Source organism: Methylobacterium carpenticola, from assembly GCF_042748905.1.
GTDB classification, from domain to species: domain Bacteria; phylum Pseudomonadota; class Alphaproteobacteria; order Rhizobiales; family Beijerinckiaceae; genus Methylobacterium; species Methylobacterium carpenticola.
On record NZ_JBHZEO010000001.1, the window covers coordinates 6,621,588 to 6,676,429 of the forward strand.

Genomic DNA, 54,842 nt, shown 5'->3' on the forward strand with positions numbered 1-54,842 from the left:
CATCAACGACACCGGGACCGGGAACACCTTCAACCTCTCGCATCCCCGCGTCCTCCAGCTCGTCACCGATTCGCTGCGCTACTGGGCGACGGAGATGCGGGTGGACGGCTTCCGCTTCGACCTCGCCACCATCCTGGGCCGCGAGAGCTACGGCTTCGACGAGGGCGGCGGCTTCCTCGACACCTGCCTTCAGGACCCGGTCCTGAACTCGGTGAAGCTGATCGCGGAGCCGTGGGATTGCGGGCCGGGCGGCTACCAGGTCGGCGGCTTCCCGCCAGGCTGGGCGGAGTGGAACGACCGCTTCCGCGACGACGTGCGCGCCTACTGGCGGGGCGACGACGGCCTCCTGCCCGACCTCGCCGCCCGGCTCACCGGCTCGGCCGACAAGTTCAACAAGCGCGGGCGCAAGCCGTGGGCCTCGGTGAACTTCATCACGGCGCATGACGGGTTCACGCTGGCCGACACGGTGTCGTACAACGACAAGCACAATGAGGCGAACGGCGAGGACAACCGGGACGGTCACTCGCACAATCTGTCGTACAATTACGGGGTCGAGGGTCCGACGGCGGATGCGGGGATCCGGGCGGTGCGGTTCCGGCAGATGCGCAACCTGCTGGCGACGTTGTTCCTGTCGCGGGGCACGCCGATGCTGCTGGCGGGGGACGAGTTCGCGCGCACGCAGCAGGGCAACAACAACGCCTATTGCCAGGACAACGCGATCTCGTGGCTGGACTGGGAGGCGATCGGGCCGGAGGAGCGCGACCTCGCCGAATTCACCCAACGCCTGATCCTGCTGCGCAAGGCGCTGCCGATCCTGGTTCGCGGGCGCTTCCTCACCGGGCGCTACGACGAGGAGCTCGGGGTCAAGGACGTGGCGTGGCTCACCCCGGACGGGACCGAGATGACGCCGGAGCACTGGAGCGACGGGCATGCCCGCTCCCTCGCCGTCCTGCTCGACGGCCGCGCTCAGGAGACCGGCATCAAGCAGCAGGGCTCCGAGGCGACGCTGCTCCTCCTCGTCAACGCCTATCACGACGTGGTGCGGTTCCGGCTGCCGAAGACGGCGGGCGGGCACGAATGGGTCCGCCTCATCGACACGAACCTGCCTGAGACGCAGGATGCCGCCTCGCTCACCGCGGGCGACATCTACGACGTGACGGGGCGCTCGATGCTGGTCCTGGTTCTGCGGCCGGATGGCGGCGAGGCGTCGAGCGGCGTCGAGCATTCCTTCACCCACGTGATGCAGGCCTTCGAGCGCGCGAATGCCGAGCACGTGGCCTTCGGCTCGGTGCTTCCGAGCTGAAGTCCCCCTCCCCTCGCAGCCACCGCGCGGCCGCGAGGGGAGGGATGCCGTCACCCGAGGCGAGATGCAGCCCCCGCATCGCCGCAGGCCGGAGATGTCCAAGTGACCAAGATCCTGCTCGTCGAGGACCACGAAGAGATCTGGGACTTCCTGTCCCGGCGCCTCACCCGCCGCGGCTACGAGGTGGTGATGGCGCATGACGGCGATGCGGGCGTGCAGCAGGCCCGCTCGGCGCGTCCGGACGTGATCCTGCTCGACATGAACCTCCCGATCCTCGACGGGTGGTCGGTGGCGCGCACGCTCAAGTCGAGCCCCGACACCCAGACGATCCCGATCATCGCGCTCACCGCCCACGCCATGTCGGGCGACCGGGAGAAGGCGCTCCAGGCGGGCTGCGACGATTATCATCCCAAGCCGATCGATTTCGCCAAGCTGCTCGGGCAGATCGGCGCGGCCCTCGACGGGGCGCCGGAGGCGTGAGCGACGATCCGGTCACCGCCCGGCGGCTCCGGCAGGCGCTGCCGCTCTTCGTCGCCCTGGCCGTCATCACGGGCGTGCTGGCGCTCGCCGTGCTGCTCTCCCTCGGCCGCGAGATCCTGGTGCCGATCACCCTCGCCATCCTGCTCAGCTTCGTGCTGGTGCCGGCGGTGCGGGCCCTGCGCCACCTGCGGATGCCGCGCGCGGCGGCGGTGATGCTGGTGGTCCTGCTGGCCTTCGGGGCGCTCGGCGCCATCGGCAGCCTCCTCGTCGGCGAGGCGACCCAGCTCGCCGCGGACCTGCCGCGCTACTCCCTCACCATGCGCGACAAGCTGAAGCTCCTCCAGAGCGCGACATCGGGCGGGGGCGGCCTCTCGCGGCTCATCGAGATGGCCTCCGATCTCGGGCGCGAGCTGAACCCGGAGCCGCCAAAGGATTCCGCGGTCGCCCCGGCCGGCGCACCGATGCGCGTCGAGGTGATCGAATCCCGCTCGAGCCTGCTCACCACGCTCGGTGCCTATGCGGGCCCGGTGCTGCATCCGCTCGCGACGGCGGGCCTGATCCTGATCTTCACGATCTTCATCCTGCTGCAGCGGGAGGACCTGCGGAACCGCGCCATCCGGCTCGCCGGCTCCGGCGACCTGCAACGGACCACCGCGGCCATCGATGACGCCACGACGCGGCTCACCCGCTTCTTCGTCGCCCAGCTCGGCCTCAACGCGGCCTTCGGGCTCGTGATCGGGCTCGGCCTGTGGTGGATCGGCGTGCCGAGCCCGCTCCTCTTCGGCGTGCTGGCCGGCATCCTGCGCTTCGTGCCCTATATCGGCGCGGTGATCAGCGCGGTCCTGCCGCTGATCCTGGCGGCGGCGGTCGACCCGGGCTGGTCGATGGTGGTGGCGACCGCGCTCCTGTTCCTCATCGTCGAGCCGATCGCGGGCCACGTCGTCGAGCCGCTGCTCTACGGGCATTCGACCGGGCTCTCGCCCGTCGCGGTCATCCTGTCGGCCACCATCTGGACCTTCCTGTGGGGGCCGGTCGGGCTCGTCCTGGCCACGCCGCTCACCGTCTGCCTCGTGGTGCTCGGGCGCCACGTCGAGCGGCTGCACTTCCTCGACGTGATCCTCGGCGACGAGCCCGCCCTCGCCCCCCAGGAGATCTTCTACCAGCGCATGCTCGCGGGCGATCCGGGCGAGGCGATCGAGCAGGGGCTGCAATTCCTCAAGGCCCGCGCCCTCGTCACCTACTACGACGAGGTGGTGCTGGCCGCGCTCCGGCTCGCCCAGGAGGATTTCGCCCGCGGCACCCTCGACCGCTCCCGGCAGGAGGCGGTGGGCGAGGCCTTCCGCACGGTGGTGGAACGGCTCGGCCGCGCCCGCATGAGCTTCTGGCGCCGTGCCCTCGGCCGCGAGGCCGCCGCGGCCGTCGCTGCGGTCGGCCCCGATTCGCGCTCCGCCGGGGTCGTCCTCACCCGCGAGGCGCTGGCGCCCCGCTGGCAGGGGGCCCGGCCGGTCCTGTGCGTGTCGAGCGGGGGCACCTTCGACCTCGCCACCACCCAGATGCTGAGCCAAGTGCTCGACCGGCACGGCCTGGCGACCCGGGTGACCACCCTGAAGGACCTGCGCGACGCGCGGCCGGATGCCGAGGCCCGGGAGATCGTCCTCGTCTGCTTCTCCTATCTCCAGCCGATCAGCCTGTCGCAGATCCGCTTCGTCGTGCGCCAGACGCGCAAGCTCCTGCCCGACGTGACCGTGCTCGTCGGCTTCTGGGGCGAGCGGGACCCGGCGACCCTCGCGCGGCTGCGCCGGTCCACCTCGGCGGACCTCCTCGTCACCTCGCTGAGCGACGCCCTCGAGGCCGCGCTCGATCTCGCGCGCACGGCGCCCGCCGGTCCTCCGCTGCGCGACCGCCGGCGCGTGCCCGGTGCCGCGGAGACGGTCCAGGCATGAGGGAGCCGGAGGCGCGCACCGCGTCCTTCCTCGCTCTCCTCCGCCATGGCGGCACGCCGTTCCAGGCCGCCGAGCCGCCGCAGCTCGCCGGCCTGCGGGCGGACCGCGAGAGCCTGCGAGGGTGCTTCGACCCGGCCGCGGAGCCGCCGCCCTGGTGGGACGCGGCCTGCGAGGGCCTGCACCTCGCCGGCGCGCAGCTCGGCGCCGCCAACCTCGTGGAGGCGGACCTCACGGGGGCGAACCTGTCGCGGGCGAACCTCGCCGGGGTGCTCGCCCGCTCGGCCCGCTTCGAGGTGGCCCGGATCGAGGAGACGGATTTCACCGGCGGCGATCTCAGCGGCGCGCACTTCGCGGGCGTGGCCGGTGGGCAGGCCGTGTTCGCGGACGCCATGCTGGAGGATGCGCGCTTCACCGGGGCGGCCCTGCGCTTCGCCACCCTGCGCCGGGCCCTCCTCGACGGGGCCGACTTCACCCGGGCCGACCTGTGGGGCGCCGACTTCACCGACGCGGATGCCGACGACACCCATTTCCGGCAGGCCCGGCTCGACGAGGCGGTGCTCGTCAACGTCAACCTCACGGGCGCGGATTTCGAGGGGGCGAGCCTGAAGAAGGCCCGCCTCACCGGCTCGCGGCTGCGGGGGGCGAACCTGTCCGGGGCGAAGCTCGACGGCGCCGACCTGAGCGGGGCCGACCTCTCGGACACCCAGCTCGTGCGGCTCAACCTCACCACCTGCTCCCTACGCCACGCGCGCTTCGCCAATGCGTGGCTCGACGGCACCCGCCTGCGGATCGGCCAGCTCGGCGGCGCGGTGGGCGAGGAGGCGGCCGGCGACTACGCGGGCGCGGTGGCGAGCTACCTCGCCCTGGAGCGCAACATGCGCAGCATCGGCGACCGCGCCGGGGCGAGCTGGGCCTTCAAGCGGGCCCGCCGCATGGGACGGCACCATGCGGGCCAGCGCGCGCTCGCCGCGTGGCGCGCGCGGGATTGGCGCGCCGGGCTGCGCGACGGCTACGGCTGGGCCGCGGACCGCTTCGTCGAGTGGCTGTGCGATTACGGCGAGAGCCTGTCGCGCATCGTGCGCGCCTTCGCCCTCGCGATCCTGCTCTTCGCCCTCCTCTACGGGCTGACCGGCGGGCTGATTCCCGAGGGCCGGGACGGCAGCCCGACCTACAACCCGCTCGATCTGGTGAGCTACAGCGCCCTCAACATGATGACGGCCAACCAGCCGGAACTCGGCATCAAGCCGGTCGGGCGTCTCACCAATGCCCTGGTGGGCACGCAGGGCGCACTCGGCATCATCCTGATGGGCCTGTTCGGCTACGTGCTGGGCAACCGGTTCCAGCGCTAGCGCAGCGCCCGATCACGGTGCAATCGGGCGCTGCTCGAAGCCTCTAATTCTACCGCATTGTCTGCGACGAACCGGGATCCGCTTCGTCGGACACTGCTCCAAGCAGGTTCGCAAAAGTGGCCGCCGCTTCTGCGAAACCCTCGAGGCCGATGGCGCCTCCATGGCCGAGGATTGCGGCGGCCACGAGCTCCTCGCGGAGTGGGAGCGCGCCGCCGCGGGCGGGAAGCCCGACGTGTCGCTCACGCCCCGGCGGTCTCCGGCACCGGCAGGGCGGGCGCCACCGGCCATTCCCGCCGCCCGCCGACGCCGAGGTAGCGGAAGCCGTGGCGCGTCGCCTCCGCGGGGCCGTAGACGTTGCGCAGATCCACGAGGATCGGCGCCGCCATCGCCTCGCCCAGCCGGGCGAGGTCGAGGGCCCGGAAGGCGTTCCACTCGGTGACGATCACCAGGGCATGCGCGCCCTCGGCGCAGGCGTAGGGATCCTCCGCGAAATCCACCTCGTCGCCGAGAAGGCGCCGCGCCTGCTCCATGCCGACGGGATCGTGGGCGCGCACGCTCGCCCCCGCGTCGAGGAGGCCGGTGATGATCGAGAGGGAGGGCGCGTCGCGCATGTCGTCGGTGTTCGGCTTGAAGGTGAGGCCGAGCACCGCGATCCGCTTGCCCCGCACGCTGCCCCCGCAGGCCAGGATCACCTTGCGGGCCATCGCGCGCTTGCGGCTCTCGTTGACCGCCACCACGGTCTCGACCAGCCGCACCGGGCTCCCCGCATCCTGCGCGGTCTTGACGAGCGCCAGCGTGTCCTTGGGAAAGCAGGAGCCGCCGTAGCCCGGGCCGGCATGCAGGAATTTCGGGCCGATCCGGTTGTCGAGCCCGATGCCGCGGGCGACCTGCTGCACGTCGGCGCCGACCTGCTCGCACAGATCGGCCATCTCGTTGATGAAGGTGATCTTGGTGGCGAGGAAGGCATTGGCCGCGTACTTGGTGAGTTCGGCGGTGCGGCGCGACGTCACCAAGATCGGGGCCTGGTTGAGGTAGAGCGGGCGGTAGAGTTCGCTCACCACCTCGGCCGCCCGGGTCTCCTCGGCGCCGATGACGATGCGGTCGGGCCGCTTGAAATCCGCGATGGCCGCGCCCTCGCGCAGGAATTCCGGGTTGGAGACGACCGCGACCTCCGCCTCCGGGCGAACCTCGCGGATGATGCGCTCGACCTCGTCGCCCGTGCCGACCGGCACCGTGGACTTGGTGACCACCACCGTGAAGCGGGTGACCGCGGCGGCGATCTCGCGGGCGGCCTGGAACACGAAGCTGAGATCGGCGAAACCGTCGCCGCGGCGCGAGGGGGTGCCGACCGCGATGAAGACCGCGTCGGCCTCCGCGACCCCCTCGGGCAGGTTCGTGGTGAAGGAGAGGCGGCCCTGGCGGACGTTGTCGGCGACGAGCGTGTCGAGGCCCGGCTCGAAGATCGGGATCCGGCCGGCCCGCAGGGCCTCGATCTTGGCCGGATCCTTGTCGACGCACACCACCGTGTGCCCGAAATCGGCGAAGCAGGCGCCCGAGACGAGACCGACATAGCCGGAGCCGATGATCGCAATCCTCATGATGCCAATCCTGCTCTGCCGGCTCGTTTCGCGGGACGGGGCAGTATCGGCCCGTCATCCCCCACCACAGCCGACCGTTGCCCGAGGTATCCGGAGGGTATTTCCCGCCTTCGCACCCGCAAACCGGCTATTCCGGCTAGGACTGCGAGCCATCCAGGCAGGCTGCCCCCCGGAAGGATTAGGGCGGAGGGCGCGAAGGAAGGAGATCGTGGACGGCGACGGGATCCGGCACGACGAACCGACGGAGCTTGCGGCGCCGTCACGCTGCGGCGATATCGGGACCCGGAACGCCGACGCCCCGGGGTGCGGCCGCACGGAACGATCAGGATGCACGCATGAGGATGGCCGCTCGACTGGCGCTCTGCGGCGGGATCGTCGTCCTGGGTGCCGTTGCCTTGCGCGCCGGTGCGGCCCATCCGCCGGCGGGCGCGTGCGATCCGCACGGCGTGCTGCTGACGACGCTCCCGGCCCCTCCCCCGAACATCGACGCAGTCCGGCGGCATCTCGCGACGAGAGCCCTCCTCCCCGACCAGGCCGATACGGTGCTGATCGGTGACTCGCTCGTGCAGGGCTGGCCGCCCGCCCTGGCCGAGGCGGCCTTCGGCCGCGTGGTCAATCTCGGCGTGAACGGGGACAGGACGCAGAACGTGCTCTGGCGGCTGGGCGACCTGACGCCGGACCGCTTGCGGCAGCTCCACCCCAAGCGGGTGCTCATCATCATCGGGACCAACAACCTCAGCTCCGACTCCCCCTGCGCCGTGGCGGCCGGCATCCGCGCGATCATCCGGCAGGCCCGCAGCATCTGGCCCGGGGCGACCGTCGCATGGGTCGAGATCCCGCCGCGCGGCGCCGCCTTCGCGGATTTCGCGAGCAAACGGGATCAGGTCAACGCGGAGATCAGGGCCACCGAGCGCACCATCGATGTCGACAAGGCGATATCCTGCGACCGGCATCAGCCCTGCGCCCATTACCGCCCGGACCTGCTTCACTGGACCCGGGCCGGCTACGAGGTGCTGGGTGCGGAAGCGCCCAAGGCGTTCCGGGCGTTGGAAGCCAAGCGATGATCATCGCCCGGACCTCTCTCGTTGTCTCATACCGCCGCGCTTATGAACTGATCTGTTTCAGGTAGGGGTAGGCGCAGAGGGACTTGATGCGGCCGGTCTCTGCCGCGAGCGCAGTCCAGGCCCGGCAGCACGCCTCGACGACGGCCTCGTAGTCGGCCAGAAGCCGGTGGGAGAGGTAGCGCTCGCGCAGGTAGAGCCAGACACGCTCGACCGGGTTCAGCTCGGGACTGTAGGGCGGCAGCGGCACGAGGGTGAGGTTGGGCGGGAGCGTCACCGCGCGCGGATCGTGCCAGCCCGCACCGTCCAGCACCATCACAGCGTGGGTGTCGGCTGGGATGCTGGCCGCAAAGTCGGCCAGGAAGCGATCCATGGCCTGAGTGCAGACCCGCGGCAGCACGAGGGCGAACTCCTCGCCTGTGGCGGGCCGCACGGCTGCGAAGATGTAGGCTGAGGCGAAGCGCTTGTCGCACAGCCCTGGCGGGCGTTGGCCGCGCACCCACCAGCGATGGCCGGTCCGGCCCTTCTGGCCCACGCGCGCCTCGTCCATGAACCAGAGCGCGATCGTCTTGTCCGGATGGGCTTGGGCCGCCGCCGCTACGGCGGTGCGAAGCCCCCTTTGGCGAAAGCGGCCGCCGCACGGGCGTTCCGCTTCGGGTGAACGGGCCTGGCCTTCTGCTTCGACAGCCCGAGCCGACGCACGACCCGCGACATGGATTGCGGGCACATCGTCTTGTCGAACCGCTCCTCGATGAAACGGCAGAGGTCCGGCAGCGTCCAACTCGACGGCTCCCCTTGCTCGGGATCTGGCCCAACCAGGATCCGATGCACCAGAACTGCTTGCTCACCCTCGCTGAGGATCTCTCGCCTGTGGCCGTGCGGACGATCCACCAGCCCGGCCAACCCCTCGGCATTGAACCGGATCACCGCATCGCGCAGAGCTTGGCGCTCCATCCCGGCCGCCCGTGCCGCCTCGGCGCGGCTCATGCCTTCCAGCGCATTGGCGATCGCCAGCATCCGCTGCGCTGTCGAACGGCGAGGCTCTTTCCTGGCCCGCCGCCTCAACTCAGTCGGCGTCGCGACATCCTCCCGGATTGGCAAACCGCGTCCCATTCCGACCTCCCGCTCAGGCAGGAGCCAATTGAATCAGCTGCTTCCTTCCCGGGGAACACCCATCCGAGTCACCTCAATCGCGCGCCGGTATCATACGGTTTCCGGATGATCGCTTCGCGATGCGGAAACCGGCCTCGCTCAGGCGCCGCGCGGGCTCCTGATACGGTTTCCGGAAGTGATCTTCCGGAAACCGTATCAGAGCGTGTCCGGCTGCTCTCGGCACCCCTCCGATACTCTCTCCCGCTCTCCCATCGTCGCCCTGAGATGCGAGAGTGGGAAAGCCCGCAGGATCGATCCGGGCTGGCACGCCCCCTACCGGCGCTTGGCCTGGTTCAGGAGCAGGCCGAGGACGAGGGCGGTCCAGCCGGTCTGATGCGAGGCGCCGAGGCCGCGCCCGGTATCGCCGTCGAAGAACTCGTGGAACAGGAGCGCATCGCCGTCCCCGGATGACGCGCCGACCGGCATCCGCCCGCCGAAGATCGGCCGCCCGCCATCCGCGCCCTTGGTGAACAGGGCGATCAGCCGGTCCTCGAGGGCATCCGCGATGGCCTTCAGGGTGCGGTGCTCGCCCGAGCCGGTCGGGTACTCGACCAGGAAGTCGTCCCCGTAATAGGCGTGGAAGCGCCGCAGGGATTCGACGATCAGGTAGTTCATCGGCATCCAGACCGGCCCGCGCCAGTTCGAATTGCCGCCGAACATGTTGGAGGTCGAATCGGCCGGGTCGTAGCGGACGGTGAAGGAGGCCCCGAACGCGTCGAGCGAGTAGGGATGCTCCTTGTGGACCTTCGAGAGCGAGCGGATGCCGAAGGGCGAGAGGAACTCGCTCTCGTCGAGCATGCGCCGCAGCAGGGCCTTCATGCGATGCCCGCGCAGCAGCGACAGGAGCTTGCGGTCGCCGACGCCCCCTTCCGTCCAGCGCGAGACCAGCCGGGCGAGGTGCGGGCGGTGCTCCAGCACCCAGTGCAGGCGGCGCGCGAAATCGGGCAGCCGCTGGAGCATGCCCGGCTCGATCACCTCCACCGCGAAGAGCGGCACCAGCCCGACGATCGAGCGCACCCGCAGCGGGATCATAGCCCCGTCCGGCAGGTCGACCTCGTCGTAGTAGAATTCGTCCTCCTCGTCCCAGAGGCCGAAGCCCTCGCCGCCCATGTCGGTCATCGCCTCGGCGATGAGCAGGAAATGCTCGAAGAACTTGGAGGCGGTGCTCTCGTAGACGTCGTTGTGCAGGGCGAGTTCGAGGGCGATGCGCATCATGGTGAGCGCGTACATCGCCATCCAGGCGGTGCCGTCGGCCTGATGCACGAGGCCGAAGCCCGGCGGGGGCCGCGAGCGGTCGAACACCCCGACATTGTCGAGCCCGAGGAAGCCACCCTGGAAGACGTTGCGGCCCGTGGCGTCCTTGCGGTTCACCCACCACGTGAAGTTGATCAGGAGCTTGTGGAAGACGCCCTCCAGGAAGGCGAGGTCGCCGCGCCCGCCGCGCCGGTCGCGGTCGATCTCGAACACCCGGAAGGCCGCCCAGGCATGGACCGGCGGGTTGGTGTCGCCGAACTCCCACTCGTAGGCCGGCAATTGCCCGTTCGGGTGCATGTACCACTCGCGGGTGAGCAGCAGGAGCTGGCTCTTGGCGAAGCCCGGATCGAGCAGCGCGAGCGGCAGGCAGTGGAAGGCGAGGTCCCAGACGGCGAACCAGGGATATTCCCACTTGTCCGGCATCGAGAGCACGTCGGCGGCCGCGAAGTGGCGCCACGCCCCGTTGCGGATGTCCCGCCGCTCCGCGGGCGGCGCGGGCTGGAGCGGATCGCCCTGCTGCCAGAGGCGCACGTCGTAGCGGTAGAGCTGCTTCGACCAGATCAGCCCCGCGGCGGCCTGACGGAAGATGGCGCGGCGGTCGGCATCCTCGATGCCGTCCTGAAGATCCTCGTAGAAGGAATCGGCCTCCGCGATGCGCTGGTCCAGCACGAGGTCCTGCCGATCGACCGGGCGGGACAGCGTGCCCGCGCAGAGCCGCAGGCGCAGCCGGACGCGCTCGCCGGCCCCGAGGCGGAGCGCGTAGCGCAGGCCGAGCTTCGTGCCGGAGAGCGCCGAGACCGCCCCGCGCTCCCCCTCGACGATCGCCGCGTGGATCCCGTCCTTGAACGGCCCGGGCGCCTCCGGCTGCCCGGCGTGGCGGCGCAGGTTGGTGTCGTTCTCGCAGAACAGCAGGTCCGGCTCCCCCTCGTAGGTGAGCCGGTAGGGACCGAGGCGCGGGTGCGCGCAGGCGACCGCCCCGTCGGGCAGCCGGGTCAGGCGCGGGCGCTCCCGGCCGGCCTCGTCCCAGGACCACGTGTTGCGGTACCAGAGCTGGGGCACGAGGTGCAGGGCGGCCGGCGCGCCGCCCCGGTTCACCACCGTCACCACCATGTGGATGTCGTGGATGTCGGCCTTGGCGTACTCGACCGTCACGTCGAAGTAGCGGCCGTCCGCGAAGACCCCGGTCTCCTCGATCTCGTATTCCGGCTCCGCGCGCCCGCGCCGCCGGCTCTCGGCGAGCAGCGCCTCGTAGGGGAAGGCGGCCTGCGGGTAGCGGTAGAGGAACTTGAGGTAGGCGTGGCTCGGGACCGCGTCGAGGTAGTGGTAGAGTTCCTTGACGTCCTCGCCGTGGTTGCCCTCCTCGTTGGTGAGGCCGAACAGCCGCTCCTTGAGGATGCGGTCGCGGCCGTTCCAGAGGGCGAGCGACAGGCACAGGAGGCCGCGGTCGTCGCATAGGCCGGCGATGCCGTCCTCGCCCCAGCGATAGGCCCGCGAGCGGGCCTCCTCGTGGGTCAGGAAGCGCCACGCATTGCCGTCCCGGCTGTAATCCTCCCGGACGGTGCCCCATTGCCGCTCGCTGAGATAGGGCCCCCAGAGGGACCAGGGCCGCTCGCCCCGTCCCTGCTCCGCGATGCGCCGCCGCTCGGCCCAACGATCGACTCCGTCCACGGCGCTCCTTGTCCCGTTCGAGGGTCGGGGGCGAGGAGGCGCGCAGACCCGCAGCCCGGTCTCCCCTGCGGCAGGTCATGCATTTTCAACGCCAAACCGCCCCGACACCAAGCCGCCCCGACACCAAGCCGCCCCGACACCAAGCCGCGGATCCTGCGCGGCGCCCTCGCGCGGACGGGGCGCCCTCCTGTAGAGGGCTGGAGGCCGGGCGGCGGCCTGCCCCGCTTCCCCGAGCGCATGGAGACGATCGATGAGCCCTGAAGAGAAGCTGGCCCAGCTCGGCCTGACCCTGCCCGCGGTGCCGGTCCCGGTCGCGAACTACGTTCCCTACCGCCTCGTCGGCGAGTTCCTCTACCTCTCGGGCCAGGGCCCGAAGCGGCCGGACGGCACCTACCGGCCGGGCCGGCTCGGGCGGGACGCCACCATCGAGGAGGGCTACGCCGATGCCCGCCTCGCCGGCCTCCAGCTGCTCGCGGTCGCCAAGGCGGCGCTCGGCGATCTCGGCCGGATCAAGGCCGTGGTGAAGCTCCTCGGCATGGTCAACGCGGAGCCGGACTTCGCCGACCACCCGAAGGTGATCAACGGCTGCTCGGACCTGTTCGTGGAGGTTCTCGGGGAGGCCGGCCGCCACGCCCGCTCGGCGGTCGGCATGGGCTCCCTGCCGAACGCCATGACGGTGGAGGTCGAGGCGATCCTCCAGGTCGAGACGGCCTGAGCCCGCGGCGGCGGAGCTTTGCTCCGCACGCCTGGGCGAGGCCGGATTCCGCATCGCGAAGCGATTGCGCAGCGATCGCCGAGCGATCAGCCGGAACCGTATGACCGTGCTCCGCGAGCGGCGCGACGCCGCTCGCGGCCTCTCCGCCTGCGCCTCAGCGCAGGCCGTTCCACTGCGCGATGTCCTCCTTGGCGAGACCGCCGACCCGCGCGTGGGGCCGTCCGCCGGTGGTCATGGCCAGCGCGAACAGGATCTCGTCGGCCCGGGGCGCATCGGCCACCGCCACGGTGATCCCGTCGAAATGCGAGCGCACATAGGCCGCGTCCTTGTGGTGGATCGGCACGTCGAGGACGGCCCCCATCGGGCCGACCTTGGTCATCGACGGCACGATGGCGAGCGCTTGGCCCAGGAGTTCGCGCATGGCGTAGCCTCCCGGCACGTGCCAGAGGGCGCCATGCTCCAGCTCGCCCGCCGCCCCCACCAGGGAGCCCTTGCCGTAAGCCTCGATCCGGCTCGGATCGTTGCCGAGGGCGGCGATGAGCTTCTGCGCGCATTCGAGGCCGATCGGCTTCAGCGCCTCCATCATCGGCACGATGTCGGGCTCGTAGCGGCCCGCGAAGGGGTTCTTCACCACGCAGGCGAGCGCGCCCTTGAGGACGGGGGTCGCGAGCGGCGGGCCGCCGTCGTGGCGCACCTCCTCGACGGTGACGACGATCTTGCGGACCTCGATCATGGCTGTCTCCCCGGCGCGCCGCCTCCCGCGGCCGCGCTCCGTTGTCCGCCGAAGCGGCCGCGACCGCAACGGGGGCCTCTGGACCTGCACGGGCCTTGGCCGCAATGAGAGGGTGCCAAATGGCCGAGGCGTCGGCTTGCCCACGTTTCGTCCATCGAGATTCCGGATGTGTCGCAGGTTCTTGTCGCAGAACCGGCGGCCCCTTTTGCGAAACCTGCTTCGACGATCACGAGGCTCAGCATGGCCCAGACCCCCGCCCCCGCACCGGACCCGGCCGGAACGGCGCGCGACCTCGACGTGCTGGTGATCGGCGCGGGCATCTCCGGCATCGCCGCCGGCTACCACGTCCAGGCGCGCCTGCCGGGGACGCGCTACGCGATCCTGGAGGCGCGCGAGGCCATCGGCGGAACCTGGGATCTCTTCCGCTACCCCGGCCTGCGCTCGGATTCCGACCTCTACACCTTCGGCTTCAGCTTCCGGCCCTGGACCGGGGAGCGGGCGATCGCGGACGGTGCCTCGATCCTGCGCTACCTGCGCGAGACCGCGTCGGAATTCGGCATCGACCGGCACATCCGCTTCGGTCATCGGGCGCTCGGCGCCGCATGGGATTCGGCATCCGCGCGCTGGCGGGTGGAGGTCGAGATCCGGGGCGCGCCCGCCCGCTTCACCTGCCGGTTCCTGTTCGTCTGCGCCGGCTACTACGACTACGCGGCGGGCTACCGGCCGGACTGGCCCGGATTGGCGCGCTTCGGCGGGCGCCTCGTCCACCCGCAGGCCTGGCCGGCGGATCTCGACCATGCGGGCCGGCGCGTGGTGGTGATCGGCAGCGGCGCCACGGCGGTGACGCTGGTGCCGGAACTCGCCCGAACGGCGGCCCACGTCACCATGCTCCAGCGCTCGCCGAGCCACATCCTGTCTCTGCCCGCCGAGGATCGGATCGCCCGGGCGCTCGGCCGCGTCCTGCCCGCATCCCTCGCGCATCGCCTCACGCGCTGGAAGAACATCGGTCTCGGCATCCTGTTCTATCAGCTCTCGCGCCGGAAGCCCGACCTCGTGGCCCGCAAGATCCGCGAGGGCGTGCGCGCCGAACTCGGGCCGGATTTCGACGTCGACCGGCATTTCACCCCGGCCTACGCGCCCTGGGACCAGCGCGTCTGCTTCGTGCCGGACGGCGACCTCTTCCGGGCGATGCGCGAGGGTCGGGCCTCGATCGTCACCGATCACATCGAGACCTTCACCGAGACGGGGCTGCGCCTGCGCTCGGGGTCCGAACTCGAGGGGGACATCATCGTCACGGCGACCGGCCTCGCGCTGAAGATGCTCGGCGGCATGACGCTCACGGTGGACGGCCGGCCGGTCGAGGCGCCGGACACGGTGCTCTACCGGGGCATGATGCTGAGCGACGTGCCCAACCTCGCGGTGGCGATCGGCTACACGAACGCGTCCTGGACGCTGAAATGCGAACTCACCGCCCGCTTCGTCTGCCGGCTGATCGCCCGGATGGACGCGCGCGGCGAGGCGTGGTGCGTGCCGCGGCGGGGCGGCACGGCCGGGGAGGCGCCGGCGATCGACTTCACCTCAGGTTACATCCAGCGCTCGCTGGCGCTGCTGCCGAAGCAGGGCACGCGCCGGCCCTGGCGGCTCTACCAGAACTACGCGCTCGATCTCGCGACCCTGCGCTTCGGCGCGCTGGAGGATGGAGCGCTGGAATTCGGGGGGCGGAGGTCGTGAGGGCCCGAGCCCCCGGCGATGGACCCGGAGGCTGCACCGCGCCTCATCGGCGGCTGCCGACCACATCCATCCGCGATCCATCCGCGCGGGAACCCGCGAGCCGGATGCATCGGGACGCTCGGGACGGCCATCGCGGCATCCACGAGGCGGGAGCGGTGCCAGGGGATGGAGGCGGCCTGCCGCCCCCATCCTCGACGCTCACGACCCCGGGCCCGGCCGTCACCCCGCCGTCGCCTTGGCGCTCCGGCGCTTGCGGGCGAAATCGAGGAGATCCTCGTCGGCGGTCTCGGGCAGCATCACCGCGAGCGTCGCGAGCAGGTCGCCCGTGCTGCCGTCCTTCTTCGGCAGGCCCTTGCCGCGCAGACGGAAGGTGCGGCCGGAACTCGTCATCGGCGGGATCTTCATCTCGACCGCGCCGGTGAGGGTCTGGATCCGCACCGGGCCGCCGAGGACCGCGTCCTCCAGCGGCACCTCGACGGAGGTGCGCAGATCCGCGCCCTCGATCTGGAAGCGGGGATCGGCCGCGAAGCGGATGGTGAGCAGCGCGTCGCCCGCCTCGCCGCCGCCGCGGCCCGGATGGCCGAGGCCGCGCAGGCGGATCACCTGCCCGTCGGCGACGCCCTTGGGCACCACCACGTCGACCTCGCGGCCCGTGGGCAGGACCAGGCGCAGCTTCGCCTCGCTCGCCACCTGATCGAGGGTCACGGTGAGTTCCGCCGCGACGTCGTCGCCCTTCTGGGCGGTGGTGCGGGCGCCCGCGCCGCCGGCGCGGAACGCCTCGCCGAAGAGCTGCGAGAAGATGTCCTCGCCGAAGCCGCCCGCGCCGGCTCCGCCGGCGCCGCCGCGCCCGCGCGCCATCGATTCGAAGTCGAAGCCCGAGAAGCCGCCGCGCGGGCCGCCGCCCGCCCCGGCGAAGCCCTCGAAGCCCTGGAAGCGGGGCTTGCCCTCGGCATCGATGGCGCCGCGGTCGAACTCGGCGCGCTTCTTGGAATCGCCCAGGATCTCGTAGGCTTGGTTCACCTCGGCGAAGCGGTCCTTCGCCTGGGCGTCGTTCTTGTTGCGGTCGGGATGGTAGGTCTTCGCGAGCTTGCGGAAGGCCTTCTTGATCTCCGCCTCGTCGGCGGTTCGGCTGACGCCGAGCACGTCATAGGGGTTGCGCATGGAGGTCCGGGTGCCGTTGCGGAGCGTCGGCGCTCCGTGAGCCATTCGAGCGTCAATGTGGGCGATGTGTTGCCCGATTGCAACGCATACCCCCCTTTCCGTCAGGCGGGGGCCCGCGTCGCCTTCAGGCTCTTCAGCTCCCAGGAGCCGCCCGAGGGCCGGCAGCCCGTGCCGCGCACGAAGCGGCTGCCGGAGGGCGCGATCACCGTCGCGAGGAAGTTGCGGCAGATCTCGTCGTTGGCGACATAAGGCAGCCCGGTCGGGTTGACCATGCCGCGCATCTTCGATTCCGGGTTGTCCCACTTCACGGGCTGGCCGTTGCCCTGCGGATCGAGGGCGACCGCGAGGGCCGACTTGGCCCGGCGCCAATCCTCCGTGGTCAGATCGCCTCCGAAGCTGCGCGGCGCCAGCGGCCCGATGCTGCCGGTGGTGACCGGCTCCGCGGGTTCCGGGACCGCCGCCGCGGCCTCGGGCTTGGCCTGGAACACGAGGAGGGGCTGGCTGCACCCCGCCGAGGCGAGAACACCAGCCGTCGCAACCGAGGCGAGCAGGAGCGCGAGAGCGGGTCTCCATGTCGCTTGCGAGATCACTTTACACACGTGGCGACGCATCACACCTGTTCTCACCGCGGGAACGGCCCTGGCGCCACGAGCGATCTTGCGACGCCGGCCTGCCCCCACATCCGGGTGTCACATGGGAAGGGACGATGCCGTGGCTGCGTTAACGAACGGTGATTTCACCGAGAGGGCGGATCCCTGGGCCCTGTTCCGCGACTGGTTCGCGGAGGCGCGGGGCGCCGAGCCCGAGGATCCGAACGCCATGGCGCTGGCGACGGCCGGGAGCGACGGGCTGCCGGACGTCCGCATCGTGCTGCTGAAGGAGTATGACGAGCGGGGCTTCGTCTTCTTCACCAATTCCCGCTCGGTGAAGGGACGCGAACTGGCGGAGAACCCGCAGGCCGCCCTGGTGTTCCACTGGAAGAGCCTGCGCCGGCAGGTGCGCGCCCGCGGCAGCGTCGCCCGGGTGGAGGATGCGGAGGCCGACGCCTACTTCGCCTCCCGCCCGCGGGACAGCCGCATCGGCGCCTGGGCGAGCCAGCAATCCGAGCCCCTCGACAGCCGCGCCACCCTGGAGCGGGCCGTGGCCGAGGTCGCCGCGCGCTTCCCCGAGGGCGACGTGCCGCGCCCCTCGCACTGGACGGGCTTCCGCATCGCGCCGGTGAGCATCGAGTTCTGGCAGGACGGCGCCTTCCGCCTGCACGACCGGGTGCGCTTCACCAAGGCGGGGGAGGGCTGGGAGCGCGCCCGGCTCTTCCCGTGATGCTGCGCTGCGGCATCGCGAGGCTGGATTTCCGGCCGCCCGCGGCCTAGACCTGATCATCAACCCGCGCGCCGCGCCTGGCGGCGCGCCCCGCACCGGATTCGAGGAACGGCCTTGGCCCAATCCAGCAACGAACGCCGGCGCGTGATGCTGCTCACGGGCGCGAGCCGCGGCATCGGCCACGCCACCGTCAAGCGCTTCTCCGCCGCCGGCTGGCGCGTCATCACCTGCTCGCGCCACGCCTTCCCGGAGAATTGCCCTTGGGAGATGGGGCCGGAGGATCACCTCCAGGTCGACCTCGCCGATCCCGAGGACACCGTGCGCGGCATCGCCGAGGTGGTGCGGCGGCTGGAGGCCGAGGGCGGCCTGCTCCACGCGCTCGTCAACAATGCCGGCATCTCGCCGAAGGGCCCGGGCGGCGAGCGGATGGGCGCCATCGCGACGCCCTTCTCCGACTGGCAGCGGGTATTCCAGGTCAACTTCTTCGCGCCGATCCTGCTGGCGCGGGGCCTGTGCGGCGAACTCACCCGGGCGCGCGGCTCCATCGTCAACGTCACCTCCATCGCCGGCTCGCGGGTGCATCCCTTCGCGGGGGCGGCCTATGCCACCTCGAAGGCGGCGCTCGCCGGCCTTACCCGCGAGATGGCGGCGGATTTCGGCCCCCTCGGCGTGCGCGTGAACGCGATCTCGCCCGGCGAGATCGACACCTCGATCCTCTCGCCCGGCACCGACAAGCTGGTGGCGCAGATCCCGCAGCGGCGCCTCGGCACCCCGGACGAGGTCGCCAAGGCGATCTACTTCCTGTGCACCGAGGCCTCGTCCTACGTGAACGGAGCGGAGCTGCACATCAACGGCGGGCAGCATGTGTGACGGGCGGGCGGCCGCGCTCACCCTGGTCCTGGGCCTGACCCTCGCCGCCCCGGCCCGGGCCGAACCCGCGGTCTCGGTCGTGTCGCTGCCCTTCCGCGTCACCGAAATGCGGGGCCCCGACAGCGAGGCGGCTTTGGCCGCCGAGACCTCCGGCCTGCTGCCACGCGCCCGGACGGGCGGCGTCGCGGTGGTCTGGGGCGAGGAAGGCGGCGCCGTACTGTCCCTGGGCGAGAGCGGCGTGACGGTGACGCCGATGCCCGCCGAGGCCGCGCAAGGCTTGGCGACCGCGGAGACTCCGCGGGGCGCCGCGCCCGGCTCGCGGCGGGCGCTCGCCGGCCCGGTCTCGGCCTATTTCAGCGAACCCCGCAGCGGCCCGGACGGCCATCCGGCCGCGGGCGCAGTCACCGTGCGGGAGCGCCAGCCGGTGGCGCGCAGCGCCGATCCGAAACCGGTCCCGGTCGCGACCGCCACGGTTCCGGCGGGGGCGGATGCGGTCTTCACCGGCGGCGCGGTCCAGGCCGTCGACCTCGACGGCCGCCTCCATCTCCTCGCCGCGAAAGCGGTGGGGAACCGCATCGGCCTCGCGGTGATCGGACGGCAGGGCGAAGCCTGGAGCATCGCCGCCGAGACGCCCGCCGAGACCGGCCGCCTCGGCCCGGCAGCGGCCGGCAATTTCGACGGCTCGGGCCACGCGACGCTCGCCCTCGTGCGGAACGCCGCCGAGGGGCGCCTGCAGCACTGGCGCGTCGCCCCGGGCACGGCCACCCTCCTCGGCGAGGCGCCGGGCTACGCGGAGAGCGCGGCCGTGGCCGACATCGACGGCGACGGGGTGCCGGAAGTGGCGGTGCCGACCCGCGATCGCACGGCGCTCGCCCTCGTCTCGCTCCGGGGCGGGATCAGCGAGCGCGCCCGCGTGACCCTGCCGGCGCCCGCCCGATCGGGACCGGTGGTGCTGGGCAGCGGGCGGAGCCTGCACGTTCTGGTCCCGCTCGAGGACGGCCGCGTGGCCGACCTGCGCCCATGACGGAGAGCCGGCGCTACCCGGCCCGGCCCTTCCTCGCGGCCTCGGTGGCGGTGGTGCGGGACGGGCGGATCCTCGTCGCCGCCCGCGGCGGCGCGCCCCTGCACGGGCTCTACTCGCTGCCGGGCGGGCTCGTGGAAAGCGGCGAGACCCTGGCCGAGTCGGCACTCCGGGAGCTGCGCGAGGAGGTCGGGGTCGAGGCGGAGATCGTCGCGAGCCTGACCCCCATCGAGGTGATCGAGCGGGATGCGGAGAGCCGGGTCCGGCACCATTTCGTGATCGTTCCCCACGCGGCGCGCTGGCTCCGCCACGAGCCGGCTCCGAGCGAGGAAGCCCTCGATGTGCGCTGGGTCACGCTCGCGCAGGCCGCGGAGCTGCCGACGACCGCAGGGCTGTCCGGCATCCTGGCTCAGGCCCTGGCGGCCCTGGAGGGCGGCGCGTGAGGGGAGCCCGCCCGATCCTCGCGGCCATGCTGTGCCTCGCCCTGGCGCAGGATGCGCTCGCGCAGTCGCGCCCGCGCGGGCAGGCGCCCGCCAAGCCGGCCGAGAAGGAGACGCCGCCCCCTCCCCCACCCGACCTGCCGGCCCCTTACGACAAGGACCTGCTGCGCCTGTCGGAGATCATCGGCGCCCTGAGCTTCCTGCGCGATCTCTGCGGGCAGGCGGACGCGGCCGAGTGGCCATCCCGGATGAAGGCGCTCCTCGACGCGGAGGGCACCAGCCCCGGCCGTCGCGACCGGCTCGCCGGCGCCTACAACCGCGGCTATCGCGGCTACGCGGTCAGCTACCGGGTCTGCACCGATTCCGCCCGCGAGGCGGCCTCCCGCTACATCGCCGAGGGCGAGCGCCTGAGCGTGACCCTGTCGGGGCGGTTCGGAGGATAGGACGGGGATCCGCCCTCTCCCGCGCGAGCTTGCGGCTTCACATCCCGGGCCGTGAGCACGTCGCCGCCCCGCTTGCGGGGCGAGGAGACATCGGCGTCCCACCCCGAGACGGGGAAGCGTAGCCCACGCGGAGAGGGGCGTTAGCGACCCTAATCCCGCGGCTCGAAGTGCAGGGCCGCGCCGTTCATGCAATAGCGCAGGCCGGTCGGGGCCGGGCCGTCGTCGAAGACGTGGCCGAGATGGCCCTTGCAGCGGTGGCAATGCACCTCTGTGCGCGTCATGAAGAAGGAGCGGTCGACCTCCGTCTCCACCGCCCCCTCGATCGGCGCGAAGAAGCTCGGCCAGCCCGAGCCGGACTCGTACTTGGTGTCGCTCTCGAAGAGCGGCTGACCGCAGCCGGCGCACAGGAAGGTGCCGGCGCGCTTCTCGTGGTTCAGGGGACTCGTTCCGGCGCGTTCGGTGCCGTGGCCGCGCAGCACCCGGTACTGCTCCGGCGTCAGGCGCTCGCGCCACTCCTGCTCGGAGAGAGCCGCTTCGTCCCTGACCTTGTCGAAGACACCCATCGGAACCCTCCTCGGCCGCTTCTGTTGTCCGCGGCCGATATGGGGTGCGCGGGCCCGGCCCGCGAGGGCGTCAGGCCGGCGCGCCCACCGTGTCGGCCATGCGGGCGCGACGGGTGCCGAGCGGCGCCTCGGGACCTTCCGTCGTGTCGCGGACGGTCTGATGCTCCATCTCCGCGTTGATCTCGCCGCCGAGCAGCACGATCGTCGCCGAGATCCAGATCCAGGTCATGAAGCCGATGACGGCGCCGAGCGACCCGTAGGTCTCGTTGTAGCTGCCGAAATGGGCGACGTACCAGGAGAAGGCGATGGAGGCGACGAGCCACACCACGCCCGCGATCAGGCTGCCGGGCGTCACCCAGCGCCATTGCGGCTTGTCGCGGCTCGGACCGTACCGGTAGAGCATTGCCAGCGCGAAGAGCAGGATCGCGAGCAGGATCGGCCAGCGCACCAGCGCGATGTACCACGCCTTCGGGCTGATCGTGATGCCGAACATCCCGATGAAGTTCAGGATCACCGGCAGCACGACGATGCCGGTCAGCGCCACCACCACGAAGAGCAGGCCGCCGAAGGTGAAGGTGAGCGATTGCAGGTTGAGCTGGATGAAGCTGCGCTTCTCTTCCTCCTCGTAGACGATGTTGAGGGCATCGAAGATCGCCTTCACGCCCGCATTGGCGCTCCAGAGCGAGAGGATGAGGCTGGTGAAGAAGGTCAGGCCGAGCGTCGTGCCGCCCTTGGCGGTGATGCGCTTGACCTGCTCGCCGATGATGTCGAGAGCGCCGGAAGGCAGCATGCCCTGGAGCAGGGAGAGGTGGTCGTTGATCGTGGCCGGGTCGCTGACCAGCCCGTAGAGGGAGACCAGGGCCGCCACGGCCGGGAAGATCGCGAGCAGGGTGTAGAAGGTGACGCCCGCCGCCACGGACAGCACGCGGTCCTTCTGGAACTCCAGATAGACCCGGTAGAGCACGTCCTTCCAGCCCTTGGCCGGGATCTCGGTGGGCGATTCGGCCTTGCGGCCGCGATCGACCTCGGTGTCGCCGACCCACTTCGCCGGGCGGCCCGAATAGGACTTCGCGCCCTCGCCGAGATGCCGGGTCGGATCGGGAGAGGCGGCCACGCCCTCGGGCCGCCGCGCTGTTACGAGGCGCACCAGGGCGAGACCGAGGAATACGGTCCACAGGGTCGAGGTCACGCGGCTGGACGAAGCGGGACCAGAGGGTGGATGCGGCATCATCGGGCGACCATTGCGAGAAGGGCCTGTGCCCGGCATGCGGGCTGTCGCGGTCACAACGTGGCGTGCAGGTCACACGTTCCTTGACCGTGACCGCCTTGGCCGTGACCGGCGCCAGGCCGCCGCACGGCGCGTTCCTCCCGCCCGATGCGGTCCCCCATCAGCCCCGCCCGCTTCGCCGGGCCGAGACCAGGGCGAGCGCCGCGAGATCCTTGTCCCCGTGCCCGTGCGACACGGCCTCGATCAGGCCGTCGCGCAGGAGGCTCGCGAGCGGCATCGGCACGCCGGCCGCCTCCCCGGCCGCCAGCGCGAGCCGCACGTCCTTGGCGCCGAGCGAGAGGCCGAAGCCCGGCGGCTCGTAGCGGCCCGCCGCGATGGCGCCGCCGTAGTTCTTATAGACCGGCGCCGCGAAGATGGTGCCTGTGAGGAGGTCGAGGAGGTCCGCCGCCGCCACCCCGTGCGCCTCCCCGAAGGCGGCCGCCTCGCCCATCGCCTCCACGGCGGCGACGATCATCATGTTGCCGGCGAGCTTCACCGCGTTGGCCCGGGCCGGCTCCGGCCCGAAGGGCCAGGTCTTCGCCCCCATGGCATCGAGGAGCGGCTGCACCCGGGCCAGCGCCGCCGCGGGCCCTGCCGCCACGATGTTGAGCTTGCCCGCCGCCGCCACGTCCGGCCGGCCGAAGACCGGGGCGGAGACGTAGGCAACGCCCGCCCGCTCGTGCAGGGCGGCGAGGTCGCGGGCGAGCGCCACCGAGATCGTGCTCATGCCCACATGCACGGCCGGCCGCGCGGCCTGATCGAGCACCCCGCCCTCCACGATCACGCTGCGCAGGGCCGCGTCGTCGGCGAGCATCGTGATCGCGGCATCGCCCCGGAAGGCCTCGGCGGGGCTGCCCACCGGCTCCGCCCCCTCGGCCCGCAGGCTCTCGGCAGCTTCCGGCGAGCGGTTCCAGACCCGCACCCGGTGTCCGGCCTTGACGAGATTGAGCACCATGGCCCGGCCCATCCGGCCGAGCCCGAGAAATCCGACTTCCATCGCCACGGCTCCCGCCCGCTTCGACGGGCCTCACCTATGGCGCGACGAGCGGGCCGCCAGGGCCGTCAGGCGGAGAGCAGGGCTGCCTTGTCGACACCGAGGGCCTCGGCGACCTCATCGAGCACCTTGTTCTCCAACTCGCTGATGCCGCCCTGGTCGGCGACGTCGGCGGCGATCAGGAAGACGTCCTGGCGCTGCTCCAGGGGCCGATCGGCGATGGCCGAGAGGAAGCGCAGGTTCTCGATGCGACCGGCCCGGCTCTTGGCGCGGGCGATCGCCTCGTGCAGCTCCTGCTCCAGCTTCAGCACGCCGTAGGATTTGTGCAGGATCGGGTTCGCCGCGAGGTTCGTGAGCGCGGTCTCGATCTCGTCCTCGTCGATCTCGCGGTCGGCCAGGATGACGTTGGCCGCCCCCGACGCCGCCGCGTGCAGGAACGCCGTATCTCCGGCATAGGACATCACGACCCGGCCGATCCGGGTGAAGGTATCCTGAAACAGCCCCATCGTTTCGATCCCTGGCGCGGAGGTTCTGTTGCGCGGGCGAGCCGGCTCCCCGCGGTCAAGATGGAATCGATGCACATCCGCGGCCCGGCAGGCAAGGCCGTCCGAACCACAGTGCCGGGCTGGAATTACGCAGGATTTGAGGCCGCTACACGGCCTCGACCGGGAACACCCGGCCCGGCGCCACGAATTCGTCCTGCGCCTCGACCGTGAGGATCTCGCGGGAGCCCGCGGCCTCGGTGCGGCGCAGGAGCCCGAAGATCGACGCCGCCATGGCCCCGAGCGCCTCCGCGGCCGAGCGCGTGCGGGCGTAGTGGACGAAGAACAGGGCCGCGCTCGCATCCCCCGCCCCGTTGACGGAGATGGCGAGCCGCGGCGTGCGCAGGCGCCAGAACTCCCCCGCCTCGCCGACGAGGAGGTCGATCGCGTCGCTGGGAGTCTCGGCCGTGTGCAGCGAGGTGACGAGCACGACCCGCGGCCCGCGGGCCTGCACGGCCGCCACGGCGCGCTTGGCCGCCGCCAGGGTGTCGCTCGGCTGCCCCGAGAGGAAATCGAGTTCGAACTGGTTGGGCGTGATGATGTCGGCGCGGGGCACGGCCTCGTCGCGCATGAATTCCGGCACGCCCGGGCGGACGAAGACGCCGCGGCCGACGTCGCCGATCACCGGATCGCAGCAATAGAGCGCGTTCGGGTTCGCCTCGCGCACCCGGGCGACGGCGCCGCAGATCGCCGCGCCGATCTCCGCCGACCCCATGTAGCCGGAGAGCACCCCGTCGCAGGAGCCGAGCACGCCGCGCTCGGCGATGCCCTCGACCAGTTCGCCGATCGAGGGACCGTCATAGACGCGGCCGCGCCACGCGCCGTAGCCGGTGTGGTTGGAGAACTGCACCGTGTGGATCGGCCAGACCTCGACCCCGAGCCGCTGCATCGGGAAGACCGCCGAGGCGTTGCCGACGTGGCCATAGGCGACGTGGGACTGGATCGAGAGGATGTTCATCACGGGTTCCCGGGCCACGGCCATGGTGGTAGCGCGCGGGCGCCCGGCGCTCAATGGCAGGATCGCCGGCGGCATCCCGGGCAGGATCCCGCGGGGCCTCGTTTGCATTCCCGAAGCCCGGGCCCACATCCGGGGCGGCTCACCGGTCAAGGTTCATGGATTTCGAGACGATCCGCACCGCCATCCTCGATGTCGTGCGCGAGCACCAGGCCTGGGCCCCCGTGGTGACGGGGGTCATCGCCTTCTGCGAGTCCCTGGCGGTGCTCTCGCTCCTCGTGCCCGCCACGGTGATCCTGCTCGGGATCGGGGCGCTGCTCGGGGCCGGCGGCATCCCGTTCGTGCCGGTGATGGTCGGCGCGGCGATCGGCGCCATCCTGGGCGACTGGATGTCCTACGAATTCGGGCGCTACTACAAGGACGGCGCCAAGCGGATCTGGCCCCTCACCCGCTATCCCGAGATGATCGCCAAGGGCGAACAGTTCTGCCGCCGCTGGGGCGCCTGGGGCATCTTCATCGGGCGCTTCATCGGCCCGGCGCGGGCCGTCGTGCCGCTCATCGCCGGCATCTTCGCGGTCCAGCGGCTTTCGTTCCAACTCGCCAACGTCACCTCGGCCTTCGTCTGGGCCTTCGTCTGGCTGGCGCCGGGGGCCGGTTTGCTCTCCTTCCTCAAAGGAAATTGATTCGGTCAACCTGGCATCAACACCAGCCGGCGCAAGCAGAAGCCGGATGGACATCGGGGGTTCGGCCCCGTCGCGTGTCTGCACAGTCTGGACGCGTGTGAGCGGAGCCCCCGATGCACGAGGCGACACCCTCTTTCGACCTGCCCACCTGGGCGGCGATGCGCTGGCTCGCCGAGCCGAGCGAGGAGGTCCCGGCCGCGGTACGCCGGCAACTGATCAGCACGCTGTTCACCTCCATCGTTCCGGCGCTGATGGGCGGGATCGCCAACGTCATGGTTCTGGCGACCGCAGCGATCCATCATCCCGGCCTGCCCTTCGTCGGGCTCCTGATCGCCGACATCGTCCTGCTCGCCGCCCGGATCTGGCTTCTCGTCCGGAGCCGGCGGGCGGCCATCCGCGGTGGACGGACATATACCGACCTTCTGATGCTGAGCAGCCTGCTCTGGGCCGGCATCGTCGGATCCACCGCCGGTCTCGGCCTCTTCATGGGAGATCCGGTGATCCAGGTGCTGGCGCCCGTCACCGCGATGTCGATCCTCAGCGGCATCGTCACGCGCAACAACGGCGTCCCGCGCGTCGCGATGGCGCAGATCCTGCTCTGCGACGCGCCGCTCAAGATCGGCGCCCTGTGTGCGGGCGAGCCTTGGATGCTGATCATCGTGGCGCAGTTCCCGCTGTTCATGATCGCGACGGTCAGCACCCTGTACCGGCTGCATCACGGCTACATCGCCGCGGTGCTGGCCGAGCGCGAGAGCGAGCGGCGCGCGACCCACGACGCGCTCACCGGCCTGCTGAACCGGCCCGGCCTGATGGCGGCGCTCGACCGCGAGTTGCGACCGGAGGCGGGCAGCGACCGCGCGCTCGCGCTGCTCTACCTCGATCTCGACGGGTTCAAGGCCGTGAACGACCGGCTCGGCCACGCGGCCGGGGACGCATTGCTGCGGCGGGTGGCGGACCGGCTCGTCGCGACGCTGCCGGACACCTGCACCGCCGCGCGCCTGGGCGGGGACGAATTCGTCATCCTGGCGCCCGGCCTGTCCGCCCGCGCCGCGCTGCGGCTCGGCAAGCGGATCATCGCCGCCCTGAGCGAGCCCTACGCCTTCGAGGGCGGAAACACAGCCCGGATCGGCGCCAGCATCGGCATCGCCGGTGCCCGCGGCGACAGCGCGGAGCGGCTGCTCTCCGCGGCGGATGCGGCGCTCTACCGGGCGAAGGCCGCGGGCAAGGGCTGCTGCGTGCTCGCAGAGGCGCGGCAGGCCGAGTGTGCGGCGGCCTGATCCGGCAGCCGCTCGACGGGAGCGGATGCCGGATCGGCAAGCCCGCGCGGCGCGGAGCCTTGCTCCGCACCCACCTGAGCGAAGCCGGTTCCCGCATCGCGACGCGATCGCCTTATCGCGACCCGATCACCTTGGCCTCACCCCATCGCGCGCTTGACGAAACGATCCTCGAAGGTGACCGCGAGGTCGATCTTGGCGCCCTGCAATTCCGGATCGAGGGTGCGCACGAGGTCGAGCACGCTCGCCATGCCGTCCTGCGCGGGCAGACCGGTGCGCGAATAGCTCTCGAGCGAGTTCCGCACCGCCTGCACGTAGAGCGGCCGGTCGCCGAAATGGTAGGCGGGGGGCACCGTGTCGGCGACCGCCTCAGGGGTAGCGGTGGCCAGCCATTTCAGGGCCTTGCCGAACGCGTTCACGACCTTCTGGGTCGCGACGGCGTGGTGCTCGATCCAGTCCTGCTTGGTGTAGACCACCGCCGCCGGGTTCGGGCCGCCGAACAATGCCCGGGTGCCGGCCTCCGTGCGGGTGTCGATGAGCACCGCGATGTCGCCGTCCGCCTCCAGCTTGGCGATCACCGGATCGAGGTGCGAGATCGCGTCGATCTCGCCCTTCTTCATCGCCGCGATGGCGCCCGCGCCGCCGCCGACGCCGATGAGCGGCGCATCCGTCGCCTTCAGACCGGCCTTGATCATCGCGTACTGCACCGCGAGCGCCGTCGAGGAGCCCGGCGCCGTCACGCCGATCTTGCGGCCCTTCAGGTCGGCGGCGGACTTCACCGTGCCGGCCAAGTCCTTGCGCACGCCGATCACGATCGCCGGGTAGCGGCCGAGTTCGCAGACCGCCCGCACGTCCTGGCCCTTGGCCTGCATGCGGATCGTGTGCTCGTAGGCCCCCGTCACCATGTCGACGGAGCCGCCGATCAGGGCCTGGAGCGAGCGCGCGCCGCCGCCGAAATCGTTGATCTCGGCCGCGATCCCCTCCTCGGTGAAGTAGCCTCGCCGCTCCGCGATGGTGAGCGGCAGGTAGTAGAGCAGCGGTTTGCCGCCGACGCCGATGCGGACCTTGACGGTCTCGGCGCGGGCCGGGGCCGCGAGGCCGAGGGCTGCGGCGCCGGCCAGGAAGCTGCGGCGGTCCATGGGGTTTCCTCCGTTGTTGCAGCGCTTCTCGTATCGCTCAGCCGTGGCCGCCGGCCGGGCCGGGACGCCAGACCAGCAGCCGGTTCTCGATCAGGGTGACCACCGCGTCGATGACGATGACGAACACGGTCAGGATCAGCATCCCGGCGAAGACGCCGGTGACGTCGAACACGCTCTCGGCCTCGTGGATCTTGTAGCCGAGGCCCGCCGAGGAGCCGAGATACTCGCCCACCACCGCGCCGACGAGGGCGAAGCCCACCGCCGTGTGCAGCGAGGAGAACATCCAGGTGAGGGCCGAGGGCCAGTAGACGTGGCGCAGGAGACCGCGCTCGTTCATGCCGAGCATGCGCGCGTTGTTCAGCACCACCGGGCTCACCTCGCGCACGCCCTGGTAGACGTTGAAGAACACGATGAAGAACACGAGGGTGAAGCCGAGCGCCACCTTCGACCAGATGCCGAGCCCGAACCACAGGGCGAAGATCGGCGCCAGCACCACCCGCGGCAGGGCGTTCGCCGCCTTGATGTAGGGATCGAAGACCGCGGCGAGGAGCGCGTTGCGGGCGAACAGGAAGCCGAAGGCGATGCCGCCGAGGGCGCCGAACACGAAGGCCAGCACCGTCTCCTGCAAGGTGATCCAGAGATGGCCCCAGATCTCGGGATTGGCCATCTCGGTCCAGGTGCGCCGGAGGACGTCGACCGGCGTCGAGAAGAAGAACTGGATCTGCTTGGGCTGCCCGAGGAGCGGATAGACGGTGAGCACGTGCCAGACGGCGAGCACAACGAGGCCGACGAGGATCTGGAGGGCGAGGAGGCCGAGGCGGTTCATGGGACGAGCTTCCGGTCAGCGGGATGTCACGCCGGCCCGCCCGCATAGGCTCGCGAGACCTCGACCCGGAGCTTCGCCCAGATCTCCTTGTAGAGGGCGTGGAATTGCGGTTCGAGGCGGATCTCGCTGGTGTCGCGCGGGCGCGGCAGGGTGACGGGGAAGTCGCCGACGATGCGGGCGGCGGGGCCGGCGGAGAGGACGATGACCCGGTCCGAGAGGGCGATCGCCTCCTCGAGGTCGTGGGTGACGAAGATCACCGCCTTGCGGTTGGCGGCCCAGAGCTCGAGGAGCAGGTTCCCCATGATCTGCCGGGTCTGCGCGTCGAGGGGCCCGAAGGGCTCGTCCATCAGCAGGATCTCGGGATCGCGGATCAGCATCTGGGCCAGCGCCACGCGCTTGCGCTGGCCGCCCGAGAGCATGTGGGGATAGCGGTCGGTGAAGGTCGCGAGGCCGACCCGGGCGAGCCAGTCGCGGGCCCGCGCCAGCGCCTCGGCCCGGGGCACGCGCTGCGGCTCCAGCGCCACCGCGACGTTGTCGAGGGCGGTCTTCCAGGGCATCAGCGCATCGGCCTGGAAGAGGTAGCCGGCCCGCGCGTTGAGGCCGGTGAGCGCCCCGTCGAAGATGCTGACGAGGCCGGCGGCGGGTTTGAGGAGCCCGGCGGCGGCGTTGAGGATGGTGGACTTGCCCGAGCCGGTCGGCCCCACCACGGCCACGAACTCGCCGGGCGCCACCGTCAGGTCGATGCCGTCCACCGCGACGTAGCGCTGGCCGCCCTTGAGGGCGAAGGCGATGGAGACCCCCGCGAGGCGCACGGCGCTGCCGCTGCGGGCGACAGCGGTGCCGCCGACGAGCCGCATCCCGGGGCGGCTGCCCTTCCGTCCCTCGGCGAAGCCTTGCTGGCTCATGCCGCTCCCTCCCGCGCCGGGGCTCTGCGCCGCCGGCCGTTGCCGGGACATTCGGCGAGAGGCCGCGCGAGATCAACCGATTCGTCGGGGGACGGGCCGGGCTGCCGCGATCCGCACCGGCCCGGGCGGACGGAACCGGCCCGTTCTGCCGCGGACGCTGTCCCTCACCAGCGGTAGCTGACGCTCCCGATGATGCGCCGCTGCTCGCCGTAGAAGCAGGCGGTCGCGGTCGAGCAGGAGGAGACGAAGCGCCGGTCGCCCGCGTTCTGGATGTTCACGGCGGCCCGCCAGCCGTCGCGCTCGTAATGCACCGCCGCGTCGAACAGCACGTAGTCGGGTACGCGCAGGGTGTTGGCGACGTCCGCGAAGGAGCGCCCGACATAGCGCACGCCGCCCCCGAAGCCGAAGCCCTTCCACTCGCCGGACGGGATCGTGTAGTCGAGCCAGAGCGAGCCGAAGGTCTCCGGGATGCCGACCGGCACCTTGCCGAGATCGAGCACCGTGCCCTTCACGGTGTTGAGGTCGTAGACCGTGTAGGCGCCGACGAGGTTCAGTCCGTCGGCGAGGCTCGCCACCACCGAGGCCTCGAAGCCGCGCGAGCGCACCGCGCCGACCTGCAGGTTGTTGAACGGGTTGGCCGGGTCGGGCGTCAGCACGTTCGAGCGCTGCAGGTCGAAGGCCGCCACCGTGAGCAGGGTGTTCCAGCCCGGCGGCTCGAACTTGGCACCGACCTCGATCTGGTCGCCCTTGTCCGGCCGGTAGGGCTGGCCGGCGGTGTTGGTGCCCGGGACCGGGTTGAACGAGGTGCCCCAGGTCACGTAGGGGGCGAAGCCGTTGTCGAAATTGTAGATCAGGCCGAGGCGGCCGGTGAAGGCCTGATCGTCGCCGCGCACGGAGGCCGAGGGTGTCAGCTTGTTCGTCACGTCGGTGGTGACGAAATCCTGGCGCCCCCCGATCAGGAAGGTCAGGCGCTCGGTGAGCCGGATCTGGTCCTGCGCGTAGAGGCCGACCTGCTGCAACACCTGGGTCGAGACGTTGTAGGGATTGTACGGGCCGGCGATCACGCCGTAGCGCGGGCTCAGGATGTTGAGGGGATCGACCGGAGAGGCCGAGGCTTGGTAATCGGCGAGCCGGTAGCGCTTGTAATCGACGCCGAGCAGCAGGTCGTGCGCGAAGTACCCGTCGTTGAAGCGCGCCTCGGCCTGGGTGTCGACCGCGATGGTGCTGGCCGTCGGCGTCGTCAGGAAGCCGTAGCGGGCGAGTTCGGTTTCGGTCGTGTTGCCCTCCACGTAGCCGTTGCCGACGTAGCGCTGGTCGCGCACGTCGGTGAGCGAGTAGCGGAAGTTCTGCCGCACGGTCCAGACGTCGTCGAACTGGTGCTCGAAGATGTAGCCGGCATTCGCCTGGTTGCGGGTGTAGCCGTCGATCAGCGGGTCGCTGACGTTGAGCGAGCGGTTGATGCGCAGGCCGAGCGCCTGCGGGCGCACGGTGCCGAAATAGGGCAGGAACTGGCCCGCCCCGCCGGTGACGTCGCGCTGGAAGCTGGTGAGCACCGTGAAGGTGGTGGCCCCGTCCGGCTTATAGGTGAAGGCGGGGGCGATGTAGTAGCGGTCCTCCGGCGCGAACTGGACCTGCGCGTCGCTGTTCTGGAGCCGGCCGGTGAGGCGGTAGAACCAATGCCCCTCGGGATCCACCGGGCCGCCGAGGTCGAAGGCCGCGTAGGCCTGGTTGAAGGAGCCGCCGCCCAGTTCGAGGTAGTGCAGCGGCTCCAGGGGCGGACGCTTGGTGACGATGTTGATGAGGCCGCCGACCGGGCTGCCGCCGAACAGGGTGGCGGAGGGCCCGCGCAGCAATTCGATGCGCTCGGCGCCGAACGGGTCGATGCGGTAGTTCGCGAAGGAGGTCTGGAACAGCTGCAGCCCGTCGCGGAACAGGCCGGCCTCGGTGGCCGAGAAGCCCCGGATGATGAACCAGTCGAGGCGGGTATCCGGGCCGAACTGGTTGGCGAACACGCCCGGCGCGTAGCGCAGGGCCTCCGAGAGGGTCTGCGCCTTCTGGGCCTGGATCTGCTCGGTGCCGATCACCGAGATCGATTGCGGCGTGCGGATGATCGGCGTGTCGGTCTTGGTGGCGGTGGCGCTGCGGGTGGCCACGTAGCCCTGGACCGGCCCGGTCGCGGTCTCGACCCGCGGGCTCACGGGGCCGGCATGGCCCGCCCCGCCACTGCCCTGCTGCCCCTCCACGCTGATCGTATCGAGGGCGATCGTCCCCGCTCCGCCCTGTTGGGCCTCTGCCGCCCCGGTCAGCACCGCGAGCGACGCCCCGGCCAGAGCCGCCTTCCGGATGATCATCCGCCCGAGCGAACCACGCAGCACCATCACCGGACCCTCGCGACGACGCAGCAGGACGGGCTCGCCAGGAAGGCGAGCGCCGGAAGAGCTGCGCACTTTGGAATTATGATAAACTGCTGATTTTTCAGCATTTTCTTGCTTATCGGTGCTACCCTCGCATGCATCGCGTGACAAGGACCAGTCCGTGAACAAGTTGTGCACGTGGCATTTCCGCCACGGCCGGCCAGCCCTGCGGCATGAGCGACGCATGGGCGACCGTGACAAGGCCGGCGCGACCTGATGGGATGGCGTTCCCGATTCGGTCCCGTCCCACAGCCCCCGCGCCGGTTTCCACAGCCTTGTCAGCCGCCCTCTCGCTCCCTCTCGACCGCCGCCAGTCGCCGATCGCGTTCGGCGTGCAGCGCGGGGTGCGCCGCCTCTTCGCCGAACTCGGCCACGTCACGATCCCGGAATTCACCCTGGCGAACGGGCGGCGGGCCGACCTGATCGCGCTCGGACCGAGCGGGCAGCTCACCATCGTCGAGATCAAGTCGGGCCTGCCGGACTTCCGGGCCGACCGGAAATGGCCGGACTACCGCGACTTCTGCGACCGCTTCTACTTCGCGGTGCCGGAGGACATGCGTACGGACGTGCTGCCCGAGGATACCGGCCTCATCGTCGCCGACGCCTTCGGCGCCGCGATCCTGCGCGAGCCCGCCGAACACCCGCTGGCGGGGGCCCGCCGCAAGGCCGTGACCCTGCGCTTCGCCCATATGGCCGCGGGCCTGCTGCACGCGCTCGCCGATCCGGGCTCGATCCGCGAGGGAAGCCTGTAGGCATGCGGGTGCGCGCGATGGAGCCCGCGGATATTCCCGCGGTGGCGGCGCTGCTGCGCGAGATGCAGGAGCATTACCGGGTGCCCTGCCCGCCGGACGCGACCATCCGCGCCGATCTGGGCGATCCGCCCGCTGGCGTCACCATCCTGATCGCCGCCGATCCGGGGCCGGTCGGCCTCGCGGCGCTCGCGGCCGTGTATCCCGGCCCGGGCCTCAGGCCGGGCCTGTTCCTGAAGGAGCTGTTCGTCGCGCAGGCCGCGCGGGGTCGGGGCACCGGCCGGGCCCTGCTCCGGGCCGCCGCCGCCTTCGCCCGCGCGGGCGGATTCGCGCGCATCGACTGGACGGCGGATGGGCGCGACCCCCGCCTCCTCGCCTTCTACGCGGGCACGGGCGCGCTTCCGCAGCCGGAGAAGGTGTTCTTCCGCCTCTCGGGCGAGGCGCTGGAGCGGATGGCCGCGCCCGGGACGCCGGACTGACCTCCCGCCGGCGCATTGGACAGGCTGCCCCGGCGGGCGCCATGATCCGCCCCGACCGGCGCACCGCGGAGTGCCCCCGGCGAGATGGGAGGATCCAGATGAGGCTTCAGGGCAAGGTCGCGATCGTGACGGGCGCGGGCGGTGGCTTCGGCGAGGGCATCGCGCGGCGCTTCGCGCAGGAGGGCGCCCGGGTGGCGGTGGTCGACCTGCGGGGCGACGCCGCCGAGCGGGTGGCGGCGGAGATCGGCGAATCCGCGATCGCGCTCACCGCCGATGTGGGCTCGCGCGAGGACGTGGAGCGCACGGTCGCCCGCACCACGGACGCGTTCGGCACGCCCCACATCCTCGTCAACAACGCCGGCACGACGCACCGGAACCAGCCGCTGATGGAAGTGGACGAGGACAGCTTCGACCGCGTGTTCCGGGTCAACGTGAAGTCGATCTTCCACTTCGTGCGGGCGGTGGCCCCCGCGATGCGCGACAACGGCGGCGGCGTGATCCTCAACGTGGGCTCGACGGCCGGCCTGCGGCCGCGGCCTGGCCTGACGTGGTACAACGCCTCGAAGGGCGCCGTGAACCTGATGTCGAAGTCGCTGGCGGTCGAGCTGGCGCCCTGGAAGATCCGGGTCAACGCCCTCTGCCCGGTGATGGGCGAGACCGGGCTCCTCGAATCCTTCATGGGCGTGCCGGACACCCCGGAGAACCGGGCGAAGTTCATCGCCACGATCCCCCTCGGCCGGCTCTCGCGGGCGGAGGACATCGCCAACACGGCACTCTTCCTGGCCTCCGACGAGGCCGAGTTCCTCACCGGCATCGAGATGCCGATCGACGGCGGCCGCACGGTGTGAGCGGGGGCTGAGGCACGGGGGCGGGGCCGGTGCCTCTCCCCGCCTTCCAGGCCGGATTCCGTTCACGGCCTTCACGGCAGATCCTCATGCTGAGGAGCTTTGCGCTCCCCGGGCGCGTCCGGCGGATCAGCCCGTGACCGGTGTCCACGTGGAGACGGCGGCCCCGCGCCCCATGACGAAGGCCGATGGACGACCGGCAGCGCCTCTGCCTCACGCCCGCCCTTGTCTTGGTCCTCAGGTGATGCGATCGGCCGCCTGCCGCCGGTCGGTCGCTGCGGGCAAGCGAGGGCACGATGAACTGGGTGGAAGCGATCGGATATCTCGGGACCGCGCTGACGATCACGTCCTCGGCGATGACGACCATGATCCCGCTGCGCATCCTCTCGATCCTCGCGAGCGTCGCGGTCATCACCTACGGCATCCTCACCGGCAGCCTGCCGGTGGTGCTCACCGAGGCGATCCAGATCCCGTTCAACACCTGGCGGCTCTACCAGATGGTGAAGCTCGTCAAGGACGTGGAGAAGGCCGCGGATGGGGACCTCTCCCTGGACTGGCTCAAGCCCTTCGGCACCGCGCGCCGCTTCAGGGCCGGCGAGGTGCTGTTCCGCATCGGCGAGCCGGCGAGCGAGATGTTCTACGTCGAGAGCGGGCGCTTCCGCATCGCGGAGCGCGGCATCGACATCGCACCGGGAGCCATCGTGGGCGAACTCGGCATGCTGTCTCCGGGCAACCTGCGCACCGCCACGGTGGTCTGCGCGGAGGACGGGGTGGCGCTCTGCGTCCCCTATGCCGAGGTCAAGCAGCTCTACTACCAGAACCCGGAATTCGGCTTCTACTTCCTGAAGCTGACGAGCGAGCGCCTGTTCCAGGGCACCGGCCAAGGCTCCATCCAAGCCTCCGTCCAAGGCACGGGCCAAGGCACGGGCCAAGGCGCGCGCACGGTGCTTCCCGAACCCGAGGTCGCCTGATGCGGCGCACCGCCCGATTCCGCCCGCCATCCCCGCGAGGGTGCCGATGACCGATTTCAGCCTCGACCCGCGGCTCGCCACCGACACGATCCCGGTGGGCGACCTGCCGCTCTGCAGCGTGCTGCTGCTCGACGACGCGCGCTTCCCCTGGTTCGTGCTGGTGCCACGGAGGTCAGACCTCTCCGAGATCACCGACCTGCCGCCGGAGGAGGCCGCGACCCTCATGGAGGAGATGCGGATCGCGACCGCGGTCATGCAGCGCCTCGCGCAGCCCGACAAGGTCAATGTCGGCGCGCTCGGCAACGTGGTGGCCCAGCTCCACGTCCACGTCGTCGGCCGCTTCCGCTCCGACCCGGCCTGGCCCGGGCCGGTCTGGGGCCACGGCACCCGCACGCCCTATCCGTCCCATGCCGCCGCCCAGCTCGTCGAGCGGGCCCGCGCCCTGTTCCAGGCCGCCTGAGGAGGTTCCGTGACCACACCGCTCGATCGGCTCGGCTTCGCGCAGAGCCTGCTCGTCCGCCACTCCGCCGAACGGACCGGCCCCACCCCGGCGCTCGCCGACCATCCGGATGCCGGCCTCCTCCTCTTCACGGGGGAAACGGCGGTGCTGCGCCGGACCGGCGAGGGCGCGAGCGCGATCCTGGCCGCCGAGGCCGGCGCGCGGGCGCCCGAGCCGCTGCCGCTCCTGTTCCTCGGGCGCGTCGGAGACCGGCCGGTCTTCGCGGGCGCCCTGCCGGTCGAGGCCGCCACCCTCTACGCCGAGGATCCCGGCTACCGCGTGCTCGATCTGCGCTCCGTCGCCGTGGAGGGTGCGGTGCCGGCGGCGGAACTCGGCCTCCTCGCCACCGCGAAGTCGCTCCTGTCCTGGCACGCCCGCCACGGCTTCTGCGCGAATTGCGGCTCGCCCACGGTGATCGCCTGCGGCGGCTTCCGGCGCGACTGCCCGTCCTGCCGCACCGAGCACTTCCCCCGCACCGACCCGGTGGTGATCATGCTGGTCACCCGGGGCGACCATTGCCTGCTCGGGCGCCAGGCGCGCTTCCTGCCGGGGGTCTATTCCTGCCTCGCAGGCTTCCTCGAACCCGGCGAGACCATCGAGGACGCGGTGCGCCGCGAGACCTTCGAGGAGGCGGGCCTGCCCGTCGGGGCGGTGCATTACCGCGCCTCGCAGCCCTGGCCCTTCCCCTCCTCGCTGATGATCGGCTGCGAGGCGGAGGCGCTCGGGGACGAGCTGATCCTCGACCGGGACGAGCTGGAGGATGCCCGCTGGTTCTCCCGGGCGGACGTGCGGCTGATGCTGGATCGCCGCCACCCGGACGGGCTCCTCACGCCGCCGCCGATGGCGATCGCCAACCTGCTGGTGCGGGGCTTCGCGGACGGGTTCTGACCCGGTGCCCGGACGCTTCCCGTTGGGAGATCCGATGCCCCCGCTCAATGCGCCATCAGCACCGGCATGGTGGCGTGGGCCAGGATGTGGCTGGTCGGGCCGCCGAAGATCATCTGGCGCAGGCGGCTCTGGGTGTAGGCGCCCTTCACGAGGAGGTCGCAGCCGAGGGCCTCGGCCTCCTCCAGGTAGATCTCGCCCGCCGTGCGGCGCCCCGCCGTCAGGGTGCGGCCGCGGGCGACCAGCCCCTCGCGGGTGAGCGCCGCCGCCATCTGCTCGGCGCTCGGCCCCGGCACCATGCCGGCATCGATTCCCAGCACCTCGATGCGGGCGGCCTGACGCAGGAAGGGCTCCGCATAGGCCACCGTGCGGGCGGTTTCGGTCGAGCCGTTCCAGGCGATCAGCACCGTCTCCCCCAGGCTCTGGGGCGGCGCCGGCGGCGCGATGATCAGCGGGCGCCCGCTCTCGAACAGGGCCGCCTCCAGGGTCGTCATCCGGGGCCCCCCGTCCCCGCCCGGGCGGCCGACGATGGTGGCGCAGAACAGCCGGGCGTACTGGGCGAGGAAGCCGTCCCCCGGCGGCGTGTCGGGGAGCCAGCGGTAGCGGGGCACGGCGGGATCCGCTGCAACGCTCTCGCGCCGCACCCCGTGCTCGTCCATGAAGGTGCAGAAGCGGTTGCCGCATTCGCGGGCATCGGCGAGGTCGGCCTCCTCGTCGCGCACCCAGGTCATGCCGCCGACCATGTCGACGGGCACGTACTCGGCGAGGGCGGGGCGCAGCCCGAATCCCTCGATGCAGGATCCGAAGCGCCGCGCGGTCAGGAGCGCGGTCTCCAGCACGGAATCGAGCAGCGCGTGGTGCGCGACCGGGACGAGCAGGGTCTTCATGGCGGCCTCCGCCCGAATAGCATCATGGCCCCGCTTCGCCGTCCAGAGGGTCCCCCTCGCGCGGGGGCGTCGGCTCTGCGAGAAGGCGCGACCGCCGCCTTCCACCAGGAGCGCCGCCATGCCCCATCCCCTCCTCGATCTCGCGCCCGAGGTCCGCACCGCCCTGGACCAGGGCGCGCCCGTCGTCGCGCTCGAATCGACCATCGTCACCCACGGCATGCCGCACCCCGAGAACGTCGAGACGGCCCGGGCGGTGGAGGCGGCGGTGCGGGCGAACGGGGCGGTGCCGGCGACCATCGCGGTGGTGGCCGGGCGCATCCGCGCCGGCCTGCCGGACGAAACGCTGGACTGGCTCGGCACGGCGCGGGAGGTGCTGAAGCTCAGCCGCGCCGACCTCGCCCACGCGGTCGCGGCGGGTCTTCACGGCTCGACCACGGTCGCCGCCACCATGGTCTGCGCGCATCTCGCCGGCATCCGGGTCTTCGCGACCGGCGGGATCGGCGGCGTCCACCGGGGTGTCGAGGAGACCCTCGACATCTCGGCGGATCTCGACGAACTCGCCCGCACGCCCGTCACGGTGGTCTGCGCGGGCGCGAAGGCCATCCTCGACCTGCCCCGCACCCTGGAATATCTCGAGACGCGGGGCGTCCCGGTGGTCGGCTACGGCACCGATCGCTTCCCGGCCTTCTGGAGCCGGGACAGCGGCCTGCCAGCCCCGCTGCGCCTCGACACCCCCGAGGCGATCGCCGCCCTGATCCGCACGCAGGCGGCGCTGAATCTCGACGGCGGCGTCCTCGTGGCCAATCCGGTCCCGGAGGCCGACGCGATCCCCGAGGGCGAGATCGGCGCCCTGATCACGGCGGCGGTGACCCAGGCCCGGGAGGCCGGGATCGCCGGCAAGGCGGTGACGCCGTTCCTCCTGGCGCGCCTGCTCGACCTCACCGGCGGACGCAGCCTCGCCACCAACATCGCCCTGGTGAAGAACAACGCGGTCCTGGCCGCACGGATCGCGGTCGCGCTGCACGCCGCGTGACCACGCGGCATCCGCCTGCGGCGGATCAGCCGCGGCTCATGCCGTGCATTCTCCCGTAACGCGGAGGGAGGTGCCGGCATGCCATGAACATCGTCGGCATCGTTCAGCTCCTCGCCGCGCCCCCGACATCGGGTCGGTGCTGACCGACGCCGCGCTGGAGCAGCCGGGACCGACGAGCCTCCGCGCCAACCCGGCCTTCCCGCGGATGGCCGGCCACGCCGCCGAGGATGGGATCGGGCGACCACCCCGCCTGTTCAAGGGCCGGGAACCAGCCGGGAGACGACGCTGCGGATCCACCGCACCCTCCGGCTCCGGACGCGCTTCTCCGGCTGCCGTCAGAACGACCGGAAATCGGGCGAGGCCGACCTCCGCGCGATCGACCTGGTCCGGTGGGGACCCGCCAGGGCTCCCCGAGGCGTCCATCGCCTTCGCGCGCGCGGTGGTGCGCCGCCGCGGCCGGCCATCCCGGGAGAGCGGGGCGCTACCGGCCGCCGGCCGAATCCGGGGAGGCGCTGGGGCTCCCCGCCGGATCGGTCCCGCCCGTCGCCTGATCCCGGTCCCGGCGGGCGCGACACTTGTCCTCGCGCCGAACCGGTGACCGGAACGATGCTCAGCGCCGGACGATCATCTCGCGGATGCGCAGGCCGAGGGTCTCGACCACGAAGGGCTTGGTCAGCACCGCCATGCCCGGCTCCAGGTGGCCGCTGCCCACAGCCGCGTTCTCGGCGTAGCCGGTGATGAACAGCACCTTCAGGTCAGGCCGCGTCGCGCGCCCCGCATCGGCCATCTGACGGCCGTTCATGCCGCCCGGCAGGCCCACATCGGTGATCAGGAGGTCGATGCGCACGTCCGATTGCAGCACCTTCAGGCCCTCCGCGCTGTCCGCCGCCTCGATGGCGATGTAGCCGAGATCCTCCAGCACCTCGGTGACCAGCATCCGCACGGTGGGCTCGTCGTCCACGATCAGCACCGTCTCGCCCTGCTCGGCCCGCGGCGCGTCCGGCAGGAGGGCGAGCGGATCCACCGCCTCGGCCGTGCCGTGGTGGCGCGGCAGGTAGACGCAGACGCAGGCTCCCTCGCCGACCTCCGAGTAGATCCGCACCTGCCCGCCCGACTGCTTGGCGAAGCCGTAGATCATGGACAGGCCGAGGCCGGTGCCCTGGCCCATCGGCTTGGTGGTGAAGAACGGGTCGAAGGCGCGGCTGATCACCTCCGGGGACATGCCGGTGCCCGTATCCGTCACGCAGAGCGAGAGGTACTGGCCCGGCGGCAGGTCAAGCTCGCGGGCCGCCATGGCGTCGAGCCAGCGGTTCGCCGTCTCGATGGTGAGGCGCCCGCCCTCCGGCATCGCGTCGCGGGCGTTGAGGCAGAGGTTCAGCAGGGCGTTCTCGAGCTGCGGCGGGTCGACCAGCGCCGGCCACAGCCCGGAGGCACCGACCACCTCCATGTGCACGCTCGGCCCGACGGTCCGCCGGATCAGCTCCTCCATGCCCTGCACGAGGTGGTTGACGTCGGTGGGCTTGGGATCGAGCGTCTGGCGCCGCGAGAAGGCCAGGAGGCGGTGGGTGAGCGCGGCGGCGCGCTTGGCCGCCCCTTGCGCGGCGCCGATGTAGCGGTCGACGTCCTTCAGCCGGCCCTGGCTGATGCGCGTCTGCATCAGCTCCAGCGCGCCCGAGATGCCGGCGAGCAGGTTGTTGAAATCGTGGGCGAGGCCGCCGGTGAGCTGACCCACCGCCTCCATCTTCTGCGATTGGCGCAGAGCTTCCTCGGCCCGCATCAGCTCCGCCGTCCGCGCGGCGACCTGCTGCTCCAGGGTCTCGGTCAGCGCCCGCAGCATGGCGGTCGCGCGGTCGCGCTCCGCCTCGACGGCGCGCCGCTCGTCCACGTTGATGAGAACGCCGGGAAAGCTCAGCGGCGTTCCGTCCGGCGCATGGTCGACGCGCCCGTTGGCCTCGATCCAGTAGTAGTTTCCGTCCGTGCGCCGCACCCGGTACTGGTGGGCATAGGCCCCGCCGCGCTCGATCGCCGCGTTGATCGCCTCGATCAGGCCGGGCTTGTCGTCCGGGTGCACCGTCTCGATCACCTGCCGCAGGCTCAGCCCCTCGCGGCCCATGGCGGGGTTGAAGCCGAAGGTGCGGGCGAAGGCCTCGTCCACGCTGAAGCGGTCCGCGGGCAGGTCCCAGAACCATGTGCCGATGATCGCGCCGGCCGTGAGGGCGAGCTGGACGCGCTCGGCGTTCTGCCGGGCCAGCGCCTCGCTCGCCCGCAGCCGCCGCTCGACCGCGATCCGCTCGGTGACGTCGAGTTCGGCGACGACCCCGCCGATGATCGTCCCGCCCGCATCACGGATCGGCGCGGCGTTGTTGAGATACAGCCGGCGCCCGCCGCCGTCGAAACGCTCGATCTCGACGAGTTCGTCGCGCACGACCTGGCCGTCGCGCAGGGCGCGGGTCATGGCCCAATCCTCCGCGCGCAGGCGCTCGCCCGTGTCGGGCCGGTAGCCGACCCAATCCCCGTATTCGTGCCATCCGGTGGTCTCCGGGGGAACGCCCCAGATCTCGCGGTTGGCGGCGTTGTCCCGGAGGATGCGCCCCTTCGCGTCGGCGATGATCACGCCGACCGGCAGGGCGTCCAGCGTCGCGGCGAGCAGCGCCTCGCTGCGGCGCAGCTCCTCCTCGGCCTCCCGGCGCGCGGTGACGTCGCGGTAGAACACCGCCAAGCCGTCATTGACCGGGTAGGCCCGCATGTCGATCCAGGTCTCGCGGCCGTCCGGCCACCGGTAGCGGTGCTCCAGCGAGACCGGCACGCGCTCGTCCAGGGCCCGCCGGTAGGCCCGCAGGAGATCCGGATGGGCATCCGGGTAGGCCTCCCGGACGAGCCGGCCGATCACGTCGTGGGCCGGCCTGTGCTCCATCCGCAGCGACTCGGCGTTGAGGTCGACGATCCGCAAGTCGCGGTCGAGGAGCGCGAAGGCCTCGCCCATGTGGTCGAGCACGCCCTGCGCCCGGTCGCGCTCGGTGCGCAGGGCGGCCTCCGCCTCCCGCTGGCGGCGCTCGGCCCGGACCTGCTCGGTGGTCTCGTTCGTGAAGATGAACAGGCCCGAGACGCGCCCCTCCCCGTCGAGCACGCGCGAGTAGGAGAAGGTCCACCACGTCTCCGCCTCGCCCCGGTCGGTGCCGAGCTTCCACGGCAGGTCGACGAAGCGCCGGCTGCGACCGGCGAGCGCGTCGTCGATGATCGGCTTGGCCTGCTCCCAGCCATCCGCCCAGACGACGTCGAAACGCTCGCCCATCGCCCAGCCGAGGCGCGGCCCGAGCAGGGGGAAGTAGGTGTCGTTGAAGAAGAAGTGCAGGTCCGGGCCCCAGGCCAGGATCATGCTCTCGGGCGAGTTCAGCACGAGGCTGAGGGCGCTGCGCATCGCCTCCGGCCATTGTGCCGGCGCCCCCAGCGGATGACGCGACCAGTCGCGATCGCGGATCATCCGGGCGGCCTCGCCGCCTCCGGCCAGGAACGGGAGGGTGTCGGTCATGCGTCCTGCGGCGGGTCTGCGACGGTGGTTCGGGGCGGCGTCGCGCAGTTAAGTGCCCCAACGGAGCCGGAAATCCAGATCCCGCACCCTTGGGTCAGCCGCCCGCGCGAAACCCCGTGCTTCCCGCCCTCGTCGGTCGATCACCGGGCAGGATCCTCCCCTGTGCGATGCGGGACAAGGACGAGTCCGGACGGATTCAGGTGCAGGGATCCCGGCGTGAGGGGTTCCACTGCGCGAATTCAGCCGGGATCTGGGGCAGCTTTCCGCCGGGATTGTGGCGCGCCGCCGGGCCGGGAATCGCAACAGCATCTTAGGGTCCAGGCCCTAGTGTTCGGGAACGAGACGATTCCCGAAGCACGATGCCGACGCTCCGCTCGCACCAGGACCAGCCCGACCGTCGCAGGCGGCTGCCCCGCATCCTCCTCGCGCTCAGTGCCGCGATGGTCCTGGCGCTGTGCGCGCTGGCCTGCGGCCTCATCCTGACGATGCGCAACAACGCCTGGAACCAGGCGGCGGAGGCCTCGACGAGCCTCGTGCGCAGCATCGAGACCGCGATCAACCGGGATGTCGAACTCTACGACCTGTCGCTCCAGGCCGTGGTCGAAGGCCTGCAGAGCGCCGAGCTGGAGGGGATCGCGCCGGAGATCCGGCAGCGCGCCCTGTTCGACCGCTCGGCAAGCGGGCGGGGGTTCGGCACGATCTTCGTGCTCGACGAGCAGGGCCAAGCCTACATCGAGTCCCGCTCGGTCGTTCCGCAGCGGCTGAACGCCGCCGACCGGCCCTATTTCCAGGTCCACCGGAACCGCAACGATGTCGGGCTCTTCATCGGGGCTCCCATGATCTCGGCGATCATGCACAAGGCCGTCATCCCGTTGAGCCGGCGGGTGACCTACGCGGACGGAAGCTTCGCCGGCGTCGTCGTCGGCGTGATCAGGGTCGACCACATCACCGCCGTCCTCGAGCATGTCGCCACGGAATCCGGGACCGCGGTCGGCCTGTTCCTTGAGGACGGAACGCTCCTGGCCCGCACGGCGCCGGCCGCGCCCATCGGCGACACCGCGCAAGGCCGCGCGATCAGCGGCAAGACGGCCGGACAGCGCGTCATCCGCTCGGCCCTCGACGGCATCGAGCGGCTCTGCACCGACCAGCGCGTCGGTCAATGGCCGCTGCGGATCAGCGTGGCGCGGCCGGTGGCGGCGATCGAGGCCACCTGGCGGCCGAAGGCGATCGCGATCGGCCTGATCGTGCTGGTGATGTGCGCCGGCGTCGGCGTGCTGACGGTCTGGCTGTACCGCGAGCTCAACCGCCGCATGGAGGCCGAGCGGGCGGCCCTGGCGGCGAGCCGGGAACTCGCCTGCCTCGCCGCCACGGACAGCCTGACCGGCCTTCCCAACCGGCGGCGCTTCGACGAGGCGCTCGCCGAGGCGCGGCGCGATGCGGCCGCCGTTCCGGCGGCGCTGATCCTCCTCGATACCGACCAGTTCAAGCGCTACAACGACATCTACGGCCATCAGGCGGGCGATCAGGTGCTGCGATGCATCGGCCGCATCCTGCAGGGCCACGCCCGGCAATCCGGTGATCTCGCCTGCCGGATCGGCGGCGAGGAATTCGCCGTGATCCTGAGCGGGCCGACCGTGGCCGAGGCGGCGGCCTTGGCCGAGCGCATCCGGCGCACCGTCGCCGCCAAGGGCATCCCCCATGCCGGCCACGACCACGGCGTCGTCACGGTCAGCCTCGGCGTGATGCCGCTCGACCGGAGCCTCGATCTGACCGCCGAGCAGTGGTTCGCCGCGGCCGACGCCGCCCTCTACGAGGCGAAGCGGCAGGGGCGCGACCAGGTTCGGGTCGGCGGCTCCCGCGCCGGCGACCAGGCCTGGACGGCGGCCTGAGGGCGGGCCGCGCTTCCCGGCATGCGTCCGGAGAGGGGGCGCCGCCTGATTGGCGAGCGTGACAATGATGCGGTGGGCTGGCAGGAAGGCCCGTCCGTTCCGGAGGGTCCCGTGACGTCAGCCAATTCCCGCACCGCCGATCACCCGATCGATCCGCAGTTCCTGGAGCGCTGGTCGCCGCGCGCCTTCACGGGCGAGGCGGTGAGCGAGGCCGATCTCCTGACGATGATCGAGGCCGCGCGCTGGGCGCCCTCCTCCTACAACTCGCAGCCCTGGCGCTTCATCTACGCCCGGCGCGACACGCCCCAATGGGGCCCGCTCTTCGACCTGCTCGTGCCCTTCAACCAGGGCTGGGTGAAGCATGCGGGCGCGCTCCTGTTCCTCGTCTCGAACCAGATGATGAACACCAAGGACGGGCTGCAGCCCTCCTGGAGCGCCTCCTTCGACGCCGGCACCGCCTCGGCCCTGTTCCAGCTCCAAGCCGTCAAGCTGGGCCTCCACGCCCACGGCATGACCGGCTTCGACAAGGACCGGGCCCCCGCCGTGCTCAACCTGCCGCCGCATCACCGGGTCGAGGCCGCCTTCGCGGTGGGCCGCAAGGCCGATCCGGCGACCCTGCCGGAGGAGCAGCGCGCCCGCGAGACGCCGAACGGCCGGCATCCGATCGGCGACTTCGCCTTCGAGGGCGTCTTCCCGGCGCGCGAGGCGTGAGCGCACCGGCGACTTACGAGGCGTTCCGCTCCGGGTTCCGCTGGCGGATCCCGGAGCGCTACAACATCGCGGTCGATGTCTGCGACCGCTGGGCGGCGGCCGATCCGCAGCGCCCGGCGCTCCTGGACGTCGCGCCGGACGGTCGGGTCGAGACTTGGACCTTCGCGGCCCTGCGCGAGGCGTCGAACCGCTTCGCGAACGCGCTGCGCGCCCAGGGCATCGCCCGGGGCGACCGGGTGGCGGTGCTGCTGCCGCAATCCCCCGCCGTCCTGATCGCGCATCTCGCCCTCTACAAGCTCGGCGCCGTGGCGCTGCCGCTCGCCGTGGTGTTCGGGCCCGACGCGCTGCTCCACCGCCTCGGCGATGCGGGCGCGCGGGCGGTCGTGACCCATGCGGGCGGGCTCGCGAAGCTCGCGCCCCTGCGCGACGCCCTCCCGGATCTCACCCTCCTCGTCTCGACGGACGGGGCGCAAGCCGGGGCGCTGGGCTTCGCCGACCTCCTCGCCGGCGGCGCGCCGGATTTCGCGCCCGTCGCGACGGGGCCGGACGATCCGGCGCTGATGATCTACACCTCCGGCACGACGGGGCCGCCGAAGGGGGCCCTGCACGGTCACCGGGTGCTGCTCGGCCATCTGCCGGGTTTCGCCATGATGCACGACTTCATGCCGCGGCCCGGCGACCGGATGTGGACGCCCGCCGACTGGGCCTGGGCCGGCGGCCTCCTGAACGCGCTCCTGCCGAGCCTGCACCACGGGGTCGCGGTGGTGGCGCGCAAATTCGAGAAGTTCGAGCCCGAGGAGGCGTTCCGCCTGATCGCGGATCTCTCCGTCGCCAACGCCTTCGTGCCCCCGACCGCCCTGCGCATGCTGCGCACCGTGGAGCGCCCGCGCGAGCGCTTCGCCCTGTCGGGTCTGCGCACCCTCGCCTCGGCCGGGGAGATGCTGGGGCCGGAGACCTTCGGGTGGGCGCGCGAGGTGCTGGGGCTCACGGTCAACGAGGCCTACGGCCAGACCGAGTGCAACCTCGTCCTCGCGGCCTCGGCGGCCCTGGGCCTGGCCCGGGCGGGCTCCACCGGCAAGCCGGTCCCGGGCCACCGGGTGGCGGTGATCCGCCCGGACGGCACGCCGGCCGCGGTGGACGAGATCGGCCAGATCGCGGTGGCGCGCCCCGATCCGGTGATGTTCCTCGGCTACTGGCGCGATCCGGCGGCGACCGAGGCCAAGTTCCTCGGTGACTGGATGACGACCGGAGACCAGGGCCGGGTCGATGCGGACGGCTACGTCCACTTCGTCGGGCGCGACGACGACGTCATCACCTCGTCGGGCTACCGGATCGGGCCGGGCGAGATCGAGGATTGCCTCCTGCGCCACCCGGCCGTGGCTTTGGCCGCCGCGGTGGGCAAGCCCGACCCCGTGCGCACCGAGATCGTGAAGGCCTTCGTGGTGCTGCGGCCCGGCCACGCCGCCTCCGACGCCCTCGCGGCGGAGATCCAGGCCTTCGTGCGCCAGCATCTCTCCGCGCACGAATACCCGCGCGAGATCGCCTTCCGGCAGAGCCTGCCGCTCACCACGACGGGGAAGATCATCCGGCGGAGCCTGCGCGAGGAGGTCTGATACGGTTTCCGGACGATCACTTTCGGAAACCGTATCACGAGCCCGCGCGGCGCCTGAGCGAGGCCGGTTTCCGCATCGCGAAGCGATCATCCGGAAACCGTATGACGCGCGGGCGAGCGGCCGCTCAGCCCGCGCAGCGGGCCTCCGCGGCCAGCACCCGGCGCACGCTCGCGCGCATGTCCGCGAGGGAGAACGGCTTCGTCAGCACGTCGGAGACGATCGCGTCGAGCCCGCGGGCACGCTCGCGCTGATCGGCGAAACCCGTCATCAGCATGATCGTGAGGGCCGGGTAATCGCGCTTGGCGGCGAGCGCCAGGGCGATGCCGTCCATCAGCGGCATGCGGATGTCGGTCAGCATCAGGTCGAAGGCGCCGTCGACCTCGGTGAGCCGGTCGAGCCCGTCGCTGCCGTCGACCGCCGTGACGACCACATGCCCGTCCATCTCAAGACCCCGCTTGAGGAAACCCCGGATCGACTCCTCGTCGTCGACAAGCAGGATGGTCGCCATGTCCCTCGTCTCTTGGTCCTTCGTCTCTCGGACGCGCCGTATCAAAGGAATGATGAGTCAAGCCCGTCTCGCGGCCAAGGTTCCTCAGGCCGCGGGCGGCGTGTCGGGGTCGGATGAGTCAAGCTTCTCCTCGTCGTACTCGACGAGACCGACGAAGGGCAACTGGCGGAATGCATGCGCCACGTCCATTCCGTAGCCGACCACGAAGACGTCCGGGCAGACGAAACCCACGTAATCGGCGTCGATCGACACCGCCCGCTTGCCGGGCTTCTCCAGGAGGACGGTGGTCAGCACGCGCCGGGCGCCGCGGGCCATCAACAGGTCCTTGGCGTAGACGAGGGTGCGGCCGGATTCGAGGATGTCGTCGATCAGCAGCACGTCGCGCCCACGCACCTCGCTCTCCACGTCGCGCAGGATCGCCACCTGACCCGAGGACACGGTCGCGGCGCGGTAGCTCGACAGGTGGATGAACTCGACCTGGGGCGCGAGCCCGGCCCGGTGCAGGGCCCGGATCAGGTCGGCCGCGAACATGAAGCTGCCCTTGAGGACCGCCACCACCAGCAGATCCCGCAGGGGCTCTGCGGCGATGGCGCGCGCCATCTCCTCGTTGCGCTGCGCGATGGCCGCCTCCTCGAACAGGACGCGGACGCGGGGCATGGCGGGAGCGTTCATCGGACCTCATTCATCGGATTTGGAAGCATCCGCTACGCTGACCGGAGATTTCGCGGTGTCAACCGCGGCGAATCGGACCAGGACCTGGCGTCCGCGGGCGGGGGGCGCCGCGAGCTCGGCCCGGAAGCGCGCGCTGTCCTCCGGCTCGAGCTGCGCGCGCGGCGCCTCCGTGGTCCAGCGATAGACGACCTGTCCGGCCTCGTCGCGCAATTCGAGGGCGAGCGGCGGCACCGGACGAGGCTCTCCGGCCGCGCTCACCACGTCCCCCTCGACCACGAGCCGGCCCTCGCGGGTCCCCTCGGCCGGAACCTGGAAGGCCACCACGTCGCGGAAGGCGAGGCCGCGCAGGTTCACCGGCAGGCCGACCGCCGCGTAGAGCCGCGCCGTCTGGGGCAGCGCCCGCACGATGCCGGCCCGGGCGAGGAGGGCGGCCGCGACGAGGCACAGGCAGAGGCCGGCCGCGACAAGCGTGAGATTCGGCTGCGCGCGCCGCGGGCGCGCCGCCGCCCGCTTGGCGGTGACGGGCACCGGGGCGTCGATCGCGGTGAACACCGCCTCGCCGGGGGGTGACAGAACCTCCGGCGCGGCCGCGGCGGGAGCGGCCACGAACCACGACTCGCGGCAGGCGGCGCAGCGCACTTTGCGTCCGCCCGGCCCGATGCGCTCCGGATCGAGCCGGTATTCGGCGGCGCAGGACGGGCAGACGATCAGCATGGCGAATCACGGCGAGCGCCCGGAGGGCCGGATCCCGCCGATCCTCCCGCGGCAGGGTTAAGCCATGGTAAAGCCGCCGAGGCCGGATCGGTCCGGGCGGCGGGTGCAACGCCCGCGCGAAAATCCGGCGCAATCCCCGCGCAAGATCCGGGGCTCAGGGAGACCACGAAAGCATGGGAAGCGCATGGCAGCCGGACCATACAGGGTGACGGGCGACAGCCTGCTGTCCGGGATGGAGGAACCCGTCGTCCGGTTCGAGAACGTCGGCATGCGCTACGGCCTCGGGCCGGAGGTGCTGAGCGACATCAGCTTCACGATCGCCCCGCACTCGTTCCAGTTCCTCACCGGGCCATCGGGGGCGGGCAAGACCACGCTGCTGCGCCTGATCCTGCTCTCGGCGAAGCCGAGCCGCGGGCTCGTCTCGGTGTTCGGCGAGGAGGTGAGCGGCATCTCCAGCCAAGCGCTCACCGGGCTGCGGCGGCGGATGGGCGTGGTGTTCCAGGATTTCCGCCTGCTCGATCACCTGACCACCTACGAGAACGTCGCGCTGCCTCTGCGGGTGCAGGGCCGGGCGGAGACGAGCTACCGGGCGGAAGTGGTGGAGCTGCTGCGCTGGGTGGGGCTCGGCGAGCGCATGCACGTGCTCCCTCCCCTCCTCTCGGGCGGCGAGAAGCAGCGCGCCGCCATCGCCCGGGCGCTGATCGCCCGCCCCGAGCTGCTGCTCGCCGACGAGCCCACGGGCAACGTCGATCCCCAGCTCGGCCGGCGCCTCCTGCGCCTGTTCATCGAACTCAACCGCCTCGGGACCTCCGTGCTGATCGCGACCCACGATTTCGCCCTGATGGATCTCGTGGATGCGCGCCGGCTGGTCCTGGGCGACCGCCACCTGCAGATCGAGGAGTGAGGCGGATGCGGCGATCCGACCCCGGCCCGGCCCGATCCACTCCCCCGGAGGTGCCGCATGGCTGACGGTGCCGCCCTCGCCCGGGCCCCGAAGGCGGAGGAACTGCCCCCGGCCCTGCGCCGCAACGCTCCCCTCGTCCCCACGGACAGCAGCGCGAGCCGGGCGCTCGCGGCGGTCATCGCGATCCTCACCTTCCTCGCCGCCCTCTGCGCGGGGGCGGCCGAGATCGTCGCGTCGAGCGCCGCGCAGTGGCAGGGTGCCGTCGCCAACGAGGTGACGATCCAGATCCGGCCGGGCCCCGGCCGCGACACCGAGGCGGACGTCGCCAAGGCGACGGAACTCGCCCGCGACACCCCCGGCATCGCCGGCACGCGGGCGCTGTCGAAGACCGAATCCGAGCGCCTGCTCGAACCCTGGCTCGGCAGCGGCCTCGATCTCGGCGACCTGCCGGTGCCGCGCCTCATCACCGTCCGGCTCACCGGGAGCGGCCCCTCCGCGGACCTGCCGGGCCTGCGCCAGCGCCTCGTCCAGGCGATGCCCGGCGTGGCGAGCCTCGACGACCACGCCCTGTGGATCTCGCGCCTCTCCACCATGGCCAACACCTTCGTCGGGGTGGGCGTCGGCATCGTCGCGCTGGTGCTGCTCGCCACTGGGCTCGCCGTGACCTTCGCCACCCGCGGCGCCATGGCGGGCAACCGGGAGGTGGTTGAGGTGCTCCACTTCGTCGGCGCCGACGACGACTTCATCGCCCGCGAGTTCCAGCGCCGCTTCTTCCGCCTCGGCCTGCGCGGCGGCGCGATCGGGGCGGCGGCAGCCCTGGGCGTGCTGGCGCTCGGCGGCACGCTCGCCCGGTTCTGGCGCGCGAGTCCGGCGGGCGACGAGATCGAGGCCCTGTTCGGCGGCTTCGAGATCGGCTGGCGGGGCTATGCGAGCGTGGTGCTGATCGGCGTCATCGCCTCGATCGTGACCGGGATCGTCTCCCGGGTGACCGTGCGTCGCTTCCTCGATTAACCTCACCGGTTCAGACTTGAACGAATCGTCCGATGATCCGTTGCCTCTGGCCCGCCGCAATCGGCACTATGCTCACCCCGTTGGGATGGCGTCGCGGATGAAGCGCGGAATGAACTCGCGGAGCGCCGATGCGGTCGAGCCGGACCGGACCGGGGCGGATTCCGCCCCCCCGGGCCGCGGATCCTGGCGGCGGCTCGCCGTCATCCTGATCGCCCTCGGCGGGGCCGGAGGGATCGTCCTCGGGATCGGCTTCCTGACCTTCGTCTCCTGCCTCGCCCGCACCGAGCGGCCGCCGCTTGCCTATGCGGACGGCATCGTGGCGCTCACCGGCGGGGCACAGCGCATCGGCGACGCGATCGACCTCCTGGCGGCGGGCTACGGCCGCCGCCTCCTCATCAGCGGGGTCAACGAGCGCACCAGCCGGGAGGAGATCGCCCGGCTCAATCCCGGGCAGCAGCACCTCTTCGCCTGCTGCGTCGACCTCGACTACCGGGCGCGCAACACCATCGGCAACGCCATCGAGACCCGGCGCTGGATGCGCGAGAACGGCTTCCGCAGCGTCGCGGTGGTGACCTCGAACTATCACATGCCCCGGACGCTCCTGGAGATCGGCCACGCCCTGGCGGACGGCAACCGGGTGGTGCCGCACCCTGTCGTTCATGACGGGTTCGATCCGGATGCGTGGTGGCATCATCCGGCCTCGGCGCGGCTCCTCGCCTCCGAATACGTGAAGTTCCTGGTCGCGTGGCTACGCACCCGCTTCGAGACCGATCCCGAGGATTCCCGCGCCGCCGTGCTGATGAGCCGCGGCCGGCCCCTGAAGGTCGTGGCCGAGCCGCTGGTGCGGTGACCGCGCCGCCGGATGCGGCTCAGCGCCCGCGGCAGCGGGTGCGCAGCAGCTCGCCGAATTCGCGCTCCGAACTCTGCACCTGGGCGAGACGGTCCGCGCGCTCCTGGCCGGTCAGGCAGCGCCCGTAGACCGTGGCCGCCCGGCGCATCGTGTCGACGTGCTGACGCCAGCCGCGACAGCGGTCGGCCTCGCTGTCGCCGAGGGCGTCCAGGCGGTCGATGGCGACGCGCTGGGAGGATTGCGCGACCAGGAGATCGCGCGCGCAGGTCCCGTCCACGGCGGAGGCCGCCGTGGACCCCGCGAGCAGGACGAGAGCCGCGAGGCTCAGGACATGTCGCATCGGGGCAGGACCGTCAGGCCGCGCGCGGCGCCGGCGCCTGGGTGAGGAGCGCGTAGAGCGCATCTCCGTCCCGCGCCGCCCGGATCCGATCGATGATCCCCGGCTCGCGCAGCACGCGCGCCACCCGGGCCAGGGCCTTCAGGTGATCGGCGCCCGCCCCTTCGGGAGCGAGCAGCAGGAAGGCGATGTCCACCGGCTGGCCGTCGAGGGCCTCGAAATCCACCGGCCGCTCCAGCCGCGCGACCAAGCCGAAGAGGTGGTCGAGCCCCGGCAGCTTGCCGTGCGGGATCGCCACCCCCTCCCCGATGCCGGTGGAGCCGAGGCGCTCGCGTTGCAGCAGCGTCTCGAAGATTTCGCGCTCGTCGAGGCCCGGCAGATGCTTGGCGGCCTGCGCCGCCAGCTCCTGCAGGACCTGTTTCTTGCCGGGCGCGCGCAGCGCCGGGAGGACAGCCTCCGGCTTGAGAAATTCCAGCAATGGCATCGACACCGCTGCCTCATGGACGGGACGTGACGGTCCCGCTCGTTCCCCAGGACCAGAGGCAAGCCGTGGGCCGGTTCTGCCCGCTCACGGAGTGCCGCGTTCAGGCGGATCGATCCAGCCGATCGCGCCATCGGACCGACGATATACGACGTTGACCCGATCGGTGCCAGCATGAACGAAAACCAGCACGGGGGCACCCGTCAGATCGAGCTCAACCACAGCTTCGCTCACCGAGCGGCGGTGCAGGCCGCGCGTGCTCTCGGCGATCACCGGCGGGTGCTCGCCCGTGTCGTCCTCCGGAGCCTCGAAGACCGAGTAGGCCGCCTCCAGCACGGGCACGGCCGGCTCCTCGCGCTTGGCGCCGTTCGCGTGGGTCTTCAGGCGGTGCTTGTAGCGGCGCAGGCGCCGCTCGATGCGGTCCGCCGTCTGGTCGAAGCTCGCATGCGGGTCGTGGGCGCTGGCCGAGGCTTCGAGGGTGATGCCGGACGTGAGGTGCAGCACGCAGTCGGTGCGGTAGGCGCCCCCTTCGCGGCCGATGGCGACATGGCCCGAATAGGCACCGTCGAAGTACTTGGCGAGAGTCGCGGCCATCCGCTCCTCCACGCGGGACCGCAGGGCTTCCCCCAGATCCATGCCGCGCCCCGACACCCGAAAACCTGGCATCGATTCCCTCCGGTTGGTTCGCCTGCCGGCCCTTATGGCGCTGGCTGCGCCCGGGCCGGTCCTGGAAGAGCTAAGAATCGCCGAAGGTGAAGTCAACGCGGGGCCGCCGCTGCGTCAGCTGGGCCGCAGCCCCGCCGGCCGCGTCAGGCCCGGGTCAGGGTGGTGTCGAGGGCCGGCCGGTGGTTGAGGGTCTGGTAGACCACGCAGTAGCGCTCGGTGAGCTTGAGGAGCTGGTCGATCTTCTCCTGGGGGGCGTCGCTCTCGACCTCGAAGGCGAGCCGGATCGCCCGGAAGCCCACCGGTGCGCCCTTGTCGACGCCGAGCGTGCCGCGGAAGTCGAGGTCGCCCTCGGCCGTCACCACGCCCCTGCGCAGGTCGATCTCCAGGGCCGTCGCGACCGCCTTCAGGGTCACGCCCGCGCAGGCGACGAGGGCTTCGAGCAGCATGTCGCCCGAGCAGAGTTCGGCGCCCGAGCCGCCGCTCGCCGGGTGCAGCCCCGCCACCGCGAGCGCCCGGCCGGTCTCGACCTTGCAGGCGATCGCCTGGTCGTCGAGGGAGCCCTGCGCCCGCAGGGTCACGACCGCCGCCTCGGGATCGGTGCGGTAGCGGTCCTTGATCGGAGCCTGCAGGGCGCGAAGCGCGGTGGCGTCCATGGCGTTTCCTCTGTCGGTTATGGGAGCGTGGCTTAGAGCATTTCCCCCCGGAGGGGAAACCGGGCCGTCGACGAAACTGCGGCAAAGCCAAGGACTAGGGTGAGATCTCAGGACCGCCAGGGCGGGGCGGGCAAGCAGGGGCCCGCCGCCCCGAAGGCGGCCTGTGGATTGCAAGCGCGGCACCGGATAGACAGGGTGCGGGCGACCGTCGGCCTGGATCCCGTCTCGTCCCTCCCCGTCCTCCTCCCGTCCCTGGGGCCGCATGCCCGACACAGCCGCCGCTCTCGCCCAGCTCCTCGCCAGCATCGACCAGACCGCGAGCGACCCCACCCGCCTGCGCGAGCGGCTGGTCCCGGGCCTGCGCCGGATCATCGAGGAGGGGCGCGCCGAGGCCGAGCGCAGGCTGATGGCCCATCGCGACGGGCTCGCCTGCGCCCGCGAGATCTGCGGCCTGATGGATGCGGTGGTGCAGGCGATCTACGGGGCCGTGGTGAAGCGGCTCTACCGGGCTGACAACCCGACCGCGGGCGAGCACATCGCCGTGGTGGCGACGGGCGGCTACGGCCGCGGCACGCTGGCGCCGGGCTCCGACATCGATCTCCTGTTCCTGCTGCCCTACAAGCAGACGGCCTGGGGCGAGAGCGTCGTCGAGGCGATGCTCTACGTGCTGTGGGACCTCAAGCTGAAGGTCGGCCACGCCACGCGCTCGGTGGCGGAGTGCCTGCGCGAGGGCCGCGCGGACATGACGATCCGCACCGCGCTCCTCGAAGCCCGCTTCCTGTTCGGCGACCGGGCGCTGTTCGACGAACTCGCCATCCGCTTCGACAAGGAGGTGGTGCAGGGCACGGCGGCGGAATTCGTCGAGGCCAAGCTCAAGGAGCGCGACACGCGGGTCTCGAAGGGGGGGGCCTCCCGCTACCTCGTCGAGCCGAACGTGAAGGACGGCAAGGGCGGGCTTCGCGACCTCAACACCCTGTTCTGGATCGCCAAATACACCTTCCGGGTGAAGGAGACCGAGGAGCTGGTCGAGGCCGGCCTGTTCACCGCGGACGAGCTGCGGCTGTTCGACCGCTGCGAGGAATTCCTGTGGCGGGTGCGCTGCCACATGCACTTCGCCACCGGCCGGGCCGAGGAGCGCCTCTCCTTCGGGTTGCAGCCGCGCATCGCCGAGCGGCTCGGCTACGCCCCGCGCGGCGGCCTGACCGCCGTCGAGCGCTTCATGAAATCCTATTTCCTGATCGCCAAGGACGTGGGCGACCTCACCGCCATCGTCTGCGCCGAGATGGAGGCGCGCCACACCAAGCGCCCGCCGGTGCTCAATCGCTGGTTCGGGCGCCTCAAGGAGCGGTTCAGCGCCCCCGAACTCGAGGCGGACGATTTCCGCATCGACAACGGCCGGCTGAACCTGCGCGACGACGCCGCCTTCGAGCGCGACCCGGTCAACCTGATCCGCCTGTTCTGGCTCTCGGACCGGCACGACCTCGCCATCCACCCGGATGCGAGCCGGCTCGCCACCCGCTCGCTCAGCCTGATCGGGCCGATGGTGCGGGTCGACCCGGAGGCGAACCGCCTGTTCCTCGAATTGCTGACCTCGCAGAACGCCCCCGAGACGGTGCTGCGGCACATGAACGAGACCGGCGTGCTCGGGCGCTTCGTGCCGGATTTCGGCCGCATCGTCGCGATGATGCAGTTCAACATGTACCACCACTTCACGGTGGACGAGCACCTGATCCGCTCGCTCGGCGTGCTGGCCAAGATCGAGAGCGGCGAGGCGAAGGACGAGCATCCGGTGGCGCACCGGATCTGCGCCACCATCCGCAACCGCCGCGCCCTCTACGTGGCGACCTTCCTGCACGACATCGCCAAGGGGCGCAAAGAGGACCACTCGATCGCGGGCGCCGCGGTGGCCCGCAAGCTCGGGCCGCGCCTGGGCCTGGAGCCGGCCGAGACCGCCACCGTGGCGTGGCTGATCGAGCACCACCTCCTGATGTCGATCACCGCCCAGAGCCGCGACCTCTCCGACCCGAAGACCATCGAGACCTTCGCGGGCGTGGTGCAGAGCCTGGAGCGGCTGAAGCTCCTCTTCGTGCTCACGGTGGCGGACATCAAGGCGGTGGGGCCGGGCGTGTGGACCGCCTGGAAGGCGACGCTC

The 54,842-nt window shown here is 71.5% G+C and carries 52 protein-coding genes and 1 pseudogene (2 of these 53 cut by a window edge); 28 read left to right on the forward strand and 25 right to left on the reverse strand.

The annotated features are described in order from the left end of the window. The 4 genes from glgX to ACE101_RS30640 form a co-directional block, all read left to right on the forward strand. A protein-coding gene (gene glgX / locus ACE101_RS30625) for a glycogen debranching protein GlgX (RefSeq protein ID WP_379138093.1) crosses the window boundary here: on the forward strand, nucleotides 1-1,303 show its 3' portion. Its footprint begins 941 nt before the window's first position; the window shows 1,303 of its 2,244 coding nt (coding positions 942-2,244); its start codon lies off the left edge, out of view; the stop codon is at nucleotides 1,301-1,303. Nucleotides 1,304-1,405: 102 nt separating this feature from the next. Further along, nucleotides 1,406-1,783 carry a response regulator gene (locus ACE101_RS30630; RefSeq protein WP_379138095.1) on the forward strand — a complete coding sequence of 126 codons (378 nt, stop codon included), beginning with the start codon at nucleotides 1,406-1,408 and terminating at the stop codon, nucleotides 1,781-1,783. After that, a complete protein-coding gene (locus ACE101_RS30635; RefSeq protein WP_379138098.1) occupies nucleotides 1,780-3,726 on the forward strand; it encodes an AI-2E family transporter in 1,947 nt (648 codons plus the stop codon). The genes ACE101_RS30630 and ACE101_RS30635 overlap by 4 nt, the downstream gene beginning before the upstream one ends. Continuing rightward, complete coding sequence (locus ACE101_RS30640; protein WP_379138100.1) at nucleotides 3,723-5,075, forward strand: pentapeptide repeat-containing protein; 1,353 nt, start codon at nucleotides 3,723-3,725, stop codon at nucleotides 5,073-5,075. Before ACE101_RS30635 ends, ACE101_RS30640 begins: the two co-directional genes overlap by 4 nt. Before the next feature lie 239 nt (nucleotides 5,076-5,314). Here the strand turns inward: ACE101_RS30640 and ACE101_RS30645 are convergent, their stop codons facing one another. Then, complete coding sequence (locus ACE101_RS30645) at nucleotides 5,315-6,673, reverse strand: UDP-glucose dehydrogenase family protein (protein ID WP_379138102.1); 1,359 nt, start codon at nucleotides 6,671-6,673, stop codon at nucleotides 5,315-5,317. 335 nt (nucleotides 6,674-7,008) lie between these two features. On the opposite strand from ACE101_RS30645, the gene ACE101_RS30650 reads away from it, so the two are divergent. Further along, nucleotides 7,009-7,737 (forward strand): SGNH/GDSL hydrolase family protein, encoded by a 729-nt coding sequence (locus tag ACE101_RS30650; protein WP_379138104.1) that lies wholly within the window; start codon nucleotides 7,009-7,011, stop codon nucleotides 7,735-7,737. Nucleotides 7,738-7,777: 40 nt separating this feature from the next. On the opposite strand, the pseudogene ACE101_RS30655 reads toward ACE101_RS30650, so the two are convergent. The 3 genes and pseudogenes from ACE101_RS30655 to ACE101_RS30665 form a co-directional block, all read right to left on the reverse strand. Further along, nucleotides 7,778-8,314, reverse strand: a pseudogene (locus ACE101_RS30655) (IS630 family transposase); the annotation flags it as partial. A gap of 17 nt (nucleotides 8,315-8,331) precedes the next feature. Further along, the gene (locus ACE101_RS30660; protein WP_379126108.1) at nucleotides 8,332-8,751 is read right to left on the reverse strand and encodes a winged helix-turn-helix domain-containing protein; all 420 of its coding nucleotides are present in this window, start codon (nucleotides 8,749-8,751) and stop codon (nucleotides 8,332-8,334) included. Between the two features lie 408 nt (nucleotides 8,752-9,159). Next, nucleotides 9,160-11,808, reverse strand: a complete 2,649-nt coding sequence (locus tag ACE101_RS30665) for an MGH1-like glycoside hydrolase domain-containing protein (protein WP_379138106.1) — start codon at nucleotides 11,806-11,808, stop codon at nucleotides 9,160-9,162. Nucleotides 11,809-12,058: 250 nt separating this feature from the next. Here ACE101_RS30665 and ACE101_RS30670 point away from each other — a divergent pair, with 250 nt between their 5' ends. Beyond that, nucleotides 12,059-12,523, forward strand: a complete 465-nt coding sequence (locus ACE101_RS30670) for a RidA family protein (protein WP_379138109.1) — start codon at nucleotides 12,059-12,061, stop codon at nucleotides 12,521-12,523. A gap of 154 nt (nucleotides 12,524-12,677) precedes the next feature. Here ACE101_RS30670 and ACE101_RS30675 read toward each other — a convergent pair whose 3' ends face one another. Further along, on the reverse strand, nucleotides 12,678-13,256 hold the full coding sequence (locus ACE101_RS30675; protein ID WP_379138112.1) for an amino acid synthesis family protein: 579 nt from the start codon (nucleotides 13,254-13,256) through the stop codon (nucleotides 12,678-12,680). A gap of 240 nt (nucleotides 13,257-13,496) precedes the next feature. On the opposite strand from ACE101_RS30675, the gene ACE101_RS30680 reads away from it, so the two are divergent. Then, on the forward strand, nucleotides 13,497-14,987 hold the full coding sequence (locus ACE101_RS30680; protein WP_379138114.1) for a flavin-containing monooxygenase: 1,491 nt from the start codon (nucleotides 13,497-13,499) through the stop codon (nucleotides 14,985-14,987). Nucleotides 14,988-15,206: 219 nt separating this feature from the next. On the opposite strand, the gene ACE101_RS30685 is transcribed toward ACE101_RS30680, so the two are convergent. Together ACE101_RS30685 and ACE101_RS30690 are read right to left on the reverse strand one after the other, a co-directional pair. Further along, nucleotides 15,207-16,148, reverse strand: a complete 942-nt coding sequence (locus ACE101_RS30685; protein WP_379138117.1) for a DnaJ C-terminal domain-containing protein — start codon at nucleotides 16,146-16,148, stop codon at nucleotides 15,207-15,209. A gap of 101 nt (nucleotides 16,149-16,249) precedes the next feature. Then, nucleotides 16,250-16,759: an RT0821/Lpp0805 family surface protein gene (locus tag ACE101_RS30690; RefSeq protein WP_379138120.1), complete on the reverse strand. Its 510-nt coding sequence runs from the start codon at nucleotides 16,757-16,759 to the stop codon at nucleotides 16,250-16,252. A gap of 82 nt (nucleotides 16,760-16,841) precedes the next feature. On the opposite strand from ACE101_RS30690, the gene pdxH reads away from it, so the two are divergent. The 5 genes from pdxH (at nucleotide 16,842) to ACE101_RS30715 (ending at nucleotide 20,242) form a co-directional block, all read left to right on the forward strand. Then, entirely contained in the window at nucleotides 16,842-17,468 is a 627-nt protein-coding gene (gene pdxH, locus ACE101_RS30695; RefSeq protein WP_379138123.1) for a pyridoxamine 5'-phosphate oxidase, read from the forward strand. 147 nt (nucleotides 17,469-17,615) lie between these two features. After that, nucleotides 17,616-18,338, forward strand: coding sequence for an SDR family NAD(P)-dependent oxidoreductase (locus ACE101_RS30700; protein WP_379139047.1), 723 nt, complete (start codon nucleotides 17,616-17,618; stop codon nucleotides 18,336-18,338). After that, complete coding sequence (locus ACE101_RS30705) at nucleotides 18,331-19,362, forward strand: FG-GAP repeat domain-containing protein (RefSeq protein ID WP_379138125.1); 1,032 nt, start codon at nucleotides 18,331-18,333, stop codon at nucleotides 19,360-19,362. Before ACE101_RS30700 ends, ACE101_RS30705 begins: the two co-directional genes overlap by 8 nt. Then, nucleotides 19,359-19,802, forward strand: coding sequence for an NUDIX hydrolase (locus tag ACE101_RS30710; protein WP_379138128.1), 444 nt, complete (start codon nucleotides 19,359-19,361; stop codon nucleotides 19,800-19,802). Before ACE101_RS30705 ends, ACE101_RS30710 begins: the two co-directional genes overlap by 4 nt. Before the next feature lie 26 nt (nucleotides 19,803-19,828). Beyond that, the gene (locus ACE101_RS30715) at nucleotides 19,829-20,242 is read left to right on the forward strand and encodes a TIGR02301 family protein (protein WP_379139050.1); all 414 of its coding nucleotides are present in this window, start codon (nucleotides 19,829-19,831) and stop codon (nucleotides 20,240-20,242) included. 149 nt (nucleotides 20,243-20,391) lie between these two features. Here the strand turns inward: ACE101_RS30715 and msrB are convergent, their stop codons facing one another. From msrB to pdxY, 5 genes are all read right to left on the reverse strand, one after another. Then, nucleotides 20,392-20,805, reverse strand: coding sequence for a peptide-methionine (R)-S-oxide reductase MsrB (msrB, locus tag ACE101_RS30720; RefSeq protein ID WP_379138131.1), 414 nt, complete (start codon nucleotides 20,803-20,805; stop codon nucleotides 20,392-20,394). Between the two features lie 70 nt (nucleotides 20,806-20,875). Next, nucleotides 20,876-22,036 (reverse strand): YihY/virulence factor BrkB family protein, encoded by a 1,161-nt coding sequence (locus tag ACE101_RS30725; RefSeq protein ID WP_379138133.1) that lies wholly within the window; start codon nucleotides 22,034-22,036, stop codon nucleotides 20,876-20,878. A gap of 157 nt (nucleotides 22,037-22,193) precedes the next feature. Beyond that, nucleotides 22,194-23,069, reverse strand: coding sequence for an NAD(P)-dependent oxidoreductase (locus tag ACE101_RS30730; protein WP_379138136.1), 876 nt, complete (start codon nucleotides 23,067-23,069; stop codon nucleotides 22,194-22,196). Between the two features lie 65 nt (nucleotides 23,070-23,134). Beyond that, nucleotides 23,135-23,572: a tellurite resistance TerB family protein gene (locus ACE101_RS30735; protein ID WP_379138139.1), complete on the reverse strand. Its 438-nt coding sequence runs from the start codon at nucleotides 23,570-23,572 to the stop codon at nucleotides 23,135-23,137. A 145-nt stretch (nucleotides 23,573-23,717) separates the two neighbouring features. Continuing rightward, nucleotides 23,718-24,566, reverse strand: coding sequence for a pyridoxal kinase PdxY (gene pdxY / locus ACE101_RS30740; protein WP_379138141.1), 849 nt, complete (start codon nucleotides 24,564-24,566; stop codon nucleotides 23,718-23,720). 155 nt (nucleotides 24,567-24,721) lie between these two features. Here pdxY and ACE101_RS30745 point away from each other — a divergent pair, with 155 nt between their 5' ends. Further along, nucleotides 24,722-25,246, forward strand: a complete 525-nt coding sequence (locus ACE101_RS30745; RefSeq protein WP_379138144.1) for a DedA family protein — start codon at nucleotides 24,722-24,724, stop codon at nucleotides 25,244-25,246. Between the two features lie 113 nt (nucleotides 25,247-25,359). Beyond that, nucleotides 25,360-26,523, forward strand: coding sequence for a diguanylate cyclase domain-containing protein (locus tag ACE101_RS30750; protein ID WP_379138147.1), 1,164 nt, complete (start codon nucleotides 25,360-25,362; stop codon nucleotides 26,521-26,523). A gap of 137 nt (nucleotides 26,524-26,660) precedes the next feature. On the opposite strand, the gene ACE101_RS30755 is transcribed toward ACE101_RS30750, so the two are convergent. From ACE101_RS30755 to ACE101_RS30770, 4 genes are all read right to left on the reverse strand, one after another. After that, nucleotides 26,661-27,659: an ABC transporter substrate-binding protein gene (locus tag ACE101_RS30755; RefSeq protein ID WP_379138150.1), complete on the reverse strand. Its 999-nt coding sequence runs from the start codon at nucleotides 27,657-27,659 to the stop codon at nucleotides 26,661-26,663. A gap of 37 nt (nucleotides 27,660-27,696) precedes the next feature. Beyond that, nucleotides 27,697-28,485 carry an ABC transporter permease gene (locus tag ACE101_RS30760; RefSeq protein WP_379138153.1) on the reverse strand — a complete coding sequence of 263 codons (789 nt, stop codon included), beginning with the start codon at nucleotides 28,483-28,485 and terminating at the stop codon, nucleotides 27,697-27,699. Between the two features lie 26 nt (nucleotides 28,486-28,511). Further along, the gene (locus tag ACE101_RS30765) at nucleotides 28,512-29,342 is read right to left on the reverse strand and encodes an ABC transporter ATP-binding protein (RefSeq protein WP_379139053.1); all 831 of its coding nucleotides are present in this window, start codon (nucleotides 29,340-29,342) and stop codon (nucleotides 28,512-28,514) included. Nucleotides 29,343-29,554: 212 nt separating this feature from the next. Then, nucleotides 29,555-31,768 (reverse strand): TonB-dependent siderophore receptor, encoded by a 2,214-nt coding sequence (locus tag ACE101_RS30770; protein ID WP_379138155.1) that lies wholly within the window; start codon nucleotides 31,766-31,768, stop codon nucleotides 29,555-29,557. A gap of 257 nt (nucleotides 31,769-32,025) precedes the next feature. Between ACE101_RS30770 and ACE101_RS30775 the strand changes: the two genes are divergently transcribed. From ACE101_RS30775 to nudC, 6 genes are all read left to right on the forward strand, one after another. Beyond that, a complete protein-coding gene (locus ACE101_RS30775; RefSeq protein ID WP_379138157.1) occupies nucleotides 32,026-32,556 on the forward strand; it encodes an MmcB family DNA repair protein in 531 nt (176 codons plus the stop codon). 2 nt (nucleotides 32,557-32,558) lie between these two features. Then, the gene (locus ACE101_RS30780; protein WP_379138160.1) at nucleotides 32,559-33,032 is read left to right on the forward strand and encodes a GNAT family N-acetyltransferase; all 474 of its coding nucleotides are present in this window, start codon (nucleotides 32,559-32,561) and stop codon (nucleotides 33,030-33,032) included. Between the two features lie 98 nt (nucleotides 33,033-33,130). After that, on the forward strand, nucleotides 33,131-33,880 hold the full coding sequence (locus tag ACE101_RS30785; protein WP_379138163.1) for an SDR family oxidoreductase: 750 nt from the start codon (nucleotides 33,131-33,133) through the stop codon (nucleotides 33,878-33,880). 293 nt (nucleotides 33,881-34,173) lie between these two features. Further along, nucleotides 34,174-34,848, forward strand: a complete 675-nt coding sequence (locus ACE101_RS30790; protein WP_379138166.1) for a cyclic nucleotide-binding domain-containing protein — start codon at nucleotides 34,174-34,176, stop codon at nucleotides 34,846-34,848. A 46-nt stretch (nucleotides 34,849-34,894) separates the two neighbouring features. Next, on the forward strand, nucleotides 34,895-35,308 hold the full coding sequence (locus ACE101_RS30795; RefSeq protein ID WP_379138169.1) for an HIT domain-containing protein: 414 nt from the start codon (nucleotides 34,895-34,897) through the stop codon (nucleotides 35,306-35,308). A 9-nt stretch (nucleotides 35,309-35,317) separates the two neighbouring features. Further along, nucleotides 35,318-36,235, forward strand: a complete 918-nt coding sequence (gene nudC, locus ACE101_RS30800; RefSeq protein WP_379138172.1) for an NAD(+) diphosphatase — start codon at nucleotides 35,318-35,320, stop codon at nucleotides 36,233-36,235. 44 nt (nucleotides 36,236-36,279) lie between these two features. Here the strand turns inward: nudC and ACE101_RS30805 are convergent, their stop codons facing one another. Next, nucleotides 36,280-37,119, reverse strand: coding sequence for a universal stress protein (locus ACE101_RS30805; RefSeq protein WP_379138175.1), 840 nt, complete (start codon nucleotides 37,117-37,119; stop codon nucleotides 36,280-36,282). A 118-nt stretch (nucleotides 37,120-37,237) separates the two neighbouring features. Between ACE101_RS30805 and ACE101_RS30810 the strand changes: the two genes are divergently transcribed. Then, entirely contained in the window at nucleotides 37,238-38,152 is a 915-nt protein-coding gene (locus ACE101_RS30810) for a pseudouridine-5'-phosphate glycosidase (protein ID WP_379138178.1), read from the forward strand. A 610-nt stretch (nucleotides 38,153-38,762) separates the two neighbouring features. On the opposite strand, the gene ACE101_RS30815 is transcribed toward ACE101_RS30810, so the two are convergent. Beyond that, nucleotides 38,763-41,681: a PAS domain-containing hybrid sensor histidine kinase/response regulator gene (locus tag ACE101_RS30815; RefSeq protein ID WP_379138181.1), complete on the reverse strand. Its 2,919-nt coding sequence runs from the start codon at nucleotides 41,679-41,681 to the stop codon at nucleotides 38,763-38,765. A 359-nt stretch (nucleotides 41,682-42,040) separates the two neighbouring features. Between ACE101_RS30815 and ACE101_RS30820 the strand changes: the two genes are divergently transcribed. From ACE101_RS30820 to ACE101_RS30830, 3 genes are all read left to right on the forward strand, one after another. Beyond that, nucleotides 42,041-43,570, forward strand: coding sequence for a GGDEF domain-containing protein (locus ACE101_RS30820; RefSeq protein ID WP_379138184.1), 1,530 nt, complete (start codon nucleotides 42,041-42,043; stop codon nucleotides 43,568-43,570). A 111-nt stretch (nucleotides 43,571-43,681) separates the two neighbouring features. Further along, a complete protein-coding gene (locus ACE101_RS30825) occupies nucleotides 43,682-44,281 on the forward strand; it encodes a nitroreductase family protein (protein WP_379138187.1) in 600 nt (199 codons plus the stop codon). Then, on the forward strand, nucleotides 44,278-45,894 hold the full coding sequence (locus ACE101_RS30830; RefSeq protein ID WP_379138190.1) for an AMP-binding protein: 1,617 nt from the start codon (nucleotides 44,278-44,280) through the stop codon (nucleotides 45,892-45,894). Before ACE101_RS30825 ends, ACE101_RS30830 begins: the two co-directional genes overlap by 4 nt. 124 nt (nucleotides 45,895-46,018) lie before the next feature. Here ACE101_RS30830 and ACE101_RS30835 read toward each other — a convergent pair whose 3' ends face one another. The 3 genes from ACE101_RS30835 to ACE101_RS30845 form a co-directional block, all read right to left on the reverse strand. After that, nucleotides 46,019-46,402, reverse strand: a complete 384-nt coding sequence (locus tag ACE101_RS30835; protein ID WP_379138193.1) for a response regulator — start codon at nucleotides 46,400-46,402, stop codon at nucleotides 46,019-46,021. Between the two features lie 84 nt (nucleotides 46,403-46,486). Beyond that, entirely contained in the window at nucleotides 46,487-47,074 is a 588-nt protein-coding gene (gene hpt / locus ACE101_RS30840; protein WP_379138196.1) for a hypoxanthine phosphoribosyltransferase, read from the reverse strand. Between the two features lie 6 nt (nucleotides 47,075-47,080). After that, complete coding sequence (locus tag ACE101_RS30845) at nucleotides 47,081-47,788, reverse strand: zinc-ribbon domain-containing protein (protein ID WP_379138198.1); 708 nt, start codon at nucleotides 47,786-47,788, stop codon at nucleotides 47,081-47,083. A 184-nt stretch (nucleotides 47,789-47,972) separates the two neighbouring features. On the opposite strand from ACE101_RS30845, the gene ftsE reads away from it, so the two are divergent. The 3 genes from ftsE (at nucleotide 47,973) to ACE101_RS30860 (ending at nucleotide 50,553) form a co-directional block, all read left to right on the forward strand. Further along, nucleotides 47,973-48,692, forward strand: a complete 720-nt coding sequence (gene ftsE, locus ACE101_RS30850; RefSeq protein ID WP_379138201.1) for a cell division ATP-binding protein FtsE — start codon at nucleotides 47,973-47,975, stop codon at nucleotides 48,690-48,692. A 57-nt stretch (nucleotides 48,693-48,749) separates the two neighbouring features. After that, on the forward strand, nucleotides 48,750-49,703 hold the full coding sequence (locus ACE101_RS30855; protein ID WP_379138203.1) for a cell division protein FtsX: 954 nt from the start codon (nucleotides 48,750-48,752) through the stop codon (nucleotides 49,701-49,703). 109 nt (nucleotides 49,704-49,812) lie between these two features. Then, a complete protein-coding gene (locus ACE101_RS30860; protein ID WP_379138206.1) occupies nucleotides 49,813-50,553 on the forward strand; it encodes a YdcF family protein in 741 nt (246 codons plus the stop codon). Nucleotides 50,554-50,572: 19 nt separating this feature from the next. Here the strand turns inward: ACE101_RS30860 and ACE101_RS30865 are convergent, their stop codons facing one another. From ACE101_RS30865 to ACE101_RS30880, 4 genes are all read right to left on the reverse strand, one after another. Next, on the reverse strand, nucleotides 50,573-50,893 hold the full coding sequence (locus ACE101_RS30865) for a hypothetical protein (protein WP_379138208.1): 321 nt from the start codon (nucleotides 50,891-50,893) through the stop codon (nucleotides 50,573-50,575). Between the two features lie 13 nt (nucleotides 50,894-50,906). Beyond that, nucleotides 50,907-51,374, reverse strand: a complete 468-nt coding sequence (gene ptsN / locus ACE101_RS30870; RefSeq protein WP_379139056.1) for a PTS IIA-like nitrogen regulatory protein PtsN — start codon at nucleotides 51,372-51,374, stop codon at nucleotides 50,907-50,909. Nucleotides 51,375-51,458: 84 nt separating this feature from the next. Continuing rightward, nucleotides 51,459-52,037, reverse strand: coding sequence for a ribosome hibernation-promoting factor, HPF/YfiA family (gene hpf, locus ACE101_RS30875; RefSeq protein WP_379138210.1), 579 nt, complete (start codon nucleotides 52,035-52,037; stop codon nucleotides 51,459-51,461). A 143-nt stretch (nucleotides 52,038-52,180) separates the two neighbouring features. Next, nucleotides 52,181-52,690 carry an OsmC family protein gene (locus ACE101_RS30880; RefSeq protein ID WP_379138213.1) on the reverse strand — a complete coding sequence of 170 codons (510 nt, stop codon included), beginning with the start codon at nucleotides 52,688-52,690 and terminating at the stop codon, nucleotides 52,181-52,183. Nucleotides 52,691-52,907: 217 nt separating this feature from the next. Here ACE101_RS30880 and ACE101_RS30885 point away from each other — a divergent pair, with 217 nt between their 5' ends. Continuing rightward, nucleotides 52,908-54,842: the 5' portion of a [protein-PII] uridylyltransferase gene (locus ACE101_RS30885; RefSeq protein WP_502361939.1), read on the forward strand. The gene runs 909 nt beyond the window's last position; 1,935 of the gene's 2,844 nt are visible here — the first part of the coding sequence; it begins with the start codon at nucleotides 52,908-52,910; its stop codon lies off the right edge, out of view.

What these genes read in the sequence shown, in the direction of transcription:
- ACE101_RS30640 (WP_379138100.1), top strand. Translation starts at nt 3,723, where the DNA reads ATGAGGGAGCCGGAGGCGCGCACCGCGTCCTTCCTCGCTCTCCTCCGC.
- ACE101_RS30645 (WP_379138102.1), bottom strand. Translation starts at nt 6,673, where the DNA reads ATGAGGATTGCGATCATCGGCTCCGGCTATGTCGGTCTCGTCTCGGGC.
- ACE101_RS30650 (WP_379138104.1), top strand. Translation starts at nt 7,009, where the DNA reads ATGAGGATGGCCGCTCGACTGGCGCTCTGCGGCGGGATCGTCGTCCTG.
- ACE101_RS30660 (WP_379126108.1), bottom strand. Translation starts at nt 8,751, where the DNA reads ATGCTGGCGATCGCCAATGCGCTGGAAGGCATGAGCCGCGCCGAGGCG.
- ACE101_RS30670 (WP_379138109.1), top strand. Translation starts at nt 12,059, where the DNA reads ATGAGCCCTGAAGAGAAGCTGGCCCAGCTCGGCCTGACCCTGCCCGCG.
- ACE101_RS30675 (WP_379138112.1), bottom strand. Translation starts at nt 13,256, where the DNA reads ATGATCGAGGTCCGCAAGATCGTCGTCACCGTCGAGGAGGTGCGCCAC.
- ACE101_RS30680 (WP_379138114.1), top strand. Translation starts at nt 13,497, where the DNA reads ATGGCCCAGACCCCCGCCCCCGCACCGGACCCGGCCGGAACGGCGCGC.
- ACE101_RS30685 (WP_379138117.1), bottom strand. Translation starts at nt 16,148, where the DNA reads ATGCGCAACCCCTATGACGTGCTCGGCGTCAGCCGAACCGCCGACGAG.
- ACE101_RS30690 (WP_379138120.1), bottom strand. Translation starts at nt 16,759, where the DNA reads ATGCGTCGCCACGTGTGTAAAGTGATCTCGCAAGCGACATGGAGACCC.
- pdxH (WP_379138123.1), top strand. Translation starts at nt 16,842, where the DNA reads ATGGGAAGGGACGATGCCGTGGCTGCGTTAACGAACGGTGATTTCACC.
- ACE101_RS30700 (WP_379139047.1), top strand. Translation starts at nt 17,616, where the DNA reads ATGCTGCTCACGGGCGCGAGCCGCGGCATCGGCCACGCCACCGTCAAG.
- ACE101_RS30705 (WP_379138125.1), top strand. Translation starts at nt 18,331, where the DNA reads ATGTGTGACGGGCGGGCGGCCGCGCTCACCCTGGTCCTGGGCCTGACC.
- ACE101_RS30710 (WP_379138128.1), top strand. Translation starts at nt 19,359, where the DNA reads ATGACGGAGAGCCGGCGCTACCCGGCCCGGCCCTTCCTCGCGGCCTCG.
- ACE101_RS30715 (WP_379139050.1), top strand. Translation starts at nt 19,829, where the DNA reads ATGCTGTGCCTCGCCCTGGCGCAGGATGCGCTCGCGCAGTCGCGCCCG.
- msrB (WP_379138131.1), bottom strand. Translation starts at nt 20,805, where the DNA reads ATGGGTGTCTTCGACAAGGTCAGGGACGAAGCGGCTCTCTCCGAGCAG.
- ACE101_RS30725 (WP_379138133.1), bottom strand. Translation starts at nt 22,036, where the DNA reads ATGATGCCGCATCCACCCTCTGGTCCCGCTTCGTCCAGCCGCGTGACC.
- ACE101_RS30730 (WP_379138136.1), bottom strand. Translation starts at nt 23,069, where the DNA reads ATGGAAGTCGGATTTCTCGGGCTCGGCCGGATGGGCCGGGCCATGGTG.
- ACE101_RS30735 (WP_379138139.1), bottom strand. Translation starts at nt 23,572, where the DNA reads ATGGGGCTGTTTCAGGATACCTTCACCCGGATCGGCCGGGTCGTGATG.
- pdxY (WP_379138141.1), bottom strand. Translation starts at nt 24,566, where the DNA reads ATGAACATCCTCTCGATCCAGTCCCACGTCGCCTATGGCCACGTCGGC.
- ACE101_RS30745 (WP_379138144.1), top strand. Translation starts at nt 24,722, where the DNA reads ATGGATTTCGAGACGATCCGCACCGCCATCCTCGATGTCGTGCGCGAG.
- ACE101_RS30750 (WP_379138147.1), top strand. Translation starts at nt 25,360, where the DNA reads ATGCACGAGGCGACACCCTCTTTCGACCTGCCCACCTGGGCGGCGATG.
- ACE101_RS30755 (WP_379138150.1), bottom strand. Translation starts at nt 27,659, where the DNA reads ATGGACCGCCGCAGCTTCCTGGCCGGCGCCGCAGCCCTCGGCCTCGCG.
- ACE101_RS30760 (WP_379138153.1), bottom strand. Translation starts at nt 28,485, where the DNA reads ATGAACCGCCTCGGCCTCCTCGCCCTCCAGATCCTCGTCGGCCTCGTT.
- ACE101_RS30765 (WP_379139053.1), bottom strand. Translation starts at nt 29,342, where the DNA reads ATGCGGCTCGTCGGCGGCACCGCTGTCGCCCGCAGCGGCAGCGCCGTG.
- ACE101_RS30770 (WP_379138155.1), bottom strand. Translation starts at nt 31,768, where the DNA reads ATGGTGCTGCGTGGTTCGCTCGGGCGGATGATCATCCGGAAGGCGGCT.
- ACE101_RS30775 (WP_379138157.1), top strand. Translation starts at nt 32,026, where the DNA reads ATGGCGTTCCCGATTCGGTCCCGTCCCACAGCCCCCGCGCCGGTTTCC.
- ACE101_RS30780 (WP_379138160.1), top strand. Translation starts at nt 32,559, where the DNA reads ATGCGGGTGCGCGCGATGGAGCCCGCGGATATTCCCGCGGTGGCGGCG.
- ACE101_RS30785 (WP_379138163.1), top strand. Translation starts at nt 33,131, where the DNA reads ATGAGGCTTCAGGGCAAGGTCGCGATCGTGACGGGCGCGGGCGGTGGC.
- ACE101_RS30790 (WP_379138166.1), top strand. Translation starts at nt 34,174, where the DNA reads ATGAACTGGGTGGAAGCGATCGGATATCTCGGGACCGCGCTGACGATC.
- ACE101_RS30795 (WP_379138169.1), top strand. Translation starts at nt 34,895, where the DNA reads ATGACCGATTTCAGCCTCGACCCGCGGCTCGCCACCGACACGATCCCG.
- ACE101_RS30805 (WP_379138175.1), bottom strand. Translation starts at nt 37,119, where the DNA reads ATGAAGACCCTGCTCGTCCCGGTCGCGCACCACGCGCTGCTCGATTCC.
- ACE101_RS30810 (WP_379138178.1), top strand. Translation starts at nt 37,238, where the DNA reads ATGCCCCATCCCCTCCTCGATCTCGCGCCCGAGGTCCGCACCGCCCTG.
- ACE101_RS30815 (WP_379138181.1), bottom strand. Translation starts at nt 41,681, where the DNA reads ATGACCGACACCCTCCCGTTCCTGGCCGGAGGCGGCGAGGCCGCCCGG.
- ACE101_RS30820 (WP_379138184.1), top strand. Translation starts at nt 42,041, where the DNA reads ATGCCGACGCTCCGCTCGCACCAGGACCAGCCCGACCGTCGCAGGCGG.
- ACE101_RS30835 (WP_379138193.1), bottom strand. Translation starts at nt 46,402, where the DNA reads ATGGCGACCATCCTGCTTGTCGACGACGAGGAGTCGATCCGGGGTTTC.
- hpt (WP_379138196.1), bottom strand. Translation starts at nt 47,074, where the DNA reads ATGAACGCTCCCGCCATGCCCCGCGTCCGCGTCCTGTTCGAGGAGGCG.
- ACE101_RS30845 (WP_379138198.1), bottom strand. Translation starts at nt 47,788, where the DNA reads ATGCTGATCGTCTGCCCGTCCTGCGCCGCCGAATACCGGCTCGATCCG.
- ftsE (WP_379138201.1), top strand. Translation starts at nt 47,973, where the DNA reads ATGGCAGCCGGACCATACAGGGTGACGGGCGACAGCCTGCTGTCCGGG.
- ACE101_RS30855 (WP_379138203.1), top strand. Translation starts at nt 48,750, where the DNA reads ATGGCTGACGGTGCCGCCCTCGCCCGGGCCCCGAAGGCGGAGGAACTG.
- ACE101_RS30860 (WP_379138206.1), top strand. Translation starts at nt 49,813, where the DNA reads ATGAACTCGCGGAGCGCCGATGCGGTCGAGCCGGACCGGACCGGGGCG.
- ACE101_RS30865 (WP_379138208.1), bottom strand. Translation starts at nt 50,893, where the DNA reads ATGCGACATGTCCTGAGCCTCGCGGCTCTCGTCCTGCTCGCGGGGTCC.
- ptsN (WP_379139056.1), bottom strand. Translation starts at nt 51,374, where the DNA reads ATGCCATTGCTGGAATTTCTCAAGCCGGAGGCTGTCCTCCCGGCGCTG.
- hpf (WP_379138210.1), bottom strand. Translation starts at nt 52,037, where the DNA reads ATGCCAGGTTTTCGGGTGTCGGGGCGCGGCATGGATCTGGGGGAAGCC.
- ACE101_RS30880 (WP_379138213.1), bottom strand. Translation starts at nt 52,690, where the DNA reads ATGGACGCCACCGCGCTTCGCGCCCTGCAGGCTCCGATCAAGGACCGC.